General features: G+C 63.7%; 56 protein-coding genes and 1 tRNA gene. 37 read left to right on the top strand and 20 right to left on the bottom strand.

All coding sequences use genetic code 11. The features are described 5' to 3' along the window. The 13 genes from tuf (at position 1) to BMW28_RS11870 (ending at position 7,203) form a co-directional block, all read left to right on the top strand. Positions 1-1,191 (top strand): elongation factor Tu, encoded by a 1,191-nt coding sequence (gene tuf / locus BMW28_RS11930; protein WP_091815611.1) that lies wholly within the window; start codon positions 1-3, stop codon positions 1,189-1,191. Between the two features lie 18 nt (positions 1,192-1,209). Next, complete coding sequence (gene rpsJ / locus BMW28_RS11925; RefSeq protein ID WP_054257904.1) at positions 1,210-1,521, top strand: 30S ribosomal protein S10; 312 nt, start codon at positions 1,210-1,212, stop codon at positions 1,519-1,521. Positions 1,522-1,794: 273 nt separating this feature from the next. Continuing rightward, on the top strand, positions 1,795-2,469 hold the full coding sequence (rplC, locus tag BMW28_RS11920; protein ID WP_091818243.1) for a 50S ribosomal protein L3: 675 nt from the start codon (positions 1,795-1,797) through the stop codon (positions 2,467-2,469). Next, the gene (gene rplD, locus BMW28_RS11915) at positions 2,469-3,089 is read left to right on the top strand and encodes a 50S ribosomal protein L4 (protein WP_091818241.1); all 621 of its coding nucleotides are present in this window, start codon (positions 2,469-2,471) and stop codon (positions 3,087-3,089) included. Before rplC ends, rplD begins: the two co-directional genes overlap by 1 nt. Next, positions 3,086-3,400 carry a 50S ribosomal protein L23 gene (rplW, locus tag BMW28_RS11910; protein WP_091818239.1) on the top strand — a complete coding sequence of 105 codons (315 nt, stop codon included), beginning with the start codon at positions 3,086-3,088 and terminating at the stop codon, positions 3,398-3,400. Before rplD ends, rplW begins: the two co-directional genes overlap by 4 nt. 2 nt (positions 3,401-3,402) lie before the next feature. Continuing rightward, a complete protein-coding gene (gene rplB, locus BMW28_RS11905; protein ID WP_091818237.1) occupies positions 3,403-4,230 on the top strand; it encodes a 50S ribosomal protein L2 in 828 nt (275 codons plus the stop codon). Between the two features lie 10 nt (positions 4,231-4,240). Next, complete coding sequence (gene rpsS, locus BMW28_RS11900; RefSeq protein ID WP_091818235.1) at positions 4,241-4,516, top strand: 30S ribosomal protein S19; 276 nt, start codon at positions 4,241-4,243, stop codon at positions 4,514-4,516. Positions 4,517-4,525: 9 nt separating this feature from the next. Continuing rightward, a complete protein-coding gene (rplV, locus tag BMW28_RS11895; protein ID WP_091818234.1) occupies positions 4,526-4,855 on the top strand; it encodes a 50S ribosomal protein L22 in 330 nt (109 codons plus the stop codon). Between the two features lie 12 nt (positions 4,856-4,867). After that, positions 4,868-5,734 carry a 30S ribosomal protein S3 gene (rpsC, locus tag BMW28_RS11890; protein WP_091818232.1) on the top strand — a complete coding sequence of 289 codons (867 nt, stop codon included), beginning with the start codon at positions 4,868-4,870 and terminating at the stop codon, positions 5,732-5,734. A 28-nt stretch (positions 5,735-5,762) separates the two neighbouring features. Further along, positions 5,763-6,179: a 50S ribosomal protein L16 gene (gene rplP / locus BMW28_RS11885; RefSeq protein ID WP_091818230.1), complete on the top strand. Its 417-nt coding sequence runs from the start codon at positions 5,763-5,765 to the stop codon at positions 6,177-6,179. A gap of 15 nt (positions 6,180-6,194) precedes the next feature. Continuing rightward, positions 6,195-6,389, top strand: coding sequence for a 50S ribosomal protein L29 (gene rpmC / locus BMW28_RS11880; protein WP_091818229.1), 195 nt, complete (start codon positions 6,195-6,197; stop codon positions 6,387-6,389). Between the two features lie 15 nt (positions 6,390-6,404). Continuing rightward, complete coding sequence (rpsQ, locus tag BMW28_RS11875; RefSeq protein ID WP_091818227.1) at positions 6,405-6,674, top strand: 30S ribosomal protein S17; 270 nt, start codon at positions 6,405-6,407, stop codon at positions 6,672-6,674. A 211-nt stretch (positions 6,675-6,885) separates the two neighbouring features. After that, positions 6,886-7,203, top strand: a complete 318-nt coding sequence (locus tag BMW28_RS11870) for a YdhR family protein (protein ID WP_091818225.1) — start codon at positions 6,886-6,888, stop codon at positions 7,201-7,203. A 32-nt stretch (positions 7,204-7,235) separates the two neighbouring features. Here the strand turns inward: BMW28_RS11870 and BMW28_RS11865 are convergent, their stop codons facing one another. Then, positions 7,236-7,736 carry a GNAT family N-acetyltransferase gene (locus BMW28_RS11865; protein WP_200785795.1) on the bottom strand — a complete coding sequence of 167 codons (501 nt, stop codon included), beginning with the start codon at positions 7,734-7,736 and terminating at the stop codon, positions 7,236-7,238. A 4-nt stretch (positions 7,737-7,740) separates the two neighbouring features. Further along, positions 7,741-8,442, bottom strand: coding sequence for a cytochrome b/b6 domain-containing protein (locus BMW28_RS11860; RefSeq protein WP_091818248.1), 702 nt, complete (start codon positions 8,440-8,442; stop codon positions 7,741-7,743). Positions 8,443-8,624: 182 nt separating this feature from the next. Here BMW28_RS11860 and BMW28_RS11855 point away from each other — a divergent pair, with 182 nt between their 5' ends. Continuing rightward, entirely contained in the window at positions 8,625-9,077 is a 453-nt protein-coding gene (locus tag BMW28_RS11855; RefSeq protein ID WP_091818223.1) for a c-type cytochrome, read from the top strand. Positions 9,078-9,148: 71 nt separating this feature from the next. On the opposite strand, the gene BMW28_RS11850 is transcribed toward BMW28_RS11855, so the two are convergent. Beyond that, positions 9,149-9,646 carry a TlpA family protein disulfide reductase gene (locus tag BMW28_RS11850; protein ID WP_091818221.1) on the bottom strand — a complete coding sequence of 166 codons (498 nt, stop codon included), beginning with the start codon at positions 9,644-9,646 and terminating at the stop codon, positions 9,149-9,151. Between the two features lie 220 nt (positions 9,647-9,866). On the opposite strand from BMW28_RS11850, the gene BMW28_RS11845 reads away from it, so the two are divergent. The 4 genes from BMW28_RS11845 to ptsP are packed head-to-tail and all read left to right on the top strand — an operon-like array spanning position 9,867 to position 13,650. Then, on the top strand, positions 9,867-11,114 hold the full coding sequence (locus BMW28_RS11845; protein ID WP_091818219.1) for an MFS transporter: 1,248 nt from the start codon (positions 9,867-9,869) through the stop codon (positions 11,112-11,114). Positions 11,115-11,172: 58 nt separating this feature from the next. Beyond that, positions 11,173-11,610, top strand: a complete 438-nt coding sequence (locus BMW28_RS11840; protein ID WP_091818217.1) for a PTS sugar transporter subunit IIA — start codon at positions 11,173-11,175, stop codon at positions 11,608-11,610. Beyond that, positions 11,607-11,876: an HPr family phosphocarrier protein gene (locus BMW28_RS11835; RefSeq protein ID WP_091818215.1), complete on the top strand. Its 270-nt coding sequence runs from the start codon at positions 11,607-11,609 to the stop codon at positions 11,874-11,876. The genes BMW28_RS11840 and BMW28_RS11835 overlap by 4 nt, the downstream gene beginning before the upstream one ends. A gap of 10 nt (positions 11,877-11,886) precedes the next feature. Beyond that, a complete protein-coding gene (gene ptsP / locus BMW28_RS11830) occupies positions 11,887-13,650 on the top strand; it encodes a phosphoenolpyruvate--protein phosphotransferase (RefSeq protein ID WP_091818213.1) in 1,764 nt (587 codons plus the stop codon). Between the two features lie 68 nt (positions 13,651-13,718). On the opposite strand, the gene speE is transcribed toward ptsP, so the two are convergent. The 6 genes from speE to BMW28_RS11800 form a co-directional block, all read right to left on the bottom strand. Beyond that, positions 13,719-14,681: a polyamine aminopropyltransferase gene (gene speE, locus BMW28_RS11825; protein ID WP_091818211.1), complete on the bottom strand. Its 963-nt coding sequence runs from the start codon at positions 14,679-14,681 to the stop codon at positions 13,719-13,721. Continuing rightward, the gene (speD, locus tag BMW28_RS11820; protein WP_091818209.1) at positions 14,678-15,103 is read right to left on the bottom strand and encodes an adenosylmethionine decarboxylase; all 426 of its coding nucleotides are present in this window, start codon (positions 15,101-15,103) and stop codon (positions 14,678-14,680) included. The genes speE and speD overlap by 4 nt, the downstream gene beginning before the upstream one ends. 270 nt (positions 15,104-15,373) lie before the next feature. Next, the gene (locus tag BMW28_RS11815; protein WP_091818207.1) at positions 15,374-16,261 is read right to left on the bottom strand and encodes a DMT family transporter; all 888 of its coding nucleotides are present in this window, start codon (positions 16,259-16,261) and stop codon (positions 15,374-15,376) included. Then, positions 16,262-17,290: a lipoyl synthase gene (lipA, locus tag BMW28_RS11810; protein ID WP_091818205.1), complete on the bottom strand. Its 1,029-nt coding sequence runs from the start codon at positions 17,288-17,290 to the stop codon at positions 16,262-16,264. A 136-nt stretch (positions 17,291-17,426) separates the two neighbouring features. Further along, a complete protein-coding gene (lipB, locus tag BMW28_RS11805) occupies positions 17,427-18,101 on the bottom strand; it encodes a lipoyl(octanoyl) transferase LipB (RefSeq protein ID WP_091818203.1) in 675 nt (224 codons plus the stop codon). Then, entirely contained in the window at positions 18,102-18,392 is a 291-nt protein-coding gene (locus tag BMW28_RS11800; protein ID WP_091818201.1) for an HP0495 family protein, read from the bottom strand. A gap of 371 nt (positions 18,393-18,763) precedes the next feature. Here BMW28_RS11800 and BMW28_RS11795 point away from each other — a divergent pair, with 371 nt between their 5' ends. Genes BMW28_RS11795 through BMW28_RS11755 form a run of 9 tightly spaced genes read left to right on the top strand, consistent with a single transcriptional unit; the run spans position 18,764 to position 25,907 of the window. Then, a complete protein-coding gene (locus tag BMW28_RS11795; RefSeq protein ID WP_091818200.1) occupies positions 18,764-19,267 on the top strand; it encodes a hypothetical protein in 504 nt (167 codons plus the stop codon). Between the two features lie 30 nt (positions 19,268-19,297). Beyond that, positions 19,298-20,191 carry a F0F1 ATP synthase subunit A gene (atpB, locus tag BMW28_RS11790; protein WP_091818198.1) on the top strand — a complete coding sequence of 298 codons (894 nt, stop codon included), beginning with the start codon at positions 19,298-19,300 and terminating at the stop codon, positions 20,189-20,191. A 56-nt stretch (positions 20,192-20,247) separates the two neighbouring features. Beyond that, entirely contained in the window at positions 20,248-20,493 is a 246-nt protein-coding gene (gene atpE, locus BMW28_RS11785; protein ID WP_091818196.1) for a F0F1 ATP synthase subunit C, read from the top strand. Between the two features lie 34 nt (positions 20,494-20,527). After that, the gene (locus tag BMW28_RS11780; protein ID WP_091818194.1) at positions 20,528-20,998 is read left to right on the top strand and encodes a F0F1 ATP synthase subunit B; all 471 of its coding nucleotides are present in this window, start codon (positions 20,528-20,530) and stop codon (positions 20,996-20,998) included. Positions 20,999-21,011: 13 nt separating this feature from the next. Continuing rightward, complete coding sequence (locus tag BMW28_RS11775; RefSeq protein ID WP_091818192.1) at positions 21,012-21,542, top strand: F0F1 ATP synthase subunit delta; 531 nt, start codon at positions 21,012-21,014, stop codon at positions 21,540-21,542. A 42-nt stretch (positions 21,543-21,584) separates the two neighbouring features. Then, positions 21,585-23,144 carry a F0F1 ATP synthase subunit alpha gene (gene atpA, locus BMW28_RS11770; RefSeq protein WP_091818190.1) on the top strand — a complete coding sequence of 520 codons (1,560 nt, stop codon included), beginning with the start codon at positions 21,585-21,587 and terminating at the stop codon, positions 23,142-23,144. A 15-nt stretch (positions 23,145-23,159) separates the two neighbouring features. Further along, positions 23,160-24,038: a F0F1 ATP synthase subunit gamma gene (gene atpG, locus BMW28_RS11765; RefSeq protein WP_091818188.1), complete on the top strand. Its 879-nt coding sequence runs from the start codon at positions 23,160-23,162 to the stop codon at positions 24,036-24,038. Between the two features lie 23 nt (positions 24,039-24,061). Further along, a complete protein-coding gene (gene atpD / locus BMW28_RS11760) occupies positions 24,062-25,477 on the top strand; it encodes a F0F1 ATP synthase subunit beta (protein WP_091818246.1) in 1,416 nt (471 codons plus the stop codon). A gap of 13 nt (positions 25,478-25,490) precedes the next feature. Continuing rightward, complete coding sequence (locus tag BMW28_RS11755; RefSeq protein WP_091818186.1) at positions 25,491-25,907, top strand: F0F1 ATP synthase subunit epsilon; 417 nt, start codon at positions 25,491-25,493, stop codon at positions 25,905-25,907. A 431-nt stretch (positions 25,908-26,338) separates the two neighbouring features. On the opposite strand, the gene BMW28_RS11750 is transcribed toward BMW28_RS11755, so the two are convergent. From BMW28_RS11750 to BMW28_RS11740, 3 genes are read right to left on the bottom strand one after another with little or no spacing between them, the layout of a single operon-like run. After that, positions 26,339-26,857, bottom strand: coding sequence for a TPM domain-containing protein (locus tag BMW28_RS11750; protein WP_091818184.1), 519 nt, complete (start codon positions 26,855-26,857; stop codon positions 26,339-26,341). Positions 26,858-26,859: 2 nt separating this feature from the next. After that, positions 26,860-27,828, bottom strand: a complete 969-nt coding sequence (locus BMW28_RS11745; protein WP_091818182.1) for a TPM domain-containing protein — start codon at positions 27,826-27,828, stop codon at positions 26,860-26,862. Positions 27,829-27,856: 28 nt separating this feature from the next. After that, positions 27,857-28,462 (bottom strand): LemA family protein, encoded by a 606-nt coding sequence (locus BMW28_RS11740; protein WP_091818180.1) that lies wholly within the window; start codon positions 28,460-28,462, stop codon positions 27,857-27,859. A gap of 140 nt (positions 28,463-28,602) precedes the next feature. Between BMW28_RS11740 and BMW28_RS13185 the strand changes: the two genes are divergently transcribed. Together BMW28_RS13185 and BMW28_RS11730 are read left to right on the top strand one after the other, a co-directional pair. Further along, positions 28,603-29,760, top strand: a complete 1,158-nt coding sequence (locus BMW28_RS13185) for a YheT family hydrolase (protein WP_091818178.1) — start codon at positions 28,603-28,605, stop codon at positions 29,758-29,760. Between the two features lie 4 nt (positions 29,761-29,764). Then, a complete protein-coding gene (locus BMW28_RS11730) occupies positions 29,765-30,319 on the top strand; it encodes a DUF2946 family protein (protein ID WP_091818176.1) in 555 nt (184 codons plus the stop codon). An 86-nt stretch (positions 30,320-30,405) separates the two neighbouring features. Here the strand turns inward: BMW28_RS11730 and BMW28_RS11725 are convergent, their stop codons facing one another. Continuing rightward, positions 30,406-31,314, bottom strand: a complete 909-nt coding sequence (locus BMW28_RS11725; protein WP_091818174.1) for a c-type cytochrome — start codon at positions 31,312-31,314, stop codon at positions 30,406-30,408. Between the two features lie 151 nt (positions 31,315-31,465). Between BMW28_RS11725 and BMW28_RS11720 the strand changes: the two genes are divergently transcribed. Further along, a tRNA-Arg gene (locus BMW28_RS11720) sits at positions 31,466-31,541 on the top strand. A 170-nt stretch (positions 31,542-31,711) separates the two neighbouring features. Here the strand turns inward: BMW28_RS11720 and BMW28_RS11715 are convergent. Both BMW28_RS11715 and BMW28_RS11710 read right to left on the bottom strand, forming a co-directional pair. Next, entirely contained in the window at positions 31,712-33,883 is a 2,172-nt protein-coding gene (locus BMW28_RS11715; RefSeq protein ID WP_091818172.1) for a PhoX family protein, read from the bottom strand. Positions 33,884-34,034: 151 nt separating this feature from the next. Continuing rightward, a complete protein-coding gene (locus tag BMW28_RS11710; RefSeq protein ID WP_091818170.1) occupies positions 34,035-34,949 on the bottom strand; it encodes a LysR family transcriptional regulator in 915 nt (304 codons plus the stop codon). Between the two features lie 280 nt (positions 34,950-35,229). Here BMW28_RS11710 and benA point away from each other — a divergent pair, with 280 nt between their 5' ends. From benA to BMW28_RS11680, 6 genes are all read left to right on the top strand, one after another. Beyond that, positions 35,230-36,597, top strand: a complete 1,368-nt coding sequence (gene benA / locus BMW28_RS11705) for a benzoate 1,2-dioxygenase large subunit (protein ID WP_091818168.1) — start codon at positions 35,230-35,232, stop codon at positions 36,595-36,597. Beyond that, positions 36,594-37,088, top strand: coding sequence for a benzoate 1,2-dioxygenase small subunit (gene benB, locus BMW28_RS11700; RefSeq protein ID WP_091818166.1), 495 nt, complete (start codon positions 36,594-36,596; stop codon positions 37,086-37,088). Before benA ends, benB begins: the two co-directional genes overlap by 4 nt. Before the next feature lie 84 nt (positions 37,089-37,172). Beyond that, positions 37,173-38,189, top strand: a complete 1,017-nt coding sequence (benC, locus tag BMW28_RS11695; protein WP_091818164.1) for a benzoate 1,2-dioxygenase electron transfer component BenC — start codon at positions 37,173-37,175, stop codon at positions 38,187-38,189. 1 nt (position 38,190) lies between these two features. Continuing rightward, entirely contained in the window at positions 38,191-38,976 is a 786-nt protein-coding gene (locus BMW28_RS11690) for a 1,6-dihydroxycyclohexa-2,4-diene-1-carboxylate dehydrogenase (protein WP_091818162.1), read from the top strand. Positions 38,977-39,004: 28 nt separating this feature from the next. Continuing rightward, positions 39,005-40,267 carry a benzoate/H(+) symporter BenE family transporter gene (locus tag BMW28_RS11685; protein WP_234970136.1) on the top strand — a complete coding sequence of 421 codons (1,263 nt, stop codon included), beginning with the start codon at positions 39,005-39,007 and terminating at the stop codon, positions 40,265-40,267. A gap of 392 nt (positions 40,268-40,659) precedes the next feature. Beyond that, a complete protein-coding gene (locus BMW28_RS11680) occupies positions 40,660-42,009 on the top strand; it encodes an MFS transporter (RefSeq protein WP_091818160.1) in 1,350 nt (449 codons plus the stop codon). Between the two features lie 648 nt (positions 42,010-42,657). Here the strand turns inward: BMW28_RS11680 and mmsB are convergent. The 3 genes from mmsB to BMW28_RS11665 form a co-directional block, all read right to left on the bottom strand. Further along, positions 42,658-43,551: a 3-hydroxyisobutyrate dehydrogenase gene (gene mmsB, locus BMW28_RS11675; RefSeq protein ID WP_091818158.1), complete on the bottom strand. Its 894-nt coding sequence runs from the start codon at positions 43,549-43,551 to the stop codon at positions 42,658-42,660. A 127-nt stretch (positions 43,552-43,678) separates the two neighbouring features. Then, the gene (locus BMW28_RS11670) at positions 43,679-44,839 is read right to left on the bottom strand and encodes an acyl-CoA dehydrogenase family protein (RefSeq protein ID WP_091818156.1); all 1,161 of its coding nucleotides are present in this window, start codon (positions 44,837-44,839) and stop codon (positions 43,679-43,681) included. A 259-nt stretch (positions 44,840-45,098) separates the two neighbouring features. Then, complete coding sequence (locus tag BMW28_RS11665; protein WP_091818154.1) at positions 45,099-46,598, bottom strand: CoA-acylating methylmalonate-semialdehyde dehydrogenase; 1,500 nt, start codon at positions 46,596-46,598, stop codon at positions 45,099-45,101. Positions 46,599-46,813: 215 nt separating this feature from the next. On the opposite strand from BMW28_RS11665, the gene BMW28_RS11660 reads away from it, so the two are divergent. After that, complete coding sequence (locus BMW28_RS11660; RefSeq protein WP_091818153.1) at positions 46,814-48,238, top strand: helix-turn-helix domain-containing protein; 1,425 nt, start codon at positions 46,814-46,816, stop codon at positions 48,236-48,238. A gap of 5 nt (positions 48,239-48,243) precedes the next feature. Here the strand turns inward: BMW28_RS11660 and BMW28_RS11655 are convergent, their stop codons facing one another. Beyond that, on the bottom strand, positions 48,244-49,602 hold the full coding sequence (locus BMW28_RS11655) for a sodium-dependent transporter (protein WP_091818152.1): 1,359 nt from the start codon (positions 49,600-49,602) through the stop codon (positions 48,244-48,246). A gap of 418 nt (positions 49,603-50,020) precedes the next feature. Then, the coding region (locus BMW28_RS11650) for a transposase (RefSeq protein WP_143280600.1) at positions 50,021-50,238 on the bottom strand (218 nt) is incomplete at its 5' end.

The raw sequence follows: 50,238 nt of genomic DNA, 5'->3' as shown, positions 1-50,238 counted from the left end.
ATGGCCAAGGAAAAGTTTGAACGGACCAAGCCGCACGTGAACGTCGGCACCATCGGTCACGTGGACCACGGCAAGACCACCCTGACTGCGGCAATCGCCACGGTGCTGTCCAAGAAGTTCGGCGGCGAAGCGCGTGACTACAGCCAGATCGACAACGCGCCCGAAGAGAAGGCCCGCGGCATCACGATCAACACCTCGCACGTCGAGTACGAGACGGCCAACCGCCACTACGCGCACGTTGACTGCCCCGGCCACGCCGACTACGTGAAGAACATGATTACCGGTGCTGCCCAGATGGACGGCGCCATTCTGGTGTGCTCCGCCGCTGACGGCCCGATGCCCCAGACCCGCGAACACATCCTGCTGTCCCGCCAGGTGGGCGTGCCCTACATCATCGTGTTCCTGAACAAGTGCGACATGGTTGATGACGCCGAGCTGCTGGAACTGGTCGAGATGGAAGTGCGCGAACTGCTGAGCAAGTACGACTTCCCCGGCGACGACACCCCCATCATCAAGGGTTCTGCCAAGCTGGCGCTGGAAGGCGACACGGGCGAGCTGGGCGAAGGCGCCATCATGCAGCTGGCCGAGGCGCTGGACTCCTACATCCCCGCTCCCGAGCGTGCTGTTGACGGTGCGTTCCTGATGCCGGTGGAAGACGTGTTCTCCATCTCCGGCCGCGGTACCGTGGTGACCGGTCGCGTCGAGCGCGGCATCATCAAGGTCGGCGAGGAAATCGAGATCGTCGGTATCAAGGAAACCCAGAAGACGACCTGCACGGGCGTGGAAATGTTCCGCAAGCTGCTGGATCAGGGCCAGGCTGGCGACAACGTGGGTATCCTGCTGCGCGGCACCAAGCGTGAAGACGTCGAGCGCGGCCAGGTGCTGTGCAAGCCGGGCTCCATCAAGCCGCACACCGAGTTCACCGCCGAGGTGTATGTTCTGTCCAAGGACGAAGGTGGCCGTCACACGCCGTTCTTCAACAACTACCGTCCGCAGTTCTACTTCCGCACCACCGACGTGACTGGCGCCATCGAGCTGCCGGCCGACAAGGAAATGGTGATGCCGGGTGACAACGTGTCGATCACCGTCAAGCTGATCGCCCCGATCGCCATGGAAGAAGGTCTGCGTTTCGCCATCCGCGAAGGCGGCCGTACCGTCGGCGCCGGCGTTGTTGCCAAGATCATCGCGTAATCCGAAGGAAACAAGAACATGTCCAAGCAAAAAATCCGCATCCGTCTGAAAGCCTTCGACTACAAGCTGATCGACCAGTCCGCAGCTGAAATCGTTGACACCGCCAAGCGCACCGGCGCCATCGTCAAGGGTCCCGTGCCCCTGCCGACGCGCATGAAGCGTTTCGACATCCTGCGTTCCCCGCACGTCAACAAGAGCAGCCGCGACCAGTTCGAAATCCGCACGCACCAGCGTCTGATGGACATCGTCGACCCGACCGACAAGACGGTTGACGCCCTGATGAAGCTGGACCTGCCGGCTGGCGTGGACGTCGAGATCAAGCTGCAGTAATGGCCTCGGGGCGCAAGCCCCCTGCGTGATGCAGTTCCGGACCGGGTAGCGATACCCGGTCTTTTTCGTTCCGGGATGTGGCTTTTCCATGCGTTTCGCAATACAGGCTATTGCAAAAGCAGATCAGCCGTCCTAGAATACAAGGCTTCGTGCACTTTTGCGCGCGTTTTTTGCGTGCATCCAGCCAGTGCAGGGAGTTTTATTAACAGTCTTTCACACCAACACGCGGCTGGCCAATTGCAGTCGGTCGCGGTGAAAGTTACGGAGAAAACAATGAGTCTGAGCAAACACTTGGGTTTGCTGGGCCGCAAGGTGGGCATGATGCGTGTCTTCACCGATGAGGGGGATGCGATCCCCGTCACGGTGGTGGACGTGTCCGACAACCGCGTGACCCAGGTCAAGACCGACGCCAACGACGGCTATGTGGCCCTGCAGGTCACTTTCGGCAAGCGCCGCGCTTCCCGCGTGACCAAGCCCCAGGCCGGCCATCTGGCCAAGGCCGGCGTCGAAGCCGGTGAAATCACCCAGGAATTCCGCGTGACCGACGAGGTCGCCGGCAAGTACGCCGCTGGCGCCACGCTGCCCGTCGCCGAACTGTTCTCCGTTGGCCAGAAGGTCGACGTGCAGGGCACTTCCATCGGCAAGGGCTACGCCGGTACCATCAAGCGCCACAACTTCGGTTCCCAGCGCGCTTCCCACGGTAACAGCCGTTCCCACAACGTTCCGGGTTCCATCTCCATGGCCCAGGATCCGGGTCGCGTGTTCCCTGGCAAGAAAATGACCGGCCACATGGGCGACGAGACCGTGACCACGCAGAACCTGTCCGTGGTGCGTATCGATGAAGCCCGCCAGCTGCTGATGATCAAGGGTGCCATTCCTGGCTCCAAGGGCGGCTTCGTGTCCGTCCGTCCGGCAGTCAAGGCCAAAGCAGTTGAAGGAGCCAAGTGATGCAAATCGAACTCCTGAATGACCAGGGCCAGTCCGCCGCCAAGGTGGATGCGCAGGACACCGTGTTCGGTCGTGCCTACAACGAAGACCTGGTGCACCAGATCGTCGTTGCCTACCAGGCCAACGCCCGTCAAGGCACCCGCAAGCAGAAAGACCGTCAAGAGGTCAAGCACTCCACGAAGAAGCCGTTCCGCCAGAAGGGCACCGGCAACGCTCGTGCAGGTATGACGTCTTCCCCGATCTGGCGTGGAGGCGGTCGCGCTTTCCCGAACAGCCCGGAAGAAAATTTCAGCCAGAAGATCAACAAGAAGATGTACCGCGCCGGCATGGCCGTGATCCTGTCGCAGCTCGTGCGCGACGGTCGCCTGTCCGTGGTCGATTCCCTGAAAGTGGACAGCCCCAAGACCAAGGGTCTGGCTTCCAAGTTCAAGGCCATGAATCTGGATTCCGTACTGGTGATCACCGAAGAACTGGATGAGAACCTGTACCTGGCTTCCCGCAACCTGGGCAATGTGCTGGTTGTGGAGCCGCGTTATGTCGATCCGCTGTCTCTGGTGTACTACAAGAAAGTGCTGGTCACCAAGGGTGCCATCGACAAACTGCAGGAGATGTTCGCATGAGCGCCAACAAGTTTGACGAAGGCCGTCTGATGGCCGTCCTCGTGGCTCCCGTCGTGTCCGAAAAGGCCACCCTGGTTGCCGAGAAGTCCAATGCCGTCACCTTCAAGGTGCTGCAGGACGCTACCAAGCCCGAAATCAAGGCCGCTGTTGAACTGCTGTTCAAGGTCGAGGTGACTGGCGTTTCCGTGGTCAACACCAAGGGCAAGGTCAAGCGCTTTGGCCGTTCCATCGGCCGTCGCAACAACGTGCGCAAGGCCTATGTGACGCTGAAGGAAGGCTCTGAACTGAACCTGTCCGGGGAGGCTGCTTAATCATGGCTGTTATCCAGATCAAACCGACCTCTGCTGGCCGCCGCCATGCAGTGAAGGTCTCCCGTGACCACCTGCACAAGGGTGCAGGCTACGCCCCCCTGCTGGAACCCCAGTTCCAGAAGGCCGGCCGTAACAACAACGGTCACATCACCGTGCGCCACAAGGGCGGCGGTCACCGTCACCACTATCGTGTGGTCGATTTCGTGCGCGCTGACAAGGACGGCATCCCCGCCAAGGTCGAGCGTATCGAATACGATCCGAACCGTACCGCGCACATCGCGCTGGTGTGCTACGCCGACGGCGAGCGCCGCTACCACATTGCTCCGCGCTACCTGGAAGTGGGCGCCAGCATCGTGAGCGGCTCCGAAGCGCCGATCCGCGTGGGCAACACCCTGCCGATCCGCAACATTCCGGTCGGTTCCACGATTCACTGCATCGAGCTCAAGCCGGGCAAGGGCGCGCAGATTGCACGTTCCGCCGGTACCTACGCTACCCTGCTGGCCCGCGAAGGCGTCTACGCCCAGGTCCGCATGCGTTCGGGCGAAGTGCGCAAGATCCACATCGAGTGCCGCGCCACCATTGGTGAAGTGGCCAACGGTGAACACAGCCTGCGTCAGCTGGGCAAGGCCGGTGCCAAGCGCTGGATGGGTATCCGCCCGACCGTGCGTGGCGTGGCCATGAACCCGATCGACCACCCGCATGGTGGTGGTGAGGGCCGTACCGGTACCGGCATGGCGCCTGTCGATCCGTGGGGCAACCTGACCAAGGGTTATCGTACGCGTAACAACCGCCGCACGCAGTCCATGATTGTGTCGCGTCGCAAGAAATAAGGGGTAAACAATGGCTCGTTCTCTCAAAAAGGGTCCATTCGTTGACCATCACCTGATGGCCAAGGTTGAAAAGGCCGTCGAAACCAACGACAAGAAGCCCGTCAAGACCTGGTCGCGTCGCTCCATGATCCTGCCCGAGTTCATCGGTCTGACGATCGCCGTGCACAACGGCAAGCAGCACGTGCCTGTCTATGTGACCGACCAGATGGTTGGCCACAAGCTGGGTGAATTTGCCCTGACGCGTACCTACAAGGGTCACGCTGCAGACAAAAAAGCGAAGAAATAAGGAAAGACCATGGAAACACGTGCAATTGTTCGTGGCGTCCGTCTGTCGGTCGACAAGGGCCGTCTGGTCGCCGACATGATTCGTGGCAAGAAGGTGGATCAGGCCCTGAACATCCTGACGTTCACGCAGAAGAAAGCTGCCGTGATCATCAAGAAGGCCCTGGAATCCGCCATCGCCAACGCCGAGCACAACGACGGAGCCGACATCGACGAACTGAAGGTGAAAACCATCTACGTCGAGCAGGGCCCGACGCTCAAGCGCTTCACCGCCCGCGCCAAAGGCCGCGGTAACCGCATCAGCAAGCCCACGTGCCACGTGTACGTGACGGTCGGCAACTGAAAGGTGTAAGCAATGGGACAGAAAATCCATCCTACCGGTTTCCGCCTGGCGGTGAGCCGTAACTGGAACAGCCGCTGGTACGCGAACAACCGCGACTTCGCCGGCATGCTGGCCGAAGACATCAAGGTGCGCGAGTACCTGGCCAAGAAACTGAAGAACGCTTCCGTTTCCCGCATCCTGATCGAGCGCCCCGCCAAGAGCGCCCGCATCACCATCTACTCGGCGCGTCCGGGCGTGGTGATCGGCAAGAAAGGCGAGGACATCGAGAACCTGAAGCGTGAACTGAACGCCATGCTGGGCGTTCCGGTCGCAGTGAACATCGAGGAAGTGCGCAAGCCCGAAATCGATGCCAAGCTGATCGCCGACAGCATCACGCAGCAGCTCGAGAAGCGCATCATGTTCCGCCGCGCCATGAAGCGCGCCATGCAGAACGCCATGCGCATGGGTGCACAGGGCATCAAGATCATGTCTTCCGGCCGTCTGAACGGCATCGAAATCGCCCGTACCGAGTGGTACCGCGAAGGCCGTGTGCCGCTGCACACCCTGCGCGCCGACATCGACTACGGTGTGAGCGAAGCCGAAACCACCTACGGCATCATCGGTGTCAAGGTGTGGGTCTACAAGGGCGACAACCTGGGCCGCAACGACGTGCCCGTGGCTGCCGAACCGCGTGAAGACGAGCGCCGCCCGCGCGGCCGCCGTGATGGCCGCGACGACCGTCGCAGCGACCGTCCGCGTACCCGCCGCATCGCCGGTGCAGGTAACACTGCTCCGACCGATGGCAGCGACAAGCCGGCTGAAGCCACTGGCGCAGCCCCCGCCGTTAAGCGCGTTGCGAACGCGCCCGCTGCAGCAGCGGACGGCACCGCAGCCGAATAATCCGTTCGGCTGATCCAGGAGAATAAACATGCTGCAACCTGCACGCAGAAAATACCGCAAAGAGCAGAAAGGCCGCAACACCGGCATCGCTACCCGTGGCAACACGGTGGCATTCGGTGACTTCGGCCTGAAGTCGACCGACCGTGGTCGCCTGACTGCCCGTCAAATCGAAGCTGCACGTCGTGCCATTTCCCGTCACGTCAAGCGTGGCGGCCGTATCTGGATTCGCGTGTTCCCCGACAAGCCGATCTCCCAGAAGCCTGCTGAAGTGCGTATGGGTAACGGCAAGGGTAACCCCGAGTACTACGTGGCAGAAATCCAGCCGGGCAAGATCATCTACGAAATCGTGGGTGTGCCCGAAGAGCTGGCCCGTGAAGCGTTCAAGCTGGCTGCTGCCAAGCTGCCGCTGCGCACCGTGTTCGTGTCCCGCCAACTGGGCGCCTAATCAGGAGAAGAGAAAATGAAAGCTGCTGATCTGCGCAACAAGGACGTGGCCGGCATCGAAGCCGAAATCAAGGACCTGCAGAAGGCCCATTTCGGTCTGCGCATGCAAAAGGGCACCCAGCAACTGAACAACACCGCTGCACTGCGCCAGACGCGCCGTGACATCGCACGTGCCAAGACCATTCTTGCTGAAAAGCAAGCCGCCAAGTAATCAAGGAGTGAACCAATGACGGAAGCAAAAACCTCCCTCAAGCGCACCTTGATCGGCAAGGTGGTGAGTGACAAGCGCGCCAAGACGGTGACCGTGATGATCGAGCGTCGCGTGATGCACCCGATCTACGGCAAGATCGTGATCAAGACCAGCAAGTACCACGCCCATGACGAAAATGGCGAGTACAAGATGGGCGACATCATCGAGATTACCGAAGGCCGTCCGATCTCCCGTACCAAGAGCTGGGTTGCTACCCGCCTGGTGCAGAAGGCCGCTGTGGTGTAAACCACGGACAGCCGTCCGGCAGGAATGTCCGCATTCCTGCTGCACAGGAACGCCTCACGCGAGTGGGGCGTTTTTTTTCGTCCTGCGATAGGTGCGGGCATGCGTGCAGCTCCCCGCGCGGGAAGGGAACGATTTACTCCGGGCATAATTGTCGCAAGCGAGGGGCGCCCAGCGCCCCGTTGACTCATCTTTCCGGCGAGGGATTCCGTTCATGATCACCGCACTGGTCCAGTTCAGCCTGCCCGAGGCCATCACGCGTGCGCAGGCGCGCGAAATCTTCCGCAACACGGCACCGCGCTACATCGACATGCCGGGGCTGGTGCGCAAGTACTACATCCTGTCCGAAGACGGCCGCACGGCCGGCGGCATGTACCTGTGGCGCACGCGCGAGGACGCCGATCGCGTCTACGACGCCACCTGGAAGACGTTTGTGCAGGAGAAGTACGGCGCTCCGCCTTTGCTGACCTTTTTCGACAGCCCCGTGCAGGTGGACAACCTGACGCACGAGATCCTGATCGACGAAAGCTGAGCGGCAGGCGGGCCGATGAGCCTTGAGTTGGCTTACAGCGCAGCCATCAGGTAGTGCGAGCCGGCGATCGGGTTGTGGTAGTAGGGCGGGATTTCGACGAAGCCCAGTTCCTCGTACAGCGCCCGCGCCGATTCCATGTCGTCCAGGGTATCCAGCAGCACGTGCTGGTAGCCAGCCATGCGTGCGGCATCCAGAATGCCTTCGGTCAGCAGCCGACCCAGACCGAAACCGCGGAACATGGGGCGCACGTACAGGCGTTTCATCTCGGCGGCATCGGCATAGTCGCTTTCCGGCAGCGGGCGCAGGGCGCAGCTGCCGGCTACCGTGCCGTCCACGAAGGCCAGCAGCAACACGCCTTGCGGGCCGGCATAGGCGCCGGGAAGCGAGGCAAGCTCGTCGGCAAAGTCCTGGAAGTCGAGGTCCACATTCAGGCTGTCTGCGTATTCCAGCAGCAGGGCGCGCGCCTGTTCGAGCAATTCGGGCGTGTCCGCCGCGTGCAGGGCGATATCGGGGGGAGGCAGATGGTCGCTCATGGGATTACATGTAGCTGGCGGACATCTCGCCGGCAAGCGAACTCACCCACACCATGAATCCTGCGCAGGCTGCAAACAGCAGCAGGGCCAGCAGACGCGTGGCCGCGCTGTCGCGGCTGGCCGGGGTGCCCGGCGGCAGCTGCTTGTCACCCAGCAGCATGGGCCCGACCAGATTGCGCTTGCGTGAGAGGCGATAGAACACGATGGCGCCCACATGCAGCAGCACCAAGGCGATGATCAGCGGCTTGGCCAGCTTGTGCAGGCCGGTCAGCGTGCTGACGGTGTCGTTGGACACCAGATGGGCCAGCGGGCCCGAGAATGCGATGTCATCGTAGGCAAACAGGCCGATCACGCCCTGCACCGCAAGCACCAGCAGCATGGCCCAGACGGAGAGGGCACCCATGGGGCTGTGGCCGGCATCATCCAGGGCATGGCTGTCGCCGCGCAGGTAGCGCAGGATGCGTGCCGGACTGTAGATAAAGTTGGCAAAACGCGACCAGTGGCCGCCGATCACGCCCCAGACAAGGCGAAACAGCAGCAGGGCCAGCACGCCCATGCCGGCGCGCAGGTGCCATTCCATCCACAATCCACCCACACTGCCGGTGACCACCAGGGCGACGACCAGCAGGGCCAGTGCCCAGTGGAACAGGCGGGTGGGAAGATCCCAGATGCGGACGGGAACGGTGGTGGCGGGCTCGCGGGTCATGTAGCAGGGAAGGGCAATCGGGTAATCGGAGTGGCACGGCAGCGTCGCCGCAGCCATGCCAAAATAACTTTAGCACGGTGCACGGCACCCGTGTCAGCGCGGGGCATCCTGCGCCATCGCATGCGGCCCCTTGCCGGCCCGTATCCGACTCCCCCATCCACGACGACGAGGAAACTGTTTTCATGAAAAAACTCGCCTGCCTGACCCTGGCCGCCGGCCTGTTCGCTGCACTGCCTGCCAGTGCCCAGACCTTTGCCAAGGCCGAAGACGCCATCAAGTACCGCCAGGGTGCCTTCAACGTGATCGGTTCGCACTTCGGCCCGCTGGGCGCCATGGCCACTGGCAAGATGCCCTACAACGCGCGCTCTGCCGCCGCCAATGCCGAGGTGGTGGCCTACATGGCCCGCCTGCCGTTTGCCGGCTTCATCCCGGGCAGCGACAAGGGCCAGACCAGGGCCAAGGCGGAAATCTGGAAGGACAACGCCAAGTTCAAGGCCGGTGCCGAGAAGTTCCAGGCCGAGGCCGCCAAGCTGAACACGGCGGCCAAGAGTGGTGACCTGAACCAGCTCAAGGCCGCATTTGCCGATGCGGCGCAGACCTGCAAGTCCTGCCACGACAACTTCCGCAGCAAGTAAGCCCCGGCGCCTGCACAAACAGTACAGCCCGCATCTGCGGGCTGTCTGCTTGCCGGGGCAAGAAGAGGTGGTCAGGTCTCGGCCAGCAGCTTCTCGATCAGTGTGTGCAGTTCCTTCTCGTCGGGCGCACCCACGTACTGCTTGACGATCTCCCCGCGCTTGTTCAGCAGGAAGGTGGTGGGGGTGATGGTGATGTTGCCCCAGTCACGCGCCACCTGGCCGGTATTGTCCAGTGCCACTTCGAAGGGGAGCTGGCGCGTCTTCACGAAGTTCAGCACGTAGGCTGGCGGATCGTATTCCATGGCGACGGCCACCGTGCGGTAGCCCTTGCCCTGGTACTTGTTGTAGGTGCTGACCAGCATGGGCATCTCGGCGACGCAGGTGGTGCAGCTGGTGGCCCAGAAGTTGACCAGCGTCACGTTGCCGTTCCAGGACTGGGTGGTCTTCTGGCTGCCGTCCAGCATCACGAAGCTGGACTGCGGAGCTGCATCGGGGCGCAGCGAGAAATAGGTGGCGGCGGCCACCCCGAACAGGGCCAGGAAGCCCATGATGGAAAACAGGCGTTTCATGGAAGGCGCTCTCGAAAGACGGATCTCGGGGCCGTGCTGGCTGCCGGCCCGGACGCCTAGTGTATGCGCATTGCGCCCTCGCGCGTGCCGAGACCCCGAACAGCTTGGGGCAACGCAGGGTTTTTCACGCGGGCAGACCTGAATCTCACATGCTACATTTGCTGACACTCCGTCCGGGCCGTCCGTGTCCATTCCTGACGGGCTTGCCTGCTGTAGTCCCATGTCCCTGCTCGATCGTCGCGGCGTCATCCTGGTTTTTCTGGTGTGCGCCTTCTGCTACTTCCTCTCCACGCTGCTGCGGGTGGTGACCGCGACCATTGCGCCGCAGCTCACGTCGGAGTTCAGCCTGGGCGCAGGGGCGCTGGGCCTGCTGTCCGGTGCGTATTTTCTCGGCTTCACGCTGACGCAGTTGCCGCTGGGGCACTGGCTGGACAAGTATGGTCCGCGCACCATCCTCACGCGCTTTCTGGTGCTGGCGATCCTGGGCACCCTGCTGTTTGCCTGGGCGCAGGGCCTGACCAGCCTGTTTGCCGCACGGCTGCTGGCCGGCATCGGGCTGAGCGCCTGTCTGATGGCGCCACTGGCCGGCTACCGTCGCTGGCTCGATGGCCCGATGCAGCTGCGCGCCAATGCCTGGATGCTGATGACGGGATCCCTCGGCATGGTGGCCGCCACGCTGCCGGTGCAATGGCTGTTGCCGGTGACCGGCTGGCGCATGCTGTTCGTGCTGCTTGCCATCCTGATGGCGCTGGGCATGGTGCTGGTGCTGCGGGTGTTGCCTGCCTGGCCGTCCTCTGCCGCTGCACCTGCAGGGCAGGGCAGTGCCAGGGGCGGGCTGCGCGCGGTCTGGACGCATCCGCAGTTCATCCACTACATCCCGATTGCCCTGATCAACTACGGCGCCATGACGGCCACCCAGACCTTGTGGGCCGGCCCCTGGCTCAGCCATGTCGCCGGATTCACGCCGGAACAGTCGGCACAGGGCATGTTCATCATCAACCTGCTGATGCTGCTGGCCTTCTGGCTCTGGGGGCTGCTGATGCCGCGCCTGATACGGGCGGGCATCGAGGTGGAGAGCATGATCCGCAGGGGCCTGCCGGTCAGCATGGCCCTCCTGTTGCTGGTCATCCTCGGTGGTTCCAGCCTGGGCCGATGGACGCCCTGGCTGCTGGCGGCGTTCTGCGTTACGTCCACCGTGGTGTCGCTGGCGCAGCCAATCCTGACGCAGCGCCTGCCGGTGCATCTGGCGGGGCGCTCCCTGACCTCCTTCAATCTGCTGGTGTTCGCAGGCGTGTTCCTGATCCAGTCCGGCGTGGGCCGGCTGGTGGATGCGTTGCAGCAGCGCGGCTGGATGCTGGCGGATGCCTATCGGGGTGCCTTCGGGGTGTTGCTGGCTGCCTGCGTGCTGTCGTATCTGCTGTTCCTGTGGTACAAACCGGGCCGCGCCGAAGTATCATCAGCAGAATGACCAATCCGTGTCCCTGCGCGCGCCGTACAGTTGCGCGGGCTCGGGCACTTTTCCCTGCATGAACCAGATCCTCATCATTGCCCACGAACCGCTTGCGCAGGCGTTCCGGGCGGCGGCGCTGCATGTCTTCCCTGATTGCGGCGACCGCGTGCATGCGCTCGATGTGCTGCCGCACGAAGCGCCCGAGCAGACGCTGGAGCGTGCGCGTGTGCTGCTGCAGGGCATGCCCTGTGCGGGCATGCTGGTGATGACCGACCTGTTCGGCGCAACGCCCTGCAATGTGGTGTCGCACATGCTCGAGCGGCAGGAGACACTGGGCTGCCATGCCGCCTTGCGTGGCGTCACCGGACTCAACGTGCCCATGCTGCTGCGTGCGGTCTGCTACGCGGGGCTTCCTCTGGACGAGATGCAGGAGCGCGCGCTCAGCGGCGGTGCCCAGGGCATCATGCCGCTCACCTGCAATCTGGGTGCCTGCGACCAGGACGTGAAAGAATGATTCAGCAAGCCATCACCATCAGCAACAAGCTCGGGCTGCACGCCCGTGCCTCGGCCAAGCTCACCAAGCTGGCCGGCTCCTTCCCGTGCGAAGTGTGGGTCTCGCGCGGCAGCCGCCGCGTCAATGCCAAGAGCATCATGGGCGTCATGATGCTGGCGGCCGGCATCGGCACCGAAATCACGCTGGAAACCAGCGGCGAACGCGAGCAAGAGGCCATGCAGGCGCTGGCGGACCTGATCAACGACAAGTTCGGCGAAGGCGAGTGAGGATGCGCGGATGACGATATCGATCCACGGCATAGGGGTGGGCCGAGGCGTGGCGATCGGGCGCGCGGTGGTGATTGCGTCCAGCCGCTCCGATGTGGGGCACTATTTCATCGAGCCGGAACAGGTCGAGGCAGAAATCGCCCGGGTGCACGCGGCGCGCGACGATGTGGTGCAGGAAATCCAGCTGCTATTGGCCACCATGCCCAAGGAAATGCCGGGAGAGCTGGCGGCACTGCTCGAAGTGCACATGATGCTGCTGCAGGACGACGAGATCTTCAGCGGCGTGCGCTACTGGATCGCGGACCGTCTCTACAACGCCGGCTGGGCCCTGTCCACCCAGTTCGAGCGGCTGGCGCGCCAGTTCGACGAGATGGAGGACCCCTACCTGCGCGAGCGCAAGCTCGATCTGGAGCAGGTGATCGAGCGCATCATCAAGCGCATCCAGGGCCAGCAGACGCTGCTGGCGGTGCAGGAAAGCGGACGCCACGAAGCCAGCGAGGCCGGCCTGCTGGGCGAGGATGCCACGGACGTGCCGCTGGTGCTGGTGGCGCATGACCTCAGTCCGTCCGACATGCTGCAGTTCCGTCAGAGCGTGTTCAAGGGCTTTGTCACCGATGTGGGCGGCAAGACCTCGCACACGGCCATCGTGGCGCGCAGCATGGGCATTCCGGCCGTAGTGGGTGCCCGTACCGCCAGCCAACTGGTGCGGCAGGACGACTGGGTCATTATCGATGGCGATGCCGGCGTCATGCTGGTCAACCCGTCCACCATCACGCTGGACGAGTACCGCTTCCGCCAGCGCCAGGACGCGCTGGACCGTTCGCGCCTGCTGCGTCTGGTCAATACGCCGGCCGTCACGCTGGACGGCGAGAAAATCGAGCTGCTGGCCAATATCGAGCTGCCCAAGGATACCGAGGCCGCGCTGGCTGCCGGCGCTGTCGGCGTGGGCCTGTTCCGCAGCGAATTCCTGTTCATGGGCCGCAACCACCACCTGCCCGGCGAAGAGGAGCAGTACCAGGCCTATGTGCGCGCGCTCGAGGGCATGCGCGGGCTGCCGCTCACCATCCGCACCATCGACGTGGGTGCCGACAAGCCGCTCAACGACAGCGTGCCCGATGCCGCCCACCTCAACCCCGCACTCGGCATGCGCGCCATCCGCTGGAGCCTGGCCGAGCCGGCCATGTTCCTCACGCAGCTGCGCGCCATCCTGCGCGCCGCGGCTTCCGGGCGCATCCATGTGCTGATTCCCATGCTGGCCCATGTCAGCGAGATCCGGCAGACCTTGCAGATGCTGGACACGGCGCGCAGCCAGCTCGATGCGCGCGGCGTGGCCTACGGGGAGGTCGATCTGGGTGCCATGATCGAGGTGCCTGCCGCTGCGCTCACGGCGCGCCTGTTCCTCAAGTATTTCGACTTCCTGTCGATCGGCACCAACGACCTGATCCAGTACACGCTGGCCATCGACCGGGCCGATGAATCGGTGGCGCACCTGTACGACCCGATGCACCCCGCCGTGTTGCAGCTGCTGGCCGACACCATCCGTGCGGCGCGTGACATGGGCAAGCCGGTCAGCGTGTGCGGCGAAATGGCCGGCGACACGGCATTTACCAAGCTGCTGCTGGGTCTCGGCCTGCGCAGCTTCTCCATGCACCCGGCGCAGATTCTTGCGGTCAAGCAGGAGATCGTGCGCTCCGATACCAGCAAGCTGGTCGACTGGGCACAGCAGGTGCTGCAGAGCGAGGATCCCGCGGCTGCGATGGCGCAGAAGCCCTGAACTCGGGCGCTGCAGCGGCGGGAGAGGACCGGGCTGGCGTGCCACGCAGCCCGGTCCCGAGACGGATATCAGACCGGCATCACCCGCAGCGCCTGCATGCTGTCCGCCTGCAGGCTCGGATCGTCCAGTGCATCGCCTTCCACGATGGCCTGAGCCGGTTGCGCCAGCAGCTCGCGCAGGAAATTGGGCTGGGCCAGCAGGGCTTGGTGCGTGGCGCCGTTGTACAGCTGCAGGTCGCGCAGTCCCAGCTCGGCAATGCGTGCATCCACGGCGGCGGCATCGAGCGCCAGCGGATCGGTGCTGTCCGAGGCCACGGCCATGGCCCAGAGCGTGCCATACAGCGGCACATACTGCAGATACGGGCGCACCACGCCGAACACAGAGCGCAACGAAGCCACGATACGTGCCAGCGTCTCCGGACGGTGGATGGGCGACTGGATGTGCAGCGACAGCACGCCGCCCGGAGTAAGCTTGCTGCGGCAGGCCGCATAGAACTCGCGCGTGTACAGCGCCACGGCGGGGCCGAAGGGATCGGTCAGGTCCAGCACGATCTGGTCGAAACGCTCCTCGCATTGCTCCACGAAGGCGCGGCCATCGCCAAGCAGCAGCTCCAGCCGCGGATCGTCGAAGGCACCGCGGTGGACGGCGGGCAGCCATTCGCGCGCCATCTCCACCACATCGGCATCAAGCTCGGCCAGCACCACGCGCTGCATGTCGGGGTGCTTGAGCAACTCCTCGGCCGCTCCGCCATCGCCGCCGCCAATGATCAGCGCCGAACGCGGGCGTCCGAAGGACACCGCGGGCAGGTGGATCATCGGCTCGTGGTAGAAGAACTCATCCCGTTCCGAGGTCATGAAGCAGCCGTCGATGCGCATGGCGCGGCCGAACAGCGGCGTGTCCAGGATCTCGATGTGCTGCATGGGCGAGCGGCGCTCCGCCAGCAGTGCGTCTGCGCGCACGTAGAAGCCGAAATCGTCGGTGAGCGCTTCCAGTGCGTAGCTGCCCTTCGCAGCAGGTGCTGGGGCGCTCATGCGCGCACGACCCGGTGCAGGTGCGGCTCGGCCGGATTGAAGGCGTCCTTCAGCTGCCTGAACAGCGCTTCGGCCTTGCCGGAGTTGTCCTGCGAATAGCTGCAGACGTACACATCCAGCGTCACGTAGTCATCCTCGGGCCAAGTGTGCAGCGACAGATGCGACTCTGCCAGCACCACCATGCCGGTGACTCCACCCCCCTCGCCAAAGCTGTGAAACAGGCTGCCCACCGAGGTCAGCCCGGCCTGTTCGACGGCCTGCAGGCAGAAGGCCTCGATGGCTGCCGCGTCGAGCATCAGGCTGTCGTCGCAATCGCAACCGTACAGGTCGCCGATCAGATGCAGGCCGGGTGCCTTGCGCGCCACATGGGCGGCAGCGGTGCGGGCCGGCTGGCCGAGAAGGGTATGAGTTGATGTGTGCATCACGCATCTCCACGATGAAGGTGGCAACAGAGACCGGGCCGAAGCACGATCGCGAAGCAGCGTCGCGGGACACTGACTGACGTCTGCCACTGCGCCGGGCAGGACAGAAGATGGGCGGCTCGCAGGGAGCCGAGAAAGCCCATCAGTCTAACATGGGGATTAAATTGTTCAAAATCAAGGGCTTATTCTGGCAGGCGGTGCAAGGATATCGCTTTGGCCGACCCTGCGTGAGCGTGAAGGCTGGCGTTTGTTTCCGTAGCTGCCGGACAGTCATTCCCTGGTGCCGGGCCGTGCTCCGACCACTGCTGCACCCACGATCAGCAGGGTGGCCAGCGCCAGCAGCTCGCTCGGCGTCTGCCCGCGGCTCCAGAGCAGCATGGCGGTGGAGAGCAGGGGGGTGAGAAAGGCCAGCAGGCCCACGGTACGCGGATCGGTGCGCTTGAGCGCCGCATCCCACACAAAGAAGGCGCCGCCGAGCGGGCCGATGCCGAGCAGGGCAATCAGCCCCCAGTCGCGCAGCGACAGGGCCACCGGCGCCTCGAAGGCCCAGTGGAACAGCAGCGAGCCGATGCCGGCCAGCAGGCAGAAACCCCCGATGGCGGACGTGCGGAAGGGTGGCACGCGCTGGCTCAGCAGCGAATAGCAGGCCCAGGTCAGCGCGGCTGCCAGTGCCAGCAGATAGCCGGTCAGCGTGGAGCCATCCAGCGCTGTCGTGAGTGAACTGCCGCCGGCGCGGGCACCGTCCAGCAGGGCCAGCACCGCCCCGGCAAAGCCGATCACCGCCGCAGCCAGATGCTGCCAGCGGAAACGCATGCCGCGCAGCAGCAGCGGCGCCAGCACCACGATGCCCAGCGGCCACAGGTAGTTGAGCAGATTCACCTGCACCGGCGGCGCCAGCTGAAAGGCGGCAAACAGCAACGCGTGATAGCCGAGCAGGCCGACAAAGCCCACCAGCAGCGTCGCAAAGGGAACCTTCCAGTCCGCCCAGCGCCCGCGCGAGAGCGGCAGGGCCACCAGCGACCCGACCAGCAGCCCGAGCCCCGTCAGAAGAAACGGCGGTACATGGCGCAGGCTCACCCCCAGCGTGGCCAGGCTGGCCCACAGCAGGATGGCCGCCAGGGCGAACAGCACGCCCTGCCGGCCTTGCGAACGGAGCATTTACTTGCTCTCGGCAGGGGTCGCCGCGCCAGCCGCCATGGCCTGCTGGTCGGCATGGTAGGAACTGCGCACCAGCGCGCCCACGGCGGCATGGCTGAAGCCCATTTCCTTGGCCTTTTCCTCGAACATGCGGAAGGTGTCCGGATGCACGTAGCGCTTGACCGGCAGATGGCTGTTGCTCGGCGCCAGATACTGGCCGATGGTCAGCATGTTGATGCCATGGTCGCGCATGTCCTGCATCACCTCGAGGATTTCCTCGTCCGTCTCACCCAGGCCCACCATCAGGCCGCTCTTGGTCGGCACATCGGGGAACAGGGCCTTGAACTTCTTCAGCAGGTTCAGCGAGAACTGGTAGTCGCTGCCCGGGCGGGCCTGCTTGTACAGGCGCGGCACGGTTTCCAGGTTGTGGTTCATCACATCCGGCGGCGCCGCCTTCAGGATCTCCAGCGCACGGTCGTCGCGACCGCGGAAGTCGGGCACCAGCACCTCGATCTGCGTGTTCGGCGACAGCTCGCGCGTCTTGCGGATGCAGTCCACGAAGTGCTGCGCCCCCCCATCGCGCAGATCGTCACGGTCCACGCTGGTGATCACCACGTACTTCAGGCGCAGCGCGGCAATCGTGCGCGCCAGGTTTTCCGGCTCGTTCGCGTCCAGCGGATCGGGCCGGCCGTGGCCCACGTCGCAGAACGGACAGCGGCGCGTGCACTTGTCGCCCATGATCATGAAGGTGGCCGTGCCGTGGCCGAAGCATTCACCGATGTTCGGGCAGCTGGCTTCCTCGCACACCGTCACCAGCTTGTTCTGGCGCAGGATGTCCTTGATCTCGTAGAAGCGCGTGCTCGGGCTGCCCGCCTTCACGCGGATCCAGTCCGGCTTGCGGAGGATCTCGTGCTGCTCCACCTTGACCGGAATGCGGCTCAGCTTGGCGGCGGCTTTCTGCTTGGCAGAGGGGTTGTAGGTGTCGGTGCTCTGCGCCTCGCGCACGACAGGGCTGCTGCCGGCGGGAGCGGAAGGGTTCTGGCTGCTCATGGTTGTCTCTGATCTTGAATGCCGCAGTGTAAACGCTGCGCCCGTTCCGCTCCAAACCGCGCGTGTCAGCCCGCCGGAACACAGGGATAAGCCGCAGCGCCCCTGACGACTCGGGCAGTATGCCCGCGACGCATGGTCAGGGCGCCAGCCGGGAGGCCAGCATCCCGCCCAGCCGCTGCGCCGCTTCCTCCCAGCTGGTGTGCACGCCGCAGGAGGCCAGATCCACCGTCTGCAGCCCGCTGTAGCCGCAGGGGTTGATGCGGTGGAAGGGTTCCAGATCCATGGCGACGTTCAGCGCCACGCCGTGGTAGCTGCAATGGCGGCTCACCTTGATGCCCAGCGCCGCGATCTTGCCCAGTCCGGCAAATTCCTGACCCGGCAGGCGCGGTTCGTTCAGCGCGGCATGCGCAAAGGGGTCGTCCAGCCGCACGTAGATGCCGGGGGCGCCAGCCACGCGGTGGCCCGTCACGCCATAGCCGGCCAAAGTGCGCAGCACCGCCTCCTCGATCCGGTACACCAGCTCCTTCACGAAATAGCCGGCGCGCTGCAGGTCGATCAGCGGATACGCCACCACCTGCCCGGGGCCGTGGTAGGTCACCTGACCGCCCCGGTTGGTCTGCACCACCGGAATGTCACCGGCCGCCAGCACATGCTCGGCCTTGCCGGCGAGCCCCTGCGTGAACACGGGCGGGTGCTCGCACAGCCAGATCTGGTCCGGTGTCCCTGCCGTGCGCGCATCGGTGAAGGCGCGCATTTCCTCGAAGGCGGTGGCATAGTCCAGCCGGCCGCGCCACACCAGTTCGGGCTGCATTTACAGCACCACCTTCACCATGGGGTGGCTGGTCAGGGTGCGGTAGAGCTCGTCCAGCTGTTCGCGGCTGGTGGCACGCACGGTGATCGTCACGCCCAGGTACTTGCCGCTGGAGCTTTCGCGCAGTTCCACGGTGCTGGCGTCATAGCCGGGATCGAACTGCTTCGCGATATGGGTGATGGCATGGACGAAGCCGTCCACGCGCTCGCCCATCACCTTGATCGGAAAATCGCAGGGATACTCGATCAGCGATTCGCGTGCAGGAGGCGTTTGGGAGCTGGAATCAGACATGGTAAAACAGTCGGGTAATGGTTGACGTGTGCGTAAAAGGCAACAGGGCCGGAAGCCGGCTGCCTGCGGGCGTTTCGTGGCCCAAAAGAGGGAATTTGCCCCCAGATGGGCCCGTCCTGCGCAATTTGCAAGCCCTTTTTGGCGCAGCACGCCGGACCGGAGCGTGGCCGCCAGTGTACCTGCGATGCCCGAACGCGCCGATTCGTCACCGAAACCCCCGTTTTGCCGACACTTGCGTGCAGTTCCTTCAACAACACTTTCAAAAAATGGATGCCTAGGTATTTACCTTGGGGGATGCCTGCGTATAATGCCGGTCGACGGTATGTGCCCAACTGTATGCGGGGTAGCGCTTTGTAAATAGGCAGGATCCCGTGGACAAATACCAGCCCTTCGACGACGAAACCGAACAGGAAGAGATAATTCCCTGGACTGCCGAGCAGGCCCGGGCCTGGCGGGAAGCCAACCCCACCCCTTCGCTCTGGCGACTGTGGCGGATACAGGTGGCAGTCGGTGGGGTGCTGGTGCTGCTGGTCTGGTTGCTGCAGATGCAGGCCGGCTGGCGGTTCGGGGTGGTGCCGTCGGCGGCGTTTGGCGTTCTTGCCGTGCTGGGTCCCTCTGCGCTGGCCACGGCTGGTGTGTTGCGGGGCTGGCGCAGGCAGATGCAAGCACAGCGAAAGGTTGGTGGTGCAGGATTGAGCTTTGCCACGATACTGATGTGGGAGGGCTTCAAGGTGCTCTTCACCATCGCCCTGCTGGCGCTTGCGCCGCAGGTGCTGCGCGAATGGATGAGCTGGCCGGCCATGCTGGCGGGCTTTGTGGTGACGCTGAAGGCGTACTGGTGGGCGTGGATACGCGGCCAGGCGCGGGCGCACTGACAGGATTTGGTATTAGACGGATTGAACACTATGTCTGGAAACGTTGATCAAGCGGTAAACCACGCGCCTACGGCAAGTGAATACATCGTTCACCACCTGCAGCACATGCAGTACAACTTCAGTCTGGAGGCAGTGAAGCAGAAATCGATTGTCGATTTCAGCCTGTTCAACCTGGACTCCGTGTTCTGGTCCGTCCTGATGGGCGTGCTGGGCTGCTGGCTGCTGTGGCTGGGTGCCCGCAAGGCCACTTCCGGCGTGCCGGGCCGCTTCCAGGCTGCCGTCGAGATCATGGCCGAAATGGTCGAGAACCAGGCCAAGGGCGTGATCCACAACGCCAAGAGCCGCAAGCTGATTTCCCCGCTGGCCCTGACCGTGTTCGTCTGGATCTTCCTGATGAACGCGCTGGACCTGCTGCCGGTCGACCTGCTGCCCGAAATCTGGGCCAAGAGCTACGCCGCTGCCGGTCACGACCCGCACCACGCCTACATGCGCATCGTTCCCACCGCCGACCTGTCCACCACGCTGGGCCTGTCTGTTGGCGTGCTGCTGGTCTGCCTGTTCTACAACATCAAGATCAAGGGCCTGGGTGGCTGGGCACATGAGCTGGTGGCTGCTCCGTTCGGCAACCACTGGGCGCTGTATCCGGTCAACTTCCTGATGCAGATCATCGAATACGTGGCCAAGACCGTCTCTCACGGCATGCGACTTTTCGGCAACATGTTTGCCGGTGAACTGGTGTTCATGCTGATCGCGCTGATGGGCGGTGCCTGGGCACTGAACGGTACCGGCATTGGCCTGGCCATTGGTCATATCATTGCAGGTTCGGTGTGGGCCATCTTCCACATCCTGATCATCACGCTGCAGGCCTTCATCTTCATGATGCTGACGCTGATCTACACCGGTCAGGCCCACGAAGCACACTGATCACCCCTTCCCGTTTTTTCCTTTCTTACTTTTCCACCAACCTTTAGGAGCTTTTCATGGAAAACATTCTCGGCCTCGTCGCACTGGCTTGTGGTCTGATCGTCGGTCTGGGCGCTATCGGCGCATCGATCGGTATTGCGCTGATGGGCGGCAAATTCCTGGAGTCCTCCGCTCGCCAGCCCGAGCTGATCAACGAACTGCAAACCAAGATGTTCATTCTGGCCGGTCTGATCGACGCCGCCTTCCTGATCGGTGTTGCCATCGCCCTGCTGTTCGCATTCGCCAACCCCTTCACCGTCTAATTCTGTTCACCTTTCATGACCGAAAGGGGGTAACATGAATATCAATGCAACACTAGTTATCCAGGCTATCGTCTTCGGTATCCTCGTGTGGTTCACCATGAGCTACGTGTGGCCGCCGATCATGAAGGCACTGGACGAGCGGGCGCAGAAAGTTGCCGACGGTCTGGCTGCGGCCGACAAGGCCAAGGCAGATCTCGCCTCGATGAACAAGAAAGTCGAGCAGGAGCTGTCCGCTTCCCGCAATGATGCCGCCGTGCGCCTGGCTGATGCCGAGCGTCGTGCCCAGGGCATCATCGAAGAAGCCAAGGCCAAGGCCGTCGAGGAAGGCAACAAGATCATTGCTGCCGCCCAGGCCGAAGCCCAGCAGCAGGTGTCCCGTGCGCGTGACTCCCTGCGTGACGAAGTCGCCAGTCTGGCTGTCAAGGGCGCCGAACAGATCCTCCGCAAGGAAGTCAATGCCAACGTGCATGCCGATCTGCTCAACCGCCTCAAGGCCGAGCTGTAATTAAGGGAAGAACATGGCTGAACTTGCAACCATTGCTCGTCCTTATGCGCAGGCGCTGTTCGAAGCCAGCACCGGCAAGCTTGGTGAAACCGCCCAGTGGCTGGAACCCCTGGCTACTGTGGTCGGCAACCCCGAACTGCAACAGGTCGCTGCCAGCCCGAAACTGGGCAGCAACCAGCTGTTCGAGCTGATTGCAGGTTTGATGCCCGTGGCCCTGCCCGCGGACGGCAACAATTTCCTGCGCACGGTGCTGCAGAACGGGCGCCTCGCGGCACTGCCCGAGATCGCGCGCCAGTACGAAGCCCTCAAGAACGCCGCCAGCGGCGCTTCCAATGCCACCATCTACAGCGCATTCCCCATCGAAGGCGCAGAGCTGGCAGACCTGACGGCCCGTCTGGAGCAACGCTTCAAGGCCAAGCTCAACGTGAGCGTGGTGCAGGACAGCGATCTGATCGGTGGTGTACGCGTGGTCGTGGGTGACGAAGTGCTCGACACCTCGGTCAAAGCCCGTATTGAACAAATGAAACAGGCGCTGACTGCGTAAGCGGGCCGGGTCTGAGGCTATTAAAGAAAGAAGGAAAGAGTCATGCAGCTCAATCCCGCAGAGATTTCTGAACAAATCAAGAGCCGCATCCAGGGTCTGGTGGGTTCCACCGATGTGCGCAACCAGGGTACCGTCATCTCCGTGACCGACGGTATCTGCCGCATCTATGGCCTGTCTGATGTGATGCAGGGCGAAATGCTCGAATTCCCGGCCACCAAGGATGGCGCTGCCACCTACGGCCTGGCGCTGAACCTGGAGCGCGACTCCGTTGGTGCGGTGATTCTGGGTGAATACGAACACATCTCCGAAGGCGACACGGTCAAGTGCACCGGCCGCATTCTGGAAGTGCCGGTGGGTCCGGAACTGATCGGTCGCGTGGTGAACGCACTGGGTCAGCCGATCGACGGCAAGGGCCCGATCGACGCCAAGATGACGGACGTGATCGAGAAGGTTGCCCCGGGCGTGATCGCACGTAAATCCGTTGACCAGCCTGTGCAGACCGGCCTGAAGTCCATCGACTCCATGGTGCCGATCGGCCGCGGCCAGCGCGAACTGATCATTGGTGACCGCCAGACCGGCAAGACCGCCGTGGCCGTCGACACCATCATCAGCCAGAAGGGTCAGAACATGACCTGTATCTACGTCGCCATCGGCCAGAAGGCGTCGTCGATCAAGAACGTGGTGCGCGCCCTCGAGCAGGCCGGCGCCATGGACTACACCATCGTGGTGGCAGCTTCTGCCTCGGAATCCGCTGCCATGCAGTACGTTTCCGCGTACTCCGGCTGCACGATGGGCGAATACTTCCGCGATCGTGGCCAGGACGCCCTGATCATCTATGACGATCTGTCCAAGCAGGCCGTGGCCTACCGCCAGGTTTCCCTGCTGCTGCGTCGCCCGCCGGGCCGCGAAGCCTTCCCCGGCGACGTGTTCTATCTCCACAGCCGTCTGCTGGAGCGTGCCGCCCGTGTGAACGCCGACTACGTCGAAGCCTTCACCAAGGGTGAAGTCAAGGGCAAGACCGGTTCCCTGACCGCGCTGCCGGTGATCGAAACCCAGGCCGGTGACGTGTCCGCGTTCGTGCCGACCAACGTGATCTCCATTACCGATGGCCAGATCTTCCTGGAAACCAGCCTGTTCAACGCCGGTATCCGTCCCGCCATCAACGCCGGTATCTCCGTGTCCCGCGTGGGTGGTGCTGCCCAGACCAAGCTGATCAAGGGCCTGTCCGGCGGTATCCGTACCGACCTGGCACAGTACCGTGAACTGGCTGCGTTCGCGCAGTTCGCTTCCGATCTGGACGAAGCTACCCGCAAGCAGCTGGACCGCGGTGCCCGCGTGACCGAACTGCTGAAGCAGCCCCAGTACAGTCCGCTGCCCATCAGCCTGATGGCCGCTTCCCTGTTCGCAGTGAACAAGGGCTACCTGGACGACATCGACGTCAAGAAAGTGCTGGCATTCGAGTCCGGCCTGCATGCCCACCTCAAGGACAAGCACGCTGCGCTGCTGACCCAGCTGGAAAACGACAAGGCTTTCGACAAGGAAGGCAAGGCTGAAGCCGAACTGGCCGACGCCATCGCCGCCTTCAAGAAAAACTTCGCGTGATCACGGGAGAGCAACGTGGCAGCAGGTAAGGAAATTCGCGGCAAGATCAAATCGGTGGAAAACACCAAGAAGATCACCAAAGCCATGGAAATGGTCGCCGCATCCAAAATGCGCAAGGCGCAGGATCGCATGCACGCGGCCCGTCCGTACGCCGAAAAGGTGCGTGACATTGCTGCCAACCTCGGCATGGCCAACCCGGAGTATGTGCATCCGTTCATGAAAACGAACGATGTCAAGACGGCCGGTCTGATCGTGGTGACAACCGACAAGGGACTGTGTGGTGGCCTGAACACCAACGTGCTGCGTCAGGTGACCAACCAGATCCGTGACCTGCAGTCTGCCGGTGTGTCCACCCGTGCCGTTGCGATCGGCAACAAGGGCTTCGGCTTCCTGAACCGCGTTGGCGCCCCCGTGGTGGCCAATGCGATCCAGCTGGGGGATACCCCCCACCTGGAGAAGCTGATCGGCCCGGTCAAGGTTCTGCTGGATGCCTACGAGCGTGGCGAGCTGAGCGCGGTGTACCTGAGCTACACCAAGTTCATCAACACCATGAAGCAGGAGCCGGTGGTGCAGCAGTTGCTGCCCCTGTCGCAGGACAAGATGGTCGAGGAAGCGCGTGCCAGCGGCCGTGCCCACTCCTGGGACTACATCTACGAGCCCGACGCACAGTCCGTCATCGACGACCTGCTGCGCCGCTACGTGGAAGCCCTGGTGTACCAGGCCGTCGCCGAGAACATGGCGTCCGAGCAGTCTGCACGCATGGTGGCCATGAAGGCCGCCACCGACAACGCCGGCAACGTGATCGATGAGCTCAAGCTGGTCTACAACAAGACGCGCCAGGCTGCGATTACCAAGGAACTGTCCGAAATTGTGGCCGGTGCCGCTGCGGTGTAACCATTAAATTATTGGAGCAAAAGATGGCTCAAGAAAATCAAGTACAAGGCAAGATCGTGCAGTGTATCGGCGCGGTGGTGGACGTGGAGTTCGCCCGTGACCAGATGCCCAAGATCTATGACGCACTGAAGATGGACGGCTCCGAGCTGACCCTGGAAGTGCAGCAGCAGCTGGGTGACGGCATCGTGCGTACCATTGCGCTGGGTTCTTCCGACGGTCTGCGTCGCGGCATGATGGTGTACAACACCAAGGCCCCGATCACGGTGCCGGTTGGCAAGGCCACGCTGGGCCGCATCATGGACGTGCTGGGCAACCCTATCGACGAGCGCGGTCCGGTCGACCAGGAACTGACGGCTTCCATTCACCGCAAGGCCCCGGCCTACGACGAACTGAGCCCCTCCCAGGAACTGCTGGAAACCGGCATCAAGGTGATTGACCTGGTGTGCCCGTTTGCCAAGGGCGGCAAGGTGGGTCTGTTCGGTGGTGCCGGTGTGGGCAAGACCGTGAACATGATGGAACTGATCAACAACATCGCCAAGGCACACAGCGGTCTGTCCGTGTTTGCCGGTGTGGGTGAGCGTACCCGTGAAGGTAACGACTTCTACCACGAGATGGCCGATTCCGGCGTGGTGAACCTGGAGAACCTGGGCGAGTCCAAGGTGGCAATGGTTTACGGCCAGATGAACGAGCCCCCGGGCAACCGTCTGCGTGTGGCCCTGACCGGCCTGACCATGGCCGAGTCCTTCCGTGACGAAGGCCGTGACGTGCTGTTCTTCGTGGACAACATCTACCGCTACACGCTGGCTGGTACCGAAGTGTCCGCCCTGCTGGGTCGTATGCCTTCCGCCGTGGGTTACCAGCCGACGCTGGCCGAGGAAATGGGCCGCCTGCAGGAGCGTATTACCTCCACCAAGGTGGGTTCCATTACGTCCATCCAGGCCGTGTATGTGCCGGCGGATGACTTGACCGACCCGTCTCCCGCCACGACCTTCGCCCACCTGGACTCCACCGTGGTGCTGAGCCGTGACATTGCTGCCCTGGGTATCTACCCGGCCGTGGATCCGCTGGACTCCACCAGCCGTCAGCTGGACCCGAACGTGGTCGGCGAAGAGCACTATGGCGTGGCCCGTGCCGTGCAGGGTACCCTGCAGCGCTACAAGGAACTGCGTGACATCATCGCGATTCTGGGCATGGACGAACTGGCTCCGGAAGACAAGCTCACCGTGGCTCGCGCCCGCAAGATGCAGCGTTTCCTGTCCCAGCCGTTCCACGTGGCCGAAGTGTTCACGGGTTCTCCGGGCAAGTACGTGCCGCTGTCGGAAACCATCCGCGGCTTCAAGATGATTGTCAACGGCGAGTGCGATCACCTGCCGGAGCAGGCCTTCTACATGGTCGGCACCATCGACGAAGCCATCGAAAAAGCCAAGAACCTCGGCTGATAAGGGGTAGTGTATGAGCACCCTGCAAGTCAATGTGGTCAGTGCGGAAGAGTCGATCTTCTCCGGTCGTGCCAAGTTCGTGGCACTGCCGGGTGAGAGCGGCGAGCTGGGTATCCTGCCCGGCCACACGCCGCTGATCTCCCGCATCAAGCCTGGCTCCGTGCGTATCCAGACTGAAAATGGTGACGAGGAGTTTGTCTTCGTGGCTGGCGGCATTCTGGAAGTGCAGCCCAACGTTGTCACCGTGCTGTCCGACACCGCCATCCGCGGCAAGGATCTGGACGAAGGCAAGGCCAAGGCGGCACAGCAAGCGGCTGAAGAAGCCCTGCGCAACGCCAAGACCGATTTTGACGTTGCCATGGCCCAGTCCGAACTGGCCGTGATGGCGGCTCAGATCGCGGCGCTGCGCAAGTATCGCCAGAAGCGCTGATGCTTGTTGCCGGCTCGCGCCGGTGACGGCAAGAAGCCTGAAAACCCTGTTCGCAAGGACAGGGTTTTTTTATTGTCAATGTAAATATATTCCCCGCCTAACGGGGTAAGGTCGCGCAGGCGGCAGGCGGCAGGCGGCAGGCGGCAGGCGGCAGGCGGCAGGCGGCAGGCGGCAGGCGGCAGGCGGCAGGCGGCAGGCGGCAGGCGGCACACGGCACACGGCACACGGCACACGGCACACGGCACACGGCACACGGCACACGGCGGGGTCAGAGTTCGGTCTTCAGAGACGTAAGAGGGTAGAGGACACGGCTGAAGACACAGCAATCGGAAAAGGCAAGTTCAAGCGCCCCGACCCGAACTTGGCTCCGTGCATGCCCGAAACAAAGCGGAAACGCTCCAGAACCCCAGAAGCAAAGAAAACAGGTGCCCTCAGCCGAGGATCACAGGCGCGTCGGGCAGTTCGTTCAGCCGCGGGCGATGCGGGTTCGGCGGGAAGTGGGTAGCGAGCAGGGTGGTCACGTCGTTCAGCGCGATGCCAAGCGCCTGTTCGTACTTACCTTGGCGCAGCGGCTCGCACATGCGCTGGGTGATGTGTGTCCACTCTGCCTGGGGAACGTGGCGGTTGAAGCCGCGGTCGGCAATGATCTCGATGGCGTGCTCCTGCAGCAGCAGGTAGATGAGTACGCCGTTGTTGTGCTCAGTGTCCCAGACGCGCAGCTTGCCGAACAGTGACAGCGCGCGTTCGCGTGCAGGGGCCTGCCGTTCCACGTAGCTGGGCGGCATGGCCGCTTCGACGCAAAGGCGGATTTCGCCACAATGCAGGCGTTCGCTGTCGCTCACCCGGGCCGAGAGGCGTTGTTGCGCGTCCGCAGGCAGGACCTGCGAGACCGCAGAAGAGCTTGCTTGCGCGGGTGTTGCCTGCCGGCTGAAAAGCTGCCTGAATACCATGGTTACCAGTCTCCCGAGGCGCCGCCTCCGCCAAAGTCGCCGCCCCCGCCAGAGCCGAAGCCCCCTCCAAAGCCGCCACCACCGCCCCAGCTGCCTCCGCGGCCCCAGTCAGTGGGCGGACCGGGAAGAATGATGGGCCCGCCGCGCCCACGGCCACCGCCGCCCGGAGGCAGCATGCCTCCGCCACCGCCCATGCCGGTCACGAGTGCGATGAACAGGCCGGCAAGGCCTGCCAGTCCCGCGGCCAGCAGCACGCCGGAAAGCAGGAACATGGTACCGCCCGCCAGTGCGCCGGTCGCCATCGAGCCGAGCGGCCTGCCCATGAGGGACTTGAGGATGCCGCCTCCAATGAGGCTGATCATGGCCACGATCACGATGGCGGACATCCAGTCCATGCCCTCATCCACCGGGGATGGGGCAGGCGTGTTGCCAGGCAGTGGCAGCGCTTCGCCGTCCAGCCGCGCCGTGATCTGGTCGATGGCTGCGGAGATCCCGCCTGCAAAGTCGTTGACGCGGAAACGGGGTTTCATGGCATCGTCGATGATGCGTCCGGCGGCAATGTCCGGAACAGCGCCTTCCAGCGCCTTGGCAACCTCGATGCGCATGCGCCGGTCGTCCTTGGCGACGATGATGAGGATGCCGTCCCCGACATCCCGGCGGCCGATTTTCCAGGTGCTGGCGACGCGGTAGCCGAAAGAGGCAATGTCTTCGGGCTGCGTGGTTGCCACCATGAGCACGACGAGCTGGCTGCCCCGGGCCTGTTCGTAGGCGGCCAGCTTGGCTTCTAGAGCAGCCTTGTCGGTCGGGCTGAGGGTGCCGGTCTGGTCCATGACGCGCGCCGTGAGGGCGGGCACCGGTACCAGCTGCTGCGCCCAGGCGGAAGGCAGCCATGCACACAGGCCCAGCAACAGGCTGGCCAGCCAGATTCTCCAGCGGATGGCCGGTGCCAGTGTCAGGGCGCTGCTGTGCATCACGGAGTGCCTCGTTCAGGCAAGGCGCTTACTGCTTCTTCTCGTCACCGAAATCCACCTTGGGCGGGGCGGAAATGGCGGCTTCGTTTTCGACCGTGAAGTTGGCCTTGGGCTTGTAGCCGAAGATCATGGCAGTCAGGTTGGTCGGGAACTGGCGTGCGAGCACGTTATATTCCTGAACCGACTTGATGTAGTTGTTGCGGGCCACGGTGATGCGGTTTTCGGTACCTTCCAGCGTCACACGCAGGTCGCGGAAGGCCTGGTTGGCGCGCAGCTGGGGATACTGTTCGGCCACGACCATCAGGCGCGACAGGGCGCCGGAGAGCTCACCCTGGGCATCCTGGAACTTCTTGAAGGCTTCCGGGTTGTTGACCAGTTCGGGTGTGGCCTGGATGGAGGTGGCCTTGGCGCGGGCCTCGATCACCTTGGTCAGGGTTTCCTGCTCGAAATTGGCTTCGCCCTTGACGGTGGCCACGATGTTGGGCACCAGGTCGGCGCGACGCTGGTACTGGTTGAGCACTTCGCTCCAGGACGACTTGACTTGTTCGTCCAGCGACTGGAACTGGTTATAGCCGCAGCCGCTGAGGCTGAACAGGCCGAGAATGGAAATCAGGATCAGGAACCAGCGTTTCATGGTGGAGGTCTCCCCGGTGGGTGCAAGAATACTGCAAGCATAGCGCAGTTTTTTTGCGGCTTCCTGCAGGAATACGCCGACAGATGGCGCCAGCGTGACAGAGTCAACATACAGCCTTTGCCGGCTGATATGCTGGCGGCATGGAGTTTCACTACCGTCCCCCGCGCTGGCTGCCGGACGGCCATAGCCAGACCATCTGGCCGGCGCTGTATGCCCGTGCCTGGAGCGGGGAGCGGCCACGCTATGTGCGCACGCGCTGGGATGCCCCGGATGGCGATTTTGTTGACGTGGACTGGTTGCAGCCGGTGCTGGGGGATCACGACTTCCGCGGTGTGTCCTGTCGGGATTCCGGGAGGGAAGCGCCTCTTGCCAATGAGGTGGGAGGCAGGAACGGGGAAGCGGTGAAGGCCGAGGGCGGCCCGTCGTCAGTCGGAGGGCAGCGGAAGCCTGCCCTGCTGGTGCTGTTTCATGGTCTGGAGGGCTCTTCCGCCAGCCATTACGCCCTGGCGATTGCGGACCGGGCACGCAGCCTTGGCTGGGCGTTTGCGGTGCCGATGTTCCGCGGTTGCAGCGGGGAGCCGAACCGAGCGGCGCGTGCCTATCACAGCGGAGACTGGAGCGAGGTCGACTGGATCCTCGCACGCATGCAGGCCTGGAAAGATGAACACCTGGGGCCAGAGGCGGCGCTTTTCGTGGCCGGCGTGTCGCTTGGGGGCAATGCCTTGCTGCGCTGGGCCCAGCAGCAGGGTACGCGTGCGATGGAGCGGGCGAGCGCTCTGGCTGTCATCAGTGCCCCGCTGGATCTGGCGGCTTGCGGGCACGCGCTGCACCGGGGATTCAACCGCGTGAGCTATGAACGCATGTTTCTCGCAAGCATGAAGCACAAGGCACGGCAGAAGGCGGCGCAGTATCCGGACCTGTTCGATCTGCAGCGGGTGTTGCGGGCGCGCAGCCTGTTCGATTTCGATGATGCATTCACGGGGCCGCTGCACGGCTTTGGCGGGGCGGATGACTACTGGCGGCGGGCATCCTCGCGGCCGCATCTGCATGCGCTGCAGATTCCGACCTTGTTGCTCAATGCGCGCAACGATCCGTTCGTGCCGGCTTCCGTGTTGCCTGCGGCCGGTGATGTGCCCGACTGTGTCACGCTGTGGCAGCCGAAGGCGGGAGGACACGTCGGGTTTGCGGAAGGGCGGTGGCCGGGACAGGTGCTGGGCATGCCCCGGGCCGTCACGGACTGGATGCAGGCGACTTGCGCCACAATCAGCAACAAGGGGCACGGAGCCCCGCAGGAGTAGAGCAATGGACGAACTGGTAAGACAGGCGATGGCGAAGTGGCCGAATGTGCCGCATGCATATGGCTGGCTGGGTCTGGGCATGCGGGGAGACTGGTACTTGCGGGACGAGGCGGCGCAGGCGGCGGGTCCGTTCAGCGGCCCCGGCAGCAGCGCGGCCAGCCGGGGTTCAGTGCTGCAGCTGGAGAAGCTGGTCGAGTTCATCGGCCGCAACTATCTGGTGGACGAGCAGGGGCGCTGGTATTTCCAGAATGGCCCGCAGCGGGTGTTCGTGGAGCTGGAAAGCACGCCCTGGGTGCTGCGCGTCGAGCAGCAGGGGGACGGCTACAAGGTGTGTACGCACACCGGCCTGCCTGCGAAAGTGGAACGTGCGCTGTGCGACGAGGAGGGGCATGTCTACCTCGTTACTGACCACGGCCTGGGTCTGGTGCACACGCTGGACACACTGGTGATGGCGGAGGCGGTCGAAGATGTGATGTGGCCGCTGGAAGATGTGCAGGCGGCCAGCCTGCCGGAGCGCTTTGGTTACCGCATGAGCCCGCAGAAGGATCAGCAGGCCTGATTCCTGCATGAAAAAACACCCCAAGGCTGCATGACAGCATTGGGGTGTCTGGGGCGGCTGGCACCGGTGGTACCAGCGGCAGGGGATTACTTGGCGACGCTGACCATGTACTGGACGGCAGCCTTGACTTCATCGTCGGAAGCGGTGGAGCCGCCCTTGGGAGGCATTACGCCTTTCTTGCCGGTGAAGCCTTCGATGGCGTGCTTGAACAGCGTGGCTTCGCCTTGGGCGATGCGCGGGGCCCAGTCGGCCTTGTCATCCAGCTTGGGAGCGCCGGCCACACCAGCAGCGTGGCAAACTTGGCAGGAAGCCTTGTACAGGGCTTCGCCGTTGCCACCGGCAGCGGCGGCAGCAGGAGCGGCGGCAACTGCCGCGCTGGCGGCTGCGGGAGCTGCTTCAGAGGCGGCAGGAGCTGCGGCGGAAGCGTCGGCGGCCGGGGCGGAGGCGGCACCGGAAGCAGCACCGGCTGCGCCGTCAGCGGCAGCAGGCTCGGGGAAGCTGCCACCGCTCTTGTTGGCCATGAAGACCACGGCGCGCTTGACTTCGTCGTCGGTGAAGGTCGTGCCGCCACGCGGAGGCATGGTGCCCTTGGCGCCGGTGAAGCCTTCGATGGCGTGCTTGTACAGGGTTTCGACGCCCTGGCCGATACGCGGACCCCAGTCGGCTGCATCGGCCAGCTTGGGAGCGCCAGTTACGCCAGCGTCGTGACAGGCTGCACAGGCAGCCTTGTAGGCTTCTTCGCCGGTTTTGGGAGCGCCGCCGGCAGCGGGGGCTTCCTGCAGTTCGACGCTGCCAACTTTCTGGATGCGCTGGGCGGCAGCCATCTGTGCTGCGGGGCTGTCTGCATTGAAGGACGGAGTGGCGTAGGTGCTGAAGTACACCGCGATGGCCAGCAGTGCAAACAGGGCACCGAAGGTGAGCACAGCGACAATCGCCAACTGGCGGTTCTTGGTCGCCTCGGAAACATTGTATGTATCAAGAGCGTTCTGGCTCATAACGTCCTCAGGGCAGTGTTGATTGGAAACTAAAAGTGACAGGCAATTATAGTCACCGCTGCTGCAAAAAACACCTACAATTGCCGGTTGCTGCACGGTTCCTGTCATGCTTACCACAACATCCGGGCCCTGCAGCAGCTTTCTTTTTTGCGCGACTGTAGCTCAGTGGATAGAGTATTGGCCTCCGAAGCCAAGGGTCGTGGGTTCGATCCCCGCCAGTCGCGCCACCTTCCCCATCATATCCAGCTCTGTTGCCATCGAGCCCGCTTTTGCAGGAAAGCGGGTTTTTTCGTTGGTGCGGTCTGCTTGCTGGAGGGTGCGTAGTACAAAAAATCCCCCAGACCCGAAGGCGTGGGGGACCGGATCGGGAGCGCCCCGTTGCCGGGGCATGCTCTTCTTACAGCGCGATCGGGCCGCCGTCCTTGCGCGTCACCACGACCGTGGCAGAGCGCGGACGCTTGTGGCCCTGGTGGTGGCTGATGATGCCCGGCTGGTTGCCCGGCCAGTGGCTGGTGAAGGTGTTGGTGGCGAAATCGCCCTTGTCTTCACCCGGGTGTTGCACGTTGAAGAACAGCGTCTTGCCATCGGGAGTGACCACCACACCGGTGATTTCGCAGTCGAACGGGCCGACCAGGAAGCGGCGCACGTTGGCACCCGTGGCGTGGGCACCCATGATGGTTTCCTGGCCGTCGCTGGTGGTGACGCGCTTGCCATCACCCACCTGGCCCGGAATGGCCGCCAGCATCATGCAGTTGGTCACGTCGGTATAGGAGCCGTCGTCGGTCTGGATCCACAGCAGGCCGGCACCACCGTCGGTACGCTGGTCGAAATACAGGCCGTCGGGGCTGGAGAAGTCGTTGGTGGCGGACAGGTTGGAGAGGTTCTCGCTCTGCTTGCCGTCCACGCGGGCGCCGAACAGGTAGATGTCCCACTGGAACTTGGTACCGGCCTGGCTGCCTTCTTCGCGCCAGCGCACGATGTGGCCGTTGGTGTTGCCGATGCGCGGGTTGGCCGCGTCCAGCGGGATCTTCACGCCGTCACGCTTGGAGTTGTTGGTCATGGTCATGTAAACCTCGTTGTTCAACGGGTTCACACCGCCCCATTCGGGACGGTCCATCTTGGTGGCGCCCATGAAGTCGGCTGCCAGACGGCAGTGCATGACCACGTCGGCCTGGTCGGCAAACGGGTAGACCGGGTTGGAGGCGTCGATGCCGTTCTTGCCGTGGGTCAGCTCCAGCCATTCGCCAGTGCCGTCGTCATTGAACTTGGCGGCGTACAGCGTGCCCTTGTCCAGGTACTTTGCGCCGGCAGCAGCACCACCGTTGACGTCCTTCGGATCCCACTTGGCATCGGACACGAACTTGAACACGTATTCGTTGCGGGCATCGTCACCGGAGTAGATCACGATGGGTTCGCCAGCCTTGGCGGGAGCGGGCCAGGCGCCTTCGTGGTTGAAGCGGCCGAGGGCCGAGCGCTTGACCGGCTTGGAGTCGGGGCGGAAGGGGTCGATTTCCACAACCCAGCCGAAGCTGTTGAAGATGTTGCGGTAGTCATCCCTGGCCGCAGCAGCACTCACGGCGCTGTTCCAGCGCTTGAATTCCTCGCCTTCGGGGGTGTCCCAGCCGTAGGGGTTCTCGCGGCCCTGGGGCAGGCCGTAGCGGTTGAGCGCCACGATTTCGGAGGCGGAACGCTGAGTGTCGTCGTCGACAGCGCGACCGATCACGTTCAGGTAGTTCTCTTCGCAGGTGAGGTAAGTGCCCCAGGGGGTGTAGCCGCAGGCGCAGTTGTTGTTCATGCCGAAGGCTTCCTTGCCATCCACGGACAGCTTGGTCACCAGCTTGGCGTTGCCGGCTGCCGGGCCGGCCATCTCCATCGGTGTGGCGGAGTGCACGCGACGGTTGTATTTGGAGCCGCGCACCATTTCCATCTCGTTGCTGCCGGCCTTGCGCTGGATTTCGGACACGCTGGCGCCGTGGGCAAAGATTTCCTTGCGGACTTCTTCGGCCGGACGCTTGCCATCCACACGGGTGCTGCCAGCCGGGTGCAGACCGTAGGGGGCGACCACGTACTCGTGGTTCACGCACAGCAGGCCGCGGTCGGAGCGGTTGGCGTCGAACTTGCCGTCGTCGCTCAGGCCGAAGTAGTACATGCCGTCATGGCCGTCGCCGATACGGCGCTGATAGGATTCGGCGCTCTCGGTGCCTGTGTCGCTCCAGGAGGTGTCGCCATAGTGCAGCGGATCGCCGAGCGCGTGCAGGATGCTGACCTGGTAATCCTTGGGTACCGTCACCAGGTCGGCGTTGGTGTGGGCCACCGGTTCGAAGTTCAGTTTCAGTTCCTTGGGGCCATTGCTGACCGGAGGCTTGGCCGGGCCGGAGCCATCACCGCCGCAGGCCGTCAGGCCAACGGAGCCAAGCAGGACACCAGCGGACGTGGCCACGCTGCCGCGCAGTACGCCACGGCGGTTCATGTTGGCCGCCAGGATGTCGGAGAAGTGGGCATTGCCGCTGTGGTTGACGATTTCGTTGTCGTCGTACGTGGAAATTTCGGTAGTGGTAGTAGGTTTCATGAGGGCTCCAGGCAAATGGGTCCGTGCATGATGCGTGGCTCAGGTTACAGACCTGTGACATGCGCAAGCAGATGCGAACGGGCGGTCACTTTGGCCGGGATCCGGAAAAATCCTTCGAAATATTCGGCACTTAAGAGCGAGGTACTAGCTGCTACAGCGTTTCCCGGGCGTACGGAATTCCTTCGTCGTCGTAAATCTCGTAGATCAGCGTGAGCAGGTTGCGCAGGTCCTGCGAGTCGTCCAGCATGCGGATGGCCATGACGATGGGGGAGGTGACGCCGCGTTCGTCCAGCGGCAGGTAGGTGACGTCGGTGCGCTGCATGCCGTGCACGCTTTTCGGCACGATGGACAGGCCGGCGCCGGCGGCGACCAGGCCGAGGGCGATCTGCAATTCGCGCACTTCCTGCATGTTGGCCGGTTCGAGGCCGCGGTCGCGGAAGGCGGCCAGCACCTGGTCGGCAAAGCTCGGCCGCGGGGCGCGCGGGAACAGGATGAGCGGTTCATGCACGATCTGCTGCAGGCGCACCGGCTTGCCGGCCAGACCGAGCGGGTGCTCGAAGGGCACGGCCAGCATCATCACTTCCTCGCGCAACACGATGCGGCGCACGTTGGCATCGTCGATGCGCACGCGGCCGAAGCCGACGTCGATGCGGCCTTCCTTGAGCGCCTGGTTCTGCTCCACCGTGGCCATCTCGTGCAGGGTGAGTTCGATGTGGCTGTATTCGCTGCGAAAGCGCCGGATGATCTTGGGCAGGATGCCGTACAGGGTGGATGGCACGAAGCCGAGCGAGAGCTTGCGCTCGATCTTGCCGATGCGGCGCGTCATGGCCTGCACGTCCTGGGCGCGCGCCAGCATGTCGCGTGCGTGGCCGTAGAAGAAGCGGCCGGCTTCGGTGAGCTTGAGCGGGCGTGTGCCGCGCTGGAACAGCGGGGTGCCCAGCTCCTCTTCCAGTTGCTGGATCTGCCGGCTCAGCGGGGGCTGGGCGATGAACAGGCGCTCGGATGCGCGGGTGAAATTGCGTTCTTCGGCAACGGCGACGAAGTAGCGCAGATGGCGGAGTTCCATGGCCTGACTCCTCCTGAAAAAGACGCCTTGGAAGGGGCAAGAAAGCGCTTCATCGAACTATACCAATAAGGTATGAAATATATACCAAATCAGTCTTTGACGCTTCAAATCGCCCCAATTACAGTCCAAATCTCGATATTCTGCAAAAAATGATGTTTGCAGGGTATGGTAGGGATAACCCTTGGAGATCGAAAACGGTGTCGGGGTTGCCAGTGGCAGGGACAGGCCGACGCAATGCATGGAACCGTCCCGATTCAAAGCATGGAGCGAGGAGACAAGGATGATTCCCATCAAAGTGGAACCCAACCAGGGCAGCGTCAATCTGGACGGCCTGCTGATCGAGGACGAGGCCAGCGGCGATTACCGCCTGAACCGCCGCGCCTTCACCGACGAGAAGCTGTTCGAACTCGAGATGAAATACATCTTCGAGGGCAACTGGATCTTTCTGGCACACGAGAGCCAGATTCCGAACAACAACGACTATTACACCACCACCATGGGCCGCCAGCCGGTGTTCATTGCGCGCAACCGCAATGGCGAGCTGAACGCCTTCATCAACGCCTGCCCGCACCGCGGCGCCACGCTGTGCCGCCACAAGAAGGGCAACAAGGCCACCTACACCTGTCCGTTCCATGGCTGGACCTTCAACAACAGCGGCAAGCTGCTGAAGGTGAAGGATCCGGAAGATGCCGGTTACCCCGACAGCTTCAACAAGGAAGGCTCGCACGACCTGAAGAAGGTGGCGCGCTTCGAGAACTACCGTGGCTTCCTGTTCGGCAGCCTGAACCCCGACGTGAAGCCGCTGACCGAGTTCCTGGGCGAAGCGGCCAAGATCATCGACATGATCGTGGACCAGTCGCCCGAAGGGCTGGAAGTACTGCGCGGAGCGTCGTCCTACACCTTCGACGGCAACTGGAAGCTGACCGCCGAGAACGGCGCGGACGGCTATCACGTGACGGCCGTGCACTGGAACTATGCCGCCACCACCAGCCGCCGCAAGGAAGAGAACGCCCGCGAGGACAAGATCAAGGCGATGGACGCCGGCTCCTGGGGCAAGCAGGGCGGCGGCAGCTATGCCTTCGAGCATGGCCACATGCTGCTGTGGACACTGTGGGGCAACCCGGAAGACCGTCCCAACTTCCCGCGTCGCGAGGAATACATCGAGAAATTCGGAGAGGCCCGTGCCGACTGGATGGTGAAGCGTTCGCGCAACCTGTGCCTGTACCCCAACGTGTACCTGATGGACCAGTTCGGTTCGCAGATCCGTGTGGTGCGCCCGATTTCCGTGAACAAGTCGGAAGTGACGATCTACTGCATCGCTCCCAAGGGCGAGGCACCCGAGGCGCGTGCCCGCCGCATCCGCCAGTACGAGGACTTCTTCAACGCCAGCGGCATGGCCACGCCGGACGATCTGGAAGAGTTCCGCGCCTGCCAGCAGGGTTACAACGGCATTGCGCTGGAGTGGAACGACCAGTCGCGCGGCAGCAAGCACTGGATCCGCGGTGCGGACGAAGCCGCCGAAGCCATCGGCCTGAAGCCGCTGCTGTCGGGCGTGAAGACCGAGGACGAAGGACTGTACACGCTGCAGCACCACTACTGGATGGAAGTGATGCAGCAGGCCGTGGAGAAGGAAGGAGCAGCAGCATGAGCGCGAACAACGATCTGGTGAACCTGAAGGCATTCCTGTACAAGGAAGCGCGCCTGCTCGATGACGAGCAGTGGGACGAATGGCTGGAGTGCTACGACGAGAACGCGCAGTTCTGGATGCCTTCCTGGGATGACGATGACACGCTGGTGACCGATCCGCAGACCGAGATCTCGCTGATCTACTACCCGAACCGCCAGGGTCTGGAAGACCGCGTGTTCCGCATCAAGACCGAGCGCTCCAGCGCCACCATGCCGGACACTCGCACCAGCCACAACATCAGCAACGTGGAGCTGGAAGGGCAGGAGGGCGACATCGTCACCGTGCGCTTCAACTGGCACACGCTGAGCTTCCGCTACAAGACGATCTACCAGTACTTCGGCATGTCGCGCTACCGCATCGACGTGTCCGGCGCACAGCCGAAGATCGTGGACAAGTACGTGGTGCTGAAGAACGACTACATCAACCAGGTGATCGATATCTATCACATCTGAGAAAGGACGCGCCGGCGCTTGCATGAGGGCCGGTGCCCACAAGAAAGGCTACGGCAGAGCAGCGCGTGGCCGCAGGAGACCAACATGACGTACAACATCGCACTGCAGTTCGAGGACGGTGTCACCCGCTTCATCCACTGCAAACCCGGCGAGAAGGTGGCCGATGCCGCCTATCGCCAGAAGCTCAACATCCCGCTGGACTGCCGTGATGGCGCCTGCGGCACCTGCCGCTGCCATTGCGAATCGGGCAGCTATGACATGCCCGAGTCCGGCTATGTGGAAGATGCGCTGACGCCGGACGAGGCCGCCGAGGGCTATGTGCTGACCTGCCAGATGACGCCGACTTCCGACTGCGTCGTGAAGGTGCCGGCTTCGTCTGCCGCCTGCAAGACCGGCGTGCACAACTTCGACGGCGCCGTGGCAGCGGTACAGCGCCTGTCGGATACGACGTTCGGCTTTGCCATCCAGCTGGACGATCCTAACAGCCTGAGCTTTCTGCCGGGCCAGTACATGAATGTGCAGATTCCGGGCACGGAGCTGACGCGCGCCTATTCCTTCAGCTCGCCGCCCGGTGCGGCGCAGGCCGAATTCGTGGTGCGCAATGTGCCGGGTGGCCGCATGAGCGGCTATCTGGGCGAGCAGGCCAAGGTGGATGAGCGCATCCGCATCTCCGGCCCCTACGGCAGCTTCTACCTGCGTCCGGTGCAGCGGCCGGTGCTGTTCCTGGCCGGTGGCACGGGGCTGGCGCCGTTCCTGTCGATGCTGGATGTGCTGGCGAAGACCGGCAGCACGCAGCCGGTGCGCATGGTGCTGGGCGTGACCAATGATGCCGATCTGGTCGCCATCGACAAGCTCGAGCAGATCAGGGCGCAGCATGACTGGTTCGATTTCCGCACCTGCGTGGCGGCGCCCGAGAGCGCGCACGAGCGCAAGGGCTATGTGACGCAGCACCTGGAGACCGAATGGCTGAACGGTGGCGATGTGGATGTCTACCTGTGCGGCCCGGTGCCCATGGTGGATGCCGTGCGTTACTGGCTGGACGAGCAGGGCGTGAAGCCGGCCAGCTTCCATTACGAGAAATTCTCTCCGAGCGAGGCCTGAGATGCAGGGACGTGAACGCTACGCTGGCAAGACGGTGATCGTGACGGGCGCGGCGCAGGGCATCGGCCGCGGCGTGGCGCTGGCCCTGGCAGGGGAAGGCGCACGCCTGCTGCTGGCGGACCGCTCCGATCTGGTGCAGGAAACGGCCGAGGAGGCGCGCGCCCTGGGGGCCGACGTGGCGGTGGAGCTGGCCGATCTGGAAACCTGGGCCGGTGCCGAAGCCGTGGCCAAGGCGGCGGTGAAGCGGTACAAACGCATCGACGTGCTGATCAACAACGTGGGCGGTTCGATCTGGTTCAAGCCCTACGAGGAATACCAGCCGGAGGAAGTGGAAGCCGAAGTGCGCCGCTCGCTGTTTCCCACGCTGTGGATGTGTCGCGCCGTACTGCCGCAGATGCTCAAGCAGAAGGGCGGGGCGATCGTGAACGTGTCGTCCATCGCCACGCGCGGCATCTACCGCATTCCCTACTCCGCTTCCAAGGGCGGCGTGAATGCGCTGACGGCCAGTCTGGCGTTCGAGCATGCGCAGGACGGCATCCGCGTGAACGCGGTGGCCACCGGCGGCACCGAAGCGCCGCCGCGCCGCATTCCGCGCAATCCGAACAAGCTCAGCAAGAAGGAGAAGAGCTGGATGCAGGGCATTGTCGACCAGACGCTGTCCAGCAGCCTGATGCACCGTTACGGTACGATCGACGAGCAGGTCGGTGCCATCCTGTTCCTGGGATCGGACGAGGCCTCGTACATCACCGGATCGGTGCTGCCGGTGGGCGGTGGCGATCAGGGCTGAACCTGCTCTCCAGTCACAGGGAAGTTCCATGCGCAGTACCCTCTCCGGCGCGCCCGATGCGCACGCCCATGGCCCGATGTCGGCCATTCTGGCCGGCCTGCTGGCCGTGGCGGTGTCCTATGCGGGCCCATTGCTGATCTTTTTCCAGGCAGCGCACGCCGGCAACATGTCGCCGGAGATGACGACCTCCTGGGTCTGGGCCATCTCCGTGGGGGCGGGCGTGTCGGGCATTTTCCTGAGCTGGTTCCTGAAGGTGCCGGTGGTGACGGCTTGGTCGGCACCGGGCACGGCGCTGCTGATCACGCTGTTTCCGGCGATCACCATGCCGGAGGTGGTGGGGGCTTACATCACGGCCGCGGTGCTGATCTTCGTGGTGGGCGTAAGCGGCTACTTCGACAAGCTGGTGCGCATGATTCCGCGCGGGGTGGCGGCCGGCATGATGGCGGGCATCCTGTTCCAGTTCGGCCTGAACGTGTTCAAGGCCACCGCCAGCATGCCGGAGATTGCGCTGAGCATGATCGTGGTCTACCTGCTGGCGCGGCGCTTCTTTGTCCGCTATGCGGTGCTGCTGGTGCTGCTGGCGGGGGTGTTGCTGTCGTGGTCGCTGGGGCAGACGCAGTTCCAGCGCGTGACGCTGGAGATTGCCACGCCGGTGTTCACCCTGCCGCAGTGGACCTGGCAGAGCACGCTCAGCTTTGCCCTGCCGCTGGTGCTGGTGAGCCTGACCGGGCAGTTCCTGCCCGGCATGGCGATCCTGCAGCTGTCGGGCTACCACACGCCGGCGCGGCCCATCATCATGGTGACCAGCCTCACTTCGCTGGCAGTGGCGGCGTTTGGCGGAATCACCACGGTGCTGGCCGCCATCACGGCGGCGCTGTGCACCGGCAAGGATGCGCATGAGGATCCGGGCAAGCGCTACATCGCGGGCATTGCCAATGGCGTGTTCTATCTGGTGGGGGCGCTGTTTGCCGGCTCCATCGTGACGCTGTTTGCGGCGCTGCCGCCGGCCTTCGTGGCGGCACTGGCGGGGCTGGCGCTGATCGGCGCCATCACCAGCAACGTGGTGGCGGCCATGGAGCAGCCCGAGCACCGCGAATCGGCCATCGTGTGCTTTCTGGCGACGGCCTCCGGCATGACGTTTCTGGGGCTGGGCTCGGCCTTCTGGGGCATCGTGATCGGCTCGCTGGCGCATGCCATCCTGAGCTGGCGCAAGCGCAGCCAGGCGGCGCCTGCCGTGACGCCGGCCGTGCGCAGTGCATCCACATCCACCGGGGCCGGGGCGCCGCGCTGAGACAGCGGCGCGCCTGCAGCATCCTGCTTCGAGGAGGTATACCGATTCAGTGATATTTCCGTGAATCCCGCATACCTGAGTAACAAAGTTGGGCTTTCGTCCAATTCCAGCAACATAGGTTGCGCCTGCGCAAGGCGATTTAGGAAAAACCCCTAAATCTGTCGCAAGAGTGACCTTCTATGATGCAGCCCGGCAGTTAACGTAAACGTCAAATCAAAAGAGCGTGACGAAGGCTGCCGCTCCTGATCCGCAGTGCGCGGGTGCTGTCACCGTCCTGTCAGGCGAGACCAGCATGCTGCTCCTGTTTGCCCTCGGCAATTTCGCCAAAGACTGCTCCTGGTTCCGCCAGGAGGCCGGCTCGTCACGACAGGCCGACAACAAGGAAAACTACCATGAGACACGTGGACCTGCATGCCCTGATAGACCATGCGAAATTTCAGCGCTTCCACTGGATCGTTTTGATCTGGTGTACGCTCATCATCATCTTTGACGGCTACGATCTGGCCGTGGCCGGTGCGGCCCTGCCGTCCATCATGAAGGAAATGGGCGTGTCGCCCACCAACGCCGGCTTCATGATGAGCTCGGCCCTGTTCGGCATGATGTTCGGCGCCATTTTCCTCGGCACCATGGCCGACAAGGTCGGCCGCCGCTGGACCATCGCCATCTGTATCGCGCTGTTCAGCATCTTCACCGCGGCAGCCGGTCTCACGCACGAGCCGATCTCGTTCAGCGTGATGCGCTTCCTAGCCGGTCTCGGCATCGGCGGCGTGCTGCCCAACGTGGTGGCACACATGGCCGAATACTCCCCGCGCAAGATCCGCTCCACCATGGTGACGCTGATGTTCTCCGGCTATGCCGTGGGCGGCATGCTGGCTGCCGTGCTGGGCAAGGGCCTGATCGCCGACTATGGCTGGCAGGCCGTGTTCTTCGCCGCTGCTGCGCCGCTGATCCTGGTGCCGTTCATGATGATGTCGCTGCCCGAATCCGCCACCTACCTGATCAAGAAGGGCCGTCACGCCGATCTGCAGAAGATTGCCCATCGCATCGAGCCCAGCTACGTGGCGCAACAGGGTGACCATTTCGCGCTGCCCGCATCCGACAACAAGGACCAGTCCGTCAGCCTGGGCCGCCTGTTCCAGGAAGGCCGCGGTTTCAGCACCATCATGTTCTGGATCGCCTTCTTCATGTGCCTGTTCATGGTCTACGCCCTGAGCTCCTGGCTCGCCAAGCTGATGGCCAACGCCGGCTACAGCCTGGGTTCCGCCCTGACCTTCGTGCTGGTGCTGAACTTCGGGGCCATGATCGGCGCCATCGGTGGCGGCTGGCTGGCTGACCGCTTCAACATCAAGGTGGTGCAGATCGTGTTCTACGCCCTGGCGGCGATCTCGATCACCTCGCTGGGCTACAAGCTGCCGCTGCCGCTGCTGTACGTCATGGTCGGCCTGGCCGGTGCTTCCACCATCGGTACGCAGATCGTGACCTACGCCTACGTGGGCCAGTTCTACCCCTACGATGTGCGCTCCACCGGCATCGGCTGGGCCTCCGGCGTGGGCCGTGCCGGCGCCATCCTGGCCCCGATCGTGATCGGTATCCTGGTGGCCATGGAACTGCCGCTGCAGATGAACTTCCTGGCCATCGCGCTGCCGGCCGTGGTGGCTGCCCTGGCGATTGCCTTCATCAACCCGAAGAAGTCGCACTCGCATCTGGTGCACGTGCAGACCGCAGCAGCGCCTGCGCGTTAAGCTGCTCTCCTGAACCCGGCTGCGCCTGCGGGCGCAGTGGGCGGGAAATACATACCGCAGTTCCTTGCGAGAGGGGCTGCGGTTTTTTTATGGCCTGTGGGTTGTTTTACGGCGTTTCGGAGTGGTTGGTCTGGTTGCCAGCTATGTGCCTTGCCTTCTGGTGCCGTGGCAGGGCTCGTTCATCGAGGCAGTGGGGCATCGAAAGGCCGCGCATGCTGGCCGTTTGCGGCATTCTTGGATGCGCATATGAGTGTAGAAAGGGGCTGATGCCGTGCTCTGCTGATTGCTCGGCAGGATCAAGTAGGTGAGCACAGGATTGTGATTCCTGGCGTCTGGAGGCTGATCAGATTCCGGCAATCCTCCCCCCCCATGGATGATCAGGCTGCTTGAGCGCGGCGGCAAGGGATGCGAGGCGAACATTGGAAGAGCAGACCAGTGCAGGGGTGTTGGCTGTCCGGAGATACGCGATACGAAGGCAGCGTATTCGTCTGCTGACGCTCTGGCATCAAACGCAAGGCATGATTGTCGGTTTGGCCCCAGTCTGCACTGAGCGGGCGCGACACCGGTCTAGCAAAGAAAAGGCGCGCTACCCCTCGGCTAGCGCGCCTCGCCGGCAGGCTCACGCCTGCCGGAAGAAGGACCCGTGTATCAGGCCTTCTGCAGCATCTGGATGATGCTGGAGAAGTCCAGACCACCCTTGCCGGACAGGCTGTGCGCGGCGTACAGGCTGCGGGCCATGGCGCCCAGCGGGGTGCTGGCGCGCACGTGCATGGCGTTTTCCTGGGCCAGACCCAGGTCCTTCAGCATCAGGTCGGTGCCGAAACCGCCGGCGTAGCCCTTGCTGGCCGGGGTGGTTTCCATCACGCCGGGCACGGGGTTGTATTTCTCCAGCGCCCAGTTGCCGCCGGAGCTGCGGCGCATGATCTCGGCCAGTGCCTTGGGATCCAGACCGTTGGCCAGACCCAGGGCCATGGCTTCGCTGGTGCCGATCATCAGGATGCCGAGCAGCATGTTGTTGCAGATCTTGGCGGTCTGGCCCGCGCCGACGGAGCCGGCGTGGAAGATGTTGGCGCCCATTTTCTCGAGCAGCGGGCGGGCACGCTCCAGCGCGGCATCGTCACCACCGACCATGAAGGTCAGCGTGCCGGCAGCAGCGCCGGCGGTACCGCCGGAGACCGGGGCGTCGATGAAGGCAAAGCCCTTGGCGGTGGCAGCAGCGCCCACCTTCTGTGCGCTGGCAGCGGCGATGGTGGAGCTGTCGATGATCAGTGCGCCGGCAGGCAGCACGTCGAGCAGGCCGGGCTGGCCGTCCTTGCCCAGGTACAGGGCTTCGACGTGGGCGCTGGCGGGCAGCATGCTGACGACGACTTCGGCGTCCTTGGCAGCGTCGTTGGCGCTGGCAGCCACGGTCACGCCTTCGGCCTTGACGGCGTCGCAGGCAGCCTGGGACAGGTCGAAGGCCTTGACCGTGTGGCCGGCCTTCTGCAGGTTGATGGCCATGGGGCCGCCCATGTTGCCGATGCCGATGAATGCGATGTTCATGAGGTGTCTCCTTGTGGATGGAATAGGGATAAGCGGAATCAGGAACGCCGCTGGCAGGATGGCGCAGCGGCGGACAGCAACGCCCGGCCGCGCAGGGCGGCAGTCGGGGCGCAGCAGAGGGTTTGCATCAGCGGATGGAGTCCAGGCCGCGGTCGCCCAGCAGGCGGCGCGACACGATCACGCGCATGATCTCGTTGGTGCCTTCCAGGATCTGGTGCACGCGCACGTCGCGCAGCAGGCGCTCCAGCGGGAATTCGCGCAGGTAGCCGTAGCCGCCGTGCAGCTGCAGCGCTTCGTTCACGACGTTGAAGCAGGCGTCGGTAGCAAAACGCTTGGCCATGGCGCAGTAGGTGGTGGCATCGGGGCTGCGCGTATCCAGCTTGAACGCGGCCAGACGCACCATCTGGCGCGCGGCGACCAGTTCGGTCTGCATGTCGGCCAGCTTGAACTGCAGTGCCTGGAACGCGGCCAGCTTCTTGCCGAACTGGCTGCGCTCGTTCATGTACTGCTGGGCAGCATTGAGCGCGCCCTGGGCAGCGCCCACGGAGCAGGTGGCGATGTTGATGCGTCCGCCGTCCAGACCCTTCATGGCGATCTTGAAACCTTCGCCTTCCTGGCCCAGCAGGTGGCTGGCGGGCACGCGCACGTCGCTGAAGCTGATGGCGCGTGTGGGCTGACTGTGCCAGCCGAGCTTTTCCTCGTTCTTGCCGTACTGGATGCCCGGCAGGTTGGCCGGCACCAGCAGGGCGGAGATGCCTTCGGCACCCGGGCCGCCGGTGCGGGCCATCAGCACCAGCACATCGGTGGCGCCAGCGCCGGAGATGAACATCTTCTCGCCGTTGATGACGTATTCGTCGCCTTCCAGCTTGGCCGTGGTGCGCAGGCTGCCGGCGTCGCTGCCGGCGCCGGGCTCGGTCAGGCAGTAGCTGGCCAGCTGGTCACCGGCGGTGAGGGCGGGCGCGTACTGCTCGGCGATCTCGGGCCTGGCCCAGTTGGTGATCATCCACGTCGCCATGTTGTGGATGGTGATGAAGGCGGTGGTGGACGGGTCGACCGCTGCCAGTTCCTCGAACACCAGCGTGGCATCGAGGCGCGACAGGCCGAGGCCGCCGTATTCTTCGGAAGCGTACAGGCCGCAGAAACCCAGGGCGCCGGCGGTGGCGATGGCTTGGCGCGGAAAGATGTGTTCGGCGTCCCACTTGGCGGCGTTGGGGGCGAGTTCACCGGCGGCGTAGTCGCGCGCCACGCTGACGAACTGCTGCTGGTCGTCGGTCAGGTCGAAATACATGGTTTGTCTCCTCCTTCCCCGATCGGAAGGGGTCTCGATGCTTGTTGGTGGCCGTCAGCGGGGACAGCGCATTTTTCGGTGTCGTGCAGGAGCGGCGGGTTGACCTTGCGCATCGCTTGCTGGAAAGGATGGCGCAGGATCGCGGCGTACCTGCGGCGGGAGTCCCCTTGCAAGGCGACTCCGGGAAACTTGGGGGAGGCCTGCCGGCGCAGGGCGGTCGTCTGGGTAACCGTCCCTGCGGGTCAGGCCGCAGCCGGAATTACTTCAGGCTGATGGTGGTGTGCACACCGCCGGCGTTGGCTTCGTCGAACCAGCGCTTGGTGATGGTCTTGGTCTGCGTGTAGAACGTGATGACCTGCTTGCCGTAGGGGCCCAGATCGCCCAGCTTGGAAGCGCGCGAACCGGTGAAGGAGAACAGCGGAACCGGCACGGGAATCGGCACGTTGATGCCGACCTGACCGACGTCGATCTCTTCCTGGAACTTGTGCGCTGCTGCGCCGCTCTGGGTGAACAGGGCGGTACCGTTGCCGTTCGGGTTGTCATTGATGATCTGGATGGCTTCTTCCAGGGTCTCGGCACCCATCACGCACATCACCGGGCCGAAGATTTCCTGCTTGTAGATGTCCATGTCGACGGTCACGTCCTTGAACAGGGTCGGGCCGACGAAGTTGCCATTGGCTTCAGCGCCTTCCAGCTGCGGGTTGCGGCCGTCCAGCACCAGGGTGGCACCTTGCTCCACGCCGGAGGCGATCAGGTTGTCCACGCGGGCGCGGGCGTTCTTGTTGACCAGCGGGCCGACGTCCACACCGGGGGTGGCGCCGTTGCCGACCTTCAGGCCCTTGGCGCGCTCGGCGATCTCGTCCACCCAGTTGCGGGCTTCGCCCACCAGGATCACGACCGGCAGGGCCATGCAGCGCTGACCGGCAGCACCGAAGGAGGCGCCAGCCAGGGCGTTGAGCGTCTGCTCCTTGTTGCAGTCCGGCAGCACGATGGCGTGGTTCTTGGCGCCCATCATGCACTGCACGCGCTTACCGGCCAGGCTGGCGCGGTTGTAGACGTGCGTGCCCACGCCGGTGGAACCGACAAAGCTGATGGCCTTGATGTCCTTGTGGTCGCAGATGCCGTTCACGACGTCAACGCCGCCATGCACCACGTTCAGCACGCCAGCGGGGATGCCGGCTTCCAGCGCCAGTTCGCACAGGCGGATGGTGGACATGGGATCCTGCTCGGAGGGCTTGAGCACGAAGGTGTTGCCGGTGGCGATGGCCATGGGGAACATCCACAGCGGAATCATGGCCGGGAAGTTGAACGGGGTGATGCCGGCGCACACGCCCAGCGGCTGCAGGATGGTGTAGGTGTCGACACCGCCAGCCACGTTGTTGGCGAACTCGCCCATCTGCAGCGTGCCGATGTTGGCAGCGTGCTCGACCACTTCCAGGCCGCGGAACACGTCGCCTTCGGCGTCGGGCAGGGTCTTGCCCTGTTCACGCGTCAGGATGGCGGCTACTTCCTTGATGTTTTCGCGGATCAGCTGCTGCAGCTTCAGGAAGATGCGGGCGCGGGTGCCGATGGGGGTGTAGCGCCAGGTCTTGAAGGCTTCCTTGGCGGCGGCAACGGCGGCGTCCAGTTCTTCCTGGGTGGCCATGGGCACGCGGGCGATCACTTCCTGCGTGGCGGGGTTGACGACGTCGCGCCACTCGGTGGTCTTGGACTGGACGAATTCGCCGTTGATCAGAAGCGGTACGCTGGGGATGCTCATGGGATTGTCTCCTCGGTGTCGGTATGGAAAAAAGCAGGGTCGGACGCCAGGCCCGACCTTTGCAAAAATGGTATTCACAACCTTCGCAAATCTTCTACGTGTTTCCCCTAGGTTTTCGCTGTATCAGTGTGTGGGTGTGATACCTTTTGCAATTCGGGCAGTGCTTTTGCAAATGTTGTGCAAGAGGTTCCCGATCACGCCATTCGATTGACCCCATGACACGCAAACTCCTGATGGGCCCGGCGCTGCGGCGCCTGCGCGAGAAAAACCACCTGTCCCAGTCGGCCTTTGCCGAACGGCTGGGGCTGTCGTTCAGCTACATCTGCCAGCTGGAAAACAACCAGCGGCCGGTGACGGCCTCGGTGCTGCTCAAGCTGACGCAGGTGTTCCAGGTGGACCTGAGCGATTTTTCCGAGGATCGCAACCGGCGCCTGCTGGGCGAACTCGATGCGATCTTCCGCGACCAGGGGCTGGTGGGGGATGCCAGCGTGTCGCCGGCGGATATTGACCGCATGGTGCATACGGTGCCGGCACTGGCCGAGACGCTGGTGGCGCTGTACCAGAAGCAGTTGCACCTGCAGGAAGAGTTGCAGCAGCTGGTGGACCGCTTCTATGGCGATTCGCAGCAGGCGGCGCAGGCGCCGTTTCCCCACGAGGCGGCGCGCGACTTCTTCAACCGGCATGACAACTACTTCGACGCACTGGACCGGCAGGCCGAGCAGCTGGCACAGGACTGGGCGCTGCAGCCCGGGCGCAGGGCGGCGGCGCTGCGGGAACAGCTGCAGCAGGCGCATGGCATCGAGGTGGTGGCTGGCGAAGCGAACACGCTGGAGTTGCGCCAGTACGATGCGCGCCGGCGCCGTCTGGTGCTCAAGCCCCAGCTGGGCGATGCACAACAGGCCTTCCAGATGGCCACGCAGCTGTGCTTTCTGGCGCATGGCGACCTGCTGGACCAGGCCTGTGCCGACGAGACCGCATTGGCCGATGCACAGACGCGCACGCTGGCACGTCAGGGGTTGGCGCACTACTTTGCCGGTGCCCTGCTGCTGCCCTATGGCGAATTCCTGCAGGCCGCGCGCAGCATGCGCTATGACGTGGAGCAACTGCAGCGCCGCTTTCAGGTGAGTTTCGAGAGCGTGTGCCACCGTCTGAGCACGCTGCAGCGCAGTGGTGCGCGCGGGGTGCCGATGTACCTGATCCGCGTGGACCAGGCCGGCAACGTGAGCAAGCGGCAGAGCGCCAACTCGCTGCACTTTGCGCGTCATGGCGGCACCTGCCCGCTCTGGCATGTGTTCGAGGCCTTCGCGCAGCCGGGACAGATCCTGACACAGGTGGCCGAGATGCCGGATGGCACGCGCTATTTCGGCATTGCGCGCAGCGTGCAGCGTGGCGGCGGCAGCTTCCATGCGCCGCGCAAGCGCTTTGCCTTCGGCATCGGCTGCGAACTGGCGCAGGCGCGTGAACTGGTCTATGCCGATGGCTGGGATCTGCAGCAGCCGCGTGCCATCACGCCGATCGGGCCGGGCTGCCGCGTCTGTCCGCGCACCGATTGCGTGCAGCGCGCCTTTCCGCCAGCGGGCAAGCCGCTGCACAACGACGACTTCAGCGAATCGCTGGTGTCGTACCGGCTGGAGGGCTGATCAGATCAGCCCAGCAGGCCGTAGAGCATCACGGTCAGGATCAGCAGCGGGGTGACCTTGGTCAGGATGGTGAAGACCGCGCGCAGCAGGCCTGTGTTGTGCAGCGCGCCTTCGTTGCTGTTGGCAGCCACGAAGCCGGCCTGCTTCCAGCGCAGCAGCACGAACAGGCAGGTGAGCAGGCCGGTGATCGGCATCAGCAGCTTGCTGGAGAGGAAGTCGAACAGGTCGAACAGGTTCATGCCGCCAAGTTGCACATGGCTGAGCGTGCTGGACGAGAGCGCGCTCAGGCTGCCGAGGCCTACCAGCGCCAGCACGGTGAGCCAGGTGGCGCGGGCGCGCTCGATGCGCAGGCGCTCGTGGAGGATGGCGACCGGCACTTCCACCAGCGACAGCATGGCGCCGATGGCGGCAAAGGCGGTCAGCACGAAGAAGACGATCATCAGCAGATGCCCGAGAGGCATGCTGGCGAACACGGCGGGAATGGTCTGGAACAGCAGTGCCGGGCCGCTCGCCGGATTGAATCCGAGCGCGAACACGGCAGGGAAAATGGCCAGGCCGGCCAGCATGGACACGGTCAGGTCGGCCAGCATCACGGTGAGGGCGGTGCGCGGAATGTTCTGCTGCTGGCGGAAGTAGCTGCCGTAGATGGTCATGCTGCCCACGCCGAGCGAGAGCTTGAAAAAGGCCAGCCCCAGCGCCTTGAGCAGCACCTGGCCGTCGATACGGGAAAAATCCGGCAGGAACAGGAAGCGCACGCCTTCCATGGCGCCGGGCAGCATCAGGGCGGCGAGGGCCACCAGCACCAGCAGGCCGAACAGCAGCGGCATCAGGCGCTTGGTGACGGCTTCGATGCCACGGCTGACGCCGAAGGTGATGATGATGCCGACCAGCAGCAGCACCAGCCATTGCCAGCCGAGGGCTGCGGCAGGATTGCTCACCAGACCGCCAAAGGTCTGTTCCAGCAGGCTGCGGTCTTGCGTGAGGATGCCGCCGCTGACGCTCTTGCCCACATAGGCAAACACCCAGCCGACCACGGCCGAGTAGAACGACATGATCAGCAGCACCGAAACCAGTCCGAGCGCGCCGATGATCCACCACAAGGTGCCGGGCGCCAGCTTGCGGTACACGCCGACCGGGTCGGTGCGCGCGCTGCGGCCCAGGCTGATCTCGGCAATCATCAGCGGCAGGCCGACCAGCAGGGTGGCGAGCAGATAGATCAGCAGAAAGCCGGCGCCGCCGTTGTTGCCGGTCTGGTAGGGAAACATCCAGATGTTGCCGAGACCGACGGCAGAACCGAGGGTGGCAGCGAGCACGCCGAAGCCGGAACTGAAGCCGTCGCGTGCGGAAGCGGGAGAGGAGGACATGGAAGCACGAGCCAGTGCGCCGACAGATGCGGAGTGCATCGTGCGCACGACCGTGCGCGTGTCGGGGAAAGAAGAGGATTGTAGGCACAAGCGCGCCCAGGCCGTGTGCGGTAAAGACGGAAATCTTTGGTGGTGAGGTTGATGCAGATCAACGTCTGGGCGCGGTTTAGGGGGCCACGCTGCAAACAGGTGCGTAGTGTGCCCACGGGCAATTGGCGACAGGACGCTGGAAAAGCAAGAGATTGATGTGTGAGTCTGGTTTTTGTTACCTATGGGCAACATATCCATGTGTAAGACCGCTGCATAACCTCGCCGATCATCCGGCCGAAGCAAGAATCATGCTGATTTTGTCGCGTTTTGCATGATTTCATGCCCCCCGAAGTGGCTGTGAGCCACTTTGGGAGCTCCATTTGCCCTCTCAGGGCGCACCTACCCCCGCAAGCTCCATCGCTTTCAACTTGCGGTGCGCCTTCAGCAGGTTCATCCCCAAGGCCGCCCAACACATCTGCGCCTGCACCTTTGCTGTCCCAAAGTACCGCGCCCGCGCCAGATTGAACCTGCGTTTCATCGTCCCGAACGCCTGTTCCACCTTGAAGCGGATCGCCCCGATCTTCTTGTTGAACTGGCTGTACAACG

The sequence above is a fragment of the Allobrachymonas denitrificans DSM 15123 genome (assembly GCF_900110225.1).
GTDB classification, from domain to species: Bacteria; Pseudomonadota; Gammaproteobacteria; order Burkholderiales; family Burkholderiaceae_C; genus Brachymonas; species Brachymonas denitrificans.
Note: the sequence above shows the minus strand (reverse complement) of the source record. Positions and strands in the feature narration are given on the sequence as shown.

What these genes read in the sequence shown, in the direction of transcription:
- BMW28_RS11685 (WP_234970136.1), top strand. Translation starts at nt 39,005, where the DNA reads ATGCGCAGTACCCTCTCCGGCGCGCCCGATGCGCACGCCCATGGCCCG.
- rplD (WP_091818241.1), top strand. Translation starts at nt 2,469, where the DNA reads ATGCAAATCGAACTCCTGAATGACCAGGGCCAGTCCGCCGCCAAGGTG.
- BMW28_RS11670 (WP_091818156.1), bottom strand. Translation starts at nt 44,839, where the DNA reads ATGTATTTCGACCTGACCGACGACCAGCAGCAGTTCGTCAGCGTGGCG.
- BMW28_RS11710 (WP_091818170.1), bottom strand. Translation starts at nt 34,949, where the DNA reads ATGGAACTCCGCCATCTGCGCTACTTCGTCGCCGTTGCCGAAGAACGC.
- BMW28_RS11845 (WP_091818219.1), top strand. Translation starts at nt 9,867, where the DNA reads ATGTCCCTGCTCGATCGTCGCGGCGTCATCCTGGTTTTTCTGGTGTGC.
- BMW28_RS11715 (WP_091818172.1), bottom strand. Translation starts at nt 33,883, where the DNA reads ATGAAACCTACTACCACTACCGAAATTTCCACGTACGACGACAACGAA.
- BMW28_RS11725 (WP_091818174.1), bottom strand. Translation starts at nt 31,314, where the DNA reads ATGAGCCAGAACGCTCTTGATACATACAATGTTTCCGAGGCGACCAAG.
- BMW28_RS11740 (WP_091818180.1), bottom strand. Translation starts at nt 28,462, where the DNA reads ATGAAACGCTGGTTCCTGATCCTGATTTCCATTCTCGGCCTGTTCAGC.
- BMW28_RS11815 (WP_091818207.1), bottom strand. Translation starts at nt 16,261, where the DNA reads ATGCTCCGTTCGCAAGGCCGGCAGGGCGTGCTGTTCGCCCTGGCGGCC.
- rplW (WP_091818239.1), top strand. Translation starts at nt 3,086, where the DNA reads ATGAGCGCCAACAAGTTTGACGAAGGCCGTCTGATGGCCGTCCTCGTG.
- lipA (WP_091818205.1), bottom strand. Translation starts at nt 17,290, where the DNA reads ATGAGCAGCCAGAACCCTTCCGCTCCCGCCGGCAGCAGCCCTGTCGTG.
- BMW28_RS11840 (WP_091818217.1), top strand. Translation starts at nt 11,173, where the DNA reads ATGAACCAGATCCTCATCATTGCCCACGAACCGCTTGCGCAGGCGTTC.
- rpsC (WP_091818232.1), top strand. Translation starts at nt 4,868, where the DNA reads ATGGGACAGAAAATCCATCCTACCGGTTTCCGCCTGGCGGTGAGCCGT.
- BMW28_RS11775 (WP_091818192.1), top strand. Translation starts at nt 21,012, where the DNA reads ATGGCTGAACTTGCAACCATTGCTCGTCCTTATGCGCAGGCGCTGTTC.
- BMW28_RS11800 (WP_091818201.1), bottom strand. Translation starts at nt 18,392, where the DNA reads ATGTCTGATTCCAGCTCCCAAACGCCTCCTGCACGCGAATCGCTGATC.
- BMW28_RS11655 (WP_091818152.1), bottom strand. Translation starts at nt 49,602, where the DNA reads ATGTCCTCCTCTCCCGCTTCCGCACGCGACGGCTTCAGTTCCGGCTTC.
- BMW28_RS11860 (WP_091818248.1), bottom strand. Translation starts at nt 8,442, where the DNA reads ATGACCCGCGAGCCCGCCACCACCGTTCCCGTCCGCATCTGGGATCTT.
- BMW28_RS11665 (WP_091818154.1), bottom strand. Translation starts at nt 46,598, where the DNA reads ATGAGCATCCCCAGCGTACCGCTTCTGATCAACGGCGAATTCGTCCAG.
- rpsJ (WP_054257904.1), top strand. Translation starts at nt 1,210, where the DNA reads ATGTCCAAGCAAAAAATCCGCATCCGTCTGAAAGCCTTCGACTACAAG.
- ptsP (WP_091818213.1), top strand. Translation starts at nt 11,887, where the DNA reads ATGACGATATCGATCCACGGCATAGGGGTGGGCCGAGGCGTGGCGATC.
- BMW28_RS11755 (WP_091818186.1), top strand. Translation starts at nt 25,491, where the DNA reads ATGAGCACCCTGCAAGTCAATGTGGTCAGTGCGGAAGAGTCGATCTTC.
- BMW28_RS11680 (WP_091818160.1), top strand. Translation starts at nt 40,660, where the DNA reads ATGAGACACGTGGACCTGCATGCCCTGATAGACCATGCGAAATTTCAG.
- rplC (WP_091818243.1), top strand. Translation starts at nt 1,795, where the DNA reads ATGAGTCTGAGCAAACACTTGGGTTTGCTGGGCCGCAAGGTGGGCATG.
- BMW28_RS11745 (WP_091818182.1), bottom strand. Translation starts at nt 27,828, where the DNA reads ATGCACAGCAGCGCCCTGACACTGGCACCGGCCATCCGCTGGAGAATC.
- atpB (WP_091818198.1), top strand. Translation starts at nt 19,298, where the DNA reads ATGTCTGGAAACGTTGATCAAGCGGTAAACCACGCGCCTACGGCAAGT.
- BMW28_RS11855 (WP_091818223.1), top strand. Translation starts at nt 8,625, where the DNA reads ATGAAAAAACTCGCCTGCCTGACCCTGGCCGCCGGCCTGTTCGCTGCA.
- BMW28_RS11865 (WP_200785795.1), bottom strand. Translation starts at nt 7,736, where the DNA reads ATGAGCGACCATCTGCCTCCCCCCGATATCGCCCTGCACGCGGCGGAC.
- BMW28_RS11870 (WP_091818225.1), top strand. Translation starts at nt 6,886, where the DNA reads ATGATCACCGCACTGGTCCAGTTCAGCCTGCCCGAGGCCATCACGCGT.
- mmsB (WP_091818158.1), bottom strand. Translation starts at nt 43,551, where the DNA reads ATGAACATCGCATTCATCGGCATCGGCAACATGGGCGGCCCCATGGCC.
- lipB (WP_091818203.1), bottom strand. Translation starts at nt 18,101, where the DNA reads ATGCAGCCCGAACTGGTGTGGCGCGGCCGGCTGGACTATGCCACCGCC.
- BMW28_RS11750 (WP_091818184.1), bottom strand. Translation starts at nt 26,857, where the DNA reads ATGGTATTCAGGCAGCTTTTCAGCCGGCAGGCAACACCCGCGCAAGCA.
- BMW28_RS11835 (WP_091818215.1), top strand. Translation starts at nt 11,607, where the DNA reads ATGATTCAGCAAGCCATCACCATCAGCAACAAGCTCGGGCTGCACGCC.
- rpsS (WP_091818235.1), top strand. Translation starts at nt 4,241, where the DNA reads ATGGCTCGTTCTCTCAAAAAGGGTCCATTCGTTGACCATCACCTGATG.
- speE (WP_091818211.1), bottom strand. Translation starts at nt 14,681, where the DNA reads ATGAGCGCCCCAGCACCTGCTGCGAAGGGCAGCTACGCACTGGAAGCG.
- benA (WP_091818168.1), top strand. Translation starts at nt 35,230, where the DNA reads ATGATTCCCATCAAAGTGGAACCCAACCAGGGCAGCGTCAATCTGGAC.
- benC (WP_091818164.1), top strand. Translation starts at nt 37,173, where the DNA reads ATGACGTACAACATCGCACTGCAGTTCGAGGACGGTGTCACCCGCTTC.
- rpmC (WP_091818229.1), top strand. Translation starts at nt 6,195, where the DNA reads ATGAAAGCTGCTGATCTGCGCAACAAGGACGTGGCCGGCATCGAAGCC.
- rplB (WP_091818237.1), top strand. Translation starts at nt 3,403, where the DNA reads ATGGCTGTTATCCAGATCAAACCGACCTCTGCTGGCCGCCGCCATGCA.
- rplV (WP_091818234.1), top strand. Translation starts at nt 4,526, where the DNA reads ATGGAAACACGTGCAATTGTTCGTGGCGTCCGTCTGTCGGTCGACAAG.
- benB (WP_091818166.1), top strand. Translation starts at nt 36,594, where the DNA reads ATGAGCGCGAACAACGATCTGGTGAACCTGAAGGCATTCCTGTACAAG.
- tuf (WP_091815611.1), top strand. Translation starts at nt 1, where the DNA reads ATGGCCAAGGAAAAGTTTGAACGGACCAAGCCGCACGTGAACGTCGGC.
- rpsQ (WP_091818227.1), top strand. Translation starts at nt 6,405, where the DNA reads ATGACGGAAGCAAAAACCTCCCTCAAGCGCACCTTGATCGGCAAGGTG.
- speD (WP_091818209.1), bottom strand. Translation starts at nt 15,103, where the DNA reads ATGCACACATCAACTCATACCCTTCTCGGCCAGCCGGCCCGCACCGCT.
- BMW28_RS11660 (WP_091818153.1), top strand. Translation starts at nt 46,814, where the DNA reads ATGACACGCAAACTCCTGATGGGCCCGGCGCTGCGGCGCCTGCGCGAG.
- BMW28_RS11850 (WP_091818221.1), bottom strand. Translation starts at nt 9,646, where the DNA reads ATGAAACGCCTGTTTTCCATCATGGGCTTCCTGGCCCTGTTCGGGGTG.
- BMW28_RS13185 (WP_091818178.1), top strand. Translation starts at nt 28,603, where the DNA reads ATGGAGTTTCACTACCGTCCCCCGCGCTGGCTGCCGGACGGCCATAGC.
- BMW28_RS11780 (WP_091818194.1), top strand. Translation starts at nt 20,528, where the DNA reads ATGAATATCAATGCAACACTAGTTATCCAGGCTATCGTCTTCGGTATC.
- atpA (WP_091818190.1), top strand. Translation starts at nt 21,585, where the DNA reads ATGCAGCTCAATCCCGCAGAGATTTCTGAACAAATCAAGAGCCGCATC.
- BMW28_RS11730 (WP_091818176.1), top strand. Translation starts at nt 29,765, where the DNA reads ATGGACGAACTGGTAAGACAGGCGATGGCGAAGTGGCCGAATGTGCCG.
- atpE (WP_091818196.1), top strand. Translation starts at nt 20,248, where the DNA reads ATGGAAAACATTCTCGGCCTCGTCGCACTGGCTTGTGGTCTGATCGTC.
- rplP (WP_091818230.1), top strand. Translation starts at nt 5,763, where the DNA reads ATGCTGCAACCTGCACGCAGAAAATACCGCAAAGAGCAGAAAGGCCGC.
- atpD (WP_091818246.1), top strand. Translation starts at nt 24,062, where the DNA reads ATGGCTCAAGAAAATCAAGTACAAGGCAAGATCGTGCAGTGTATCGGC.
- BMW28_RS11690 (WP_091818162.1), top strand. Translation starts at nt 38,191, where the DNA reads ATGCAGGGACGTGAACGCTACGCTGGCAAGACGGTGATCGTGACGGGC.